Annotated in this window: 56 protein-coding genes (2 of these 56 cut by a window edge); 31 read left to right on the forward strand and 25 right to left on the reverse strand. The window is 62.9% G+C overall.

All coding sequences use genetic code 11. From position 1 onward, the window contains the following. On the forward strand, nucleotides 1–328 hold the 3' portion of the coding sequence (locus tag NKI95_RS02545; RefSeq protein ID WP_352713899.1) for a hypothetical protein. It extends 53 nt beyond the left edge of the window; 328 of the gene's 381 nt are visible here — the last part of the coding sequence; the start codon falls outside the window, past its left edge; the stop codon is at nucleotides 326–328. Beyond that, nucleotides 325–1,026 carry a DUF4760 domain-containing protein gene (locus tag NKI95_RS02550; RefSeq protein ID WP_352713902.1) on the forward strand — a complete coding sequence of 234 codons (702 nt, stop codon included), beginning with the start codon at nucleotides 325–327 and terminating at the stop codon, nucleotides 1,024–1,026. Before NKI95_RS02545 ends, NKI95_RS02550 begins: the two co-directional genes overlap by 4 nt. A gap of 149 nt (nucleotides 1,027–1,175) precedes the next feature. Here NKI95_RS02550 and NKI95_RS02555 read toward each other — a convergent pair whose 3' ends face one another. Further along, a complete protein-coding gene (locus tag NKI95_RS02555) occupies nucleotides 1,176–2,258 on the reverse strand; it encodes a trypsin-like serine peptidase (RefSeq protein WP_352713905.1) in 1,083 nt (360 codons plus the stop codon). 391 nt (nucleotides 2,259–2,649) lie between these two features. On the opposite strand from NKI95_RS02555, the gene NKI95_RS02560 reads away from it, so the two are divergent. Next, the gene (locus NKI95_RS02560; RefSeq protein ID WP_352713909.1) at nucleotides 2,650–3,744 is read left to right on the forward strand and encodes a S1 family serine peptidase; all 1,095 of its coding nucleotides are present in this window, start codon (nucleotides 2,650–2,652) and stop codon (nucleotides 3,742–3,744) included. A gap of 174 nt (nucleotides 3,745–3,918) precedes the next feature. On the opposite strand, the gene NKI95_RS02565 is transcribed toward NKI95_RS02560, so the two are convergent. Next, nucleotides 3,919–4,269 (reverse strand): hypothetical protein, encoded by a 351-nt coding sequence (locus tag NKI95_RS02565; RefSeq protein ID WP_352713911.1) that lies wholly within the window; start codon nucleotides 4,267–4,269, stop codon nucleotides 3,919–3,921. A gap of 180 nt (nucleotides 4,270–4,449) precedes the next feature. Between NKI95_RS02565 and NKI95_RS02570 the strand changes: the two genes are divergently transcribed. Beyond that, on the forward strand, nucleotides 4,450–4,776 hold the full coding sequence (locus NKI95_RS02570) for a DUF2934 domain-containing protein (RefSeq protein WP_352713912.1): 327 nt from the start codon (nucleotides 4,450–4,452) through the stop codon (nucleotides 4,774–4,776). Between the two features lie 82 nt (nucleotides 4,777–4,858). Here NKI95_RS02570 and mgrA read toward each other — a convergent pair whose 3' ends face one another. From mgrA to NKI95_RS02605, 7 genes are all read right to left on the reverse strand, one after another. Further along, nucleotides 4,859–5,905, reverse strand: coding sequence for an L-glyceraldehyde 3-phosphate reductase (gene mgrA / locus NKI95_RS02575; RefSeq protein ID WP_352713914.1), 1,047 nt, complete (start codon nucleotides 5,903–5,905; stop codon nucleotides 4,859–4,861). A gap of 131 nt (nucleotides 5,906–6,036) precedes the next feature. Further along, nucleotides 6,037–7,185, reverse strand: a complete 1,149-nt coding sequence (locus NKI95_RS02580) for a Gfo/Idh/MocA family protein (protein ID WP_352713919.1) — start codon at nucleotides 7,183–7,185, stop codon at nucleotides 6,037–6,039. A 12-nt stretch (nucleotides 7,186–7,197) separates the two neighbouring features. Next, nucleotides 7,198–7,944, reverse strand: coding sequence for a sugar phosphate isomerase/epimerase family protein (locus tag NKI95_RS02585; protein ID WP_352713921.1), 747 nt, complete (start codon nucleotides 7,942–7,944; stop codon nucleotides 7,198–7,200). An 89-nt stretch (nucleotides 7,945–8,033) separates the two neighbouring features. Next, nucleotides 8,034–9,164, reverse strand: coding sequence for an ABC transporter ATP-binding protein (locus tag NKI95_RS02590; RefSeq protein ID WP_352713924.1), 1,131 nt, complete (start codon nucleotides 9,162–9,164; stop codon nucleotides 8,034–8,036). Between the two features lie 5 nt (nucleotides 9,165–9,169). After that, complete coding sequence (locus NKI95_RS02595; protein ID WP_352713926.1) at nucleotides 9,170–10,105, reverse strand: carbohydrate ABC transporter permease; 936 nt, start codon at nucleotides 10,103–10,105, stop codon at nucleotides 9,170–9,172. Beyond that, nucleotides 10,098–10,991, reverse strand: a complete 894-nt coding sequence (locus NKI95_RS02600) for a carbohydrate ABC transporter permease (protein ID WP_352713931.1) — start codon at nucleotides 10,989–10,991, stop codon at nucleotides 10,098–10,100. The genes NKI95_RS02595 and NKI95_RS02600 overlap by 8 nt, the downstream gene beginning before the upstream one ends. 109 nt (nucleotides 10,992–11,100) lie before the next feature. After that, the gene (locus NKI95_RS02605; protein WP_352456792.1) at nucleotides 11,101–12,339 is read right to left on the reverse strand and encodes an ABC transporter substrate-binding protein; all 1,239 of its coding nucleotides are present in this window, start codon (nucleotides 12,337–12,339) and stop codon (nucleotides 11,101–11,103) included. Nucleotides 12,340–12,733: 394 nt separating this feature from the next. Here NKI95_RS02605 and NKI95_RS02610 point away from each other — a divergent pair, with 394 nt between their 5' ends. Both NKI95_RS02610 and NKI95_RS02615 read left to right on the forward strand, forming a co-directional pair. Next, a complete protein-coding gene (locus NKI95_RS02610; RefSeq protein WP_023721952.1) occupies nucleotides 12,734–13,783 on the forward strand; it encodes a LacI family transcriptional regulator in 1,050 nt (349 codons plus the stop codon). 328 nt (nucleotides 13,784–14,111) lie between these two features. Beyond that, a complete protein-coding gene (locus NKI95_RS02615; RefSeq protein ID WP_352713935.1) occupies nucleotides 14,112–14,540 on the forward strand; it encodes a YybH family protein in 429 nt (142 codons plus the stop codon). Nucleotides 14,541–14,745: 205 nt separating this feature from the next. Here NKI95_RS02615 and NKI95_RS02620 read toward each other — a convergent pair whose 3' ends face one another. Continuing rightward, nucleotides 14,746–15,054 (reverse strand): hypothetical protein, encoded by a 309-nt coding sequence (locus NKI95_RS02620; protein ID WP_352713936.1) that lies wholly within the window; start codon nucleotides 15,052–15,054, stop codon nucleotides 14,746–14,748. 88 nt (nucleotides 15,055–15,142) lie between these two features. On the opposite strand from NKI95_RS02620, the gene NKI95_RS02625 reads away from it, so the two are divergent. Continuing rightward, nucleotides 15,143–16,816 (forward strand): winged helix-turn-helix domain-containing tetratricopeptide repeat protein, encoded by a 1,674-nt coding sequence (locus NKI95_RS02625; RefSeq protein WP_352713940.1) that lies wholly within the window; start codon nucleotides 15,143–15,145, stop codon nucleotides 16,814–16,816. A 362-nt stretch (nucleotides 16,817–17,178) separates the two neighbouring features. Here the strand turns inward: NKI95_RS02625 and NKI95_RS02630 are convergent, their stop codons facing one another. The 7 genes from NKI95_RS02630 to NKI95_RS02660 all read right to left on the reverse strand — a co-directional run bounded on the left by NKI95_RS02630 (nucleotide 17,179) and on the right by NKI95_RS02660 (nucleotide 23,393). Then, the gene (locus tag NKI95_RS02630; protein ID WP_095488311.1) at nucleotides 17,179–17,409 is read right to left on the reverse strand and encodes a hypothetical protein; all 231 of its coding nucleotides are present in this window, start codon (nucleotides 17,407–17,409) and stop codon (nucleotides 17,179–17,181) included. Nucleotides 17,410–17,596: 187 nt separating this feature from the next. Continuing rightward, nucleotides 17,597–19,021, reverse strand: a complete 1,425-nt coding sequence (gene gnd, locus NKI95_RS02635; protein WP_352713944.1) for an NADP-dependent phosphogluconate dehydrogenase — start codon at nucleotides 19,019–19,021, stop codon at nucleotides 17,597–17,599. A gap of 120 nt (nucleotides 19,022–19,141) precedes the next feature. Next, nucleotides 19,142–20,779, reverse strand: coding sequence for a copper resistance CopC/CopD family protein (locus NKI95_RS02640; RefSeq protein WP_352713949.1), 1,638 nt, complete (start codon nucleotides 20,777–20,779; stop codon nucleotides 19,142–19,144). A 52-nt stretch (nucleotides 20,780–20,831) separates the two neighbouring features. Beyond that, a complete protein-coding gene (locus NKI95_RS02645; protein ID WP_352456800.1) occupies nucleotides 20,832–21,350 on the reverse strand; it encodes a YcnI family copper-binding membrane protein in 519 nt (172 codons plus the stop codon). Between the two features lie 25 nt (nucleotides 21,351–21,375). Next, entirely contained in the window at nucleotides 21,376–21,912 is a 537-nt protein-coding gene (locus NKI95_RS02650; protein ID WP_352713952.1) for a copper chaperone PCu(A)C, read from the reverse strand. A 102-nt stretch (nucleotides 21,913–22,014) separates the two neighbouring features. After that, nucleotides 22,015–22,371: a DUF2946 family protein gene (locus NKI95_RS02655; RefSeq protein WP_352713956.1), complete on the reverse strand. Its 357-nt coding sequence runs from the start codon at nucleotides 22,369–22,371 to the stop codon at nucleotides 22,015–22,017. A gap of 119 nt (nucleotides 22,372–22,490) precedes the next feature. Continuing rightward, complete coding sequence (locus NKI95_RS02660; RefSeq protein WP_352713961.1) at nucleotides 22,491–23,393, reverse strand: GntR family transcriptional regulator; 903 nt, start codon at nucleotides 23,391–23,393, stop codon at nucleotides 22,491–22,493. 256 nt (nucleotides 23,394–23,649) lie between these two features. Here NKI95_RS02660 and NKI95_RS02665 point away from each other — a divergent pair, with 256 nt between their 5' ends. From NKI95_RS02665 to NKI95_RS02685, 5 genes are all read left to right on the forward strand, one after another. Continuing rightward, on the forward strand, nucleotides 23,650–25,155 hold the full coding sequence (locus tag NKI95_RS02665; protein ID WP_352713964.1) for a UxaA family hydrolase: 1,506 nt from the start codon (nucleotides 23,650–23,652) through the stop codon (nucleotides 25,153–25,155). A 316-nt stretch (nucleotides 25,156–25,471) separates the two neighbouring features. Next, nucleotides 25,472–26,467 (forward strand): ABC transporter substrate-binding protein, encoded by a 996-nt coding sequence (locus NKI95_RS02670; protein ID WP_352713967.1) that lies wholly within the window; start codon nucleotides 25,472–25,474, stop codon nucleotides 26,465–26,467. A 104-nt stretch (nucleotides 26,468–26,571) separates the two neighbouring features. Beyond that, complete coding sequence (locus NKI95_RS02675; protein ID WP_292664617.1) at nucleotides 26,572–28,125, forward strand: sugar ABC transporter ATP-binding protein; 1,554 nt, start codon at nucleotides 26,572–26,574, stop codon at nucleotides 28,123–28,125. Beyond that, nucleotides 28,122–29,087 carry an ABC transporter permease gene (locus NKI95_RS02680; RefSeq protein WP_292664616.1) on the forward strand — a complete coding sequence of 322 codons (966 nt, stop codon included), beginning with the start codon at nucleotides 28,122–28,124 and terminating at the stop codon, nucleotides 29,085–29,087. The genes NKI95_RS02675 and NKI95_RS02680 overlap by 4 nt, the downstream gene beginning before the upstream one ends. 67 nt (nucleotides 29,088–29,154) lie before the next feature. Next, nucleotides 29,155–30,171, forward strand: coding sequence for a zinc-binding alcohol dehydrogenase family protein (locus tag NKI95_RS02685; RefSeq protein ID WP_352713974.1), 1,017 nt, complete (start codon nucleotides 29,155–29,157; stop codon nucleotides 30,169–30,171). Between the two features lie 18 nt (nucleotides 30,172–30,189). Here NKI95_RS02685 and phnF read toward each other — a convergent pair whose 3' ends face one another. After that, nucleotides 30,190–30,933 (reverse strand): phosphonate metabolism transcriptional regulator PhnF, encoded by a 744-nt coding sequence (gene phnF / locus NKI95_RS02690; RefSeq protein ID WP_352713977.1) that lies wholly within the window; start codon nucleotides 30,931–30,933, stop codon nucleotides 30,190–30,192. Nucleotides 30,934–31,069: 136 nt separating this feature from the next. Here phnF and phnG point away from each other — a divergent pair, with 136 nt between their 5' ends. The 12 genes from phnG (at nucleotide 31,070) to phnE (NKI95_RS02750) (ending at nucleotide 42,256) form a co-directional block, all read left to right on the forward strand. Then, nucleotides 31,070–31,531: a phosphonate C-P lyase system protein PhnG gene (phnG, locus tag NKI95_RS02695; protein ID WP_352713981.1), complete on the forward strand. Its 462-nt coding sequence runs from the start codon at nucleotides 31,070–31,072 to the stop codon at nucleotides 31,529–31,531. Continuing rightward, nucleotides 31,531–32,142: a phosphonate C-P lyase system protein PhnH gene (phnH, locus tag NKI95_RS02700; protein ID WP_352713985.1), complete on the forward strand. Its 612-nt coding sequence runs from the start codon at nucleotides 31,531–31,533 to the stop codon at nucleotides 32,140–32,142. The genes phnG and phnH overlap by 1 nt, the downstream gene beginning before the upstream one ends. 1 nt (nucleotide 32,143) lies before the next feature. After that, nucleotides 32,144–33,256, forward strand: coding sequence for a carbon-phosphorus lyase complex subunit (locus NKI95_RS02705; RefSeq protein ID WP_352713988.1), 1,113 nt, complete (start codon nucleotides 32,144–32,146; stop codon nucleotides 33,254–33,256). Then, nucleotides 33,253–34,164, forward strand: coding sequence for an alpha-D-ribose 1-methylphosphonate 5-phosphate C-P-lyase PhnJ (locus tag NKI95_RS02710; protein WP_352713992.1), 912 nt, complete (start codon nucleotides 33,253–33,255; stop codon nucleotides 34,162–34,164). Before NKI95_RS02705 ends, NKI95_RS02710 begins: the two co-directional genes overlap by 4 nt. Next, nucleotides 34,161–34,937 carry a phosphonate C-P lyase system protein PhnK gene (gene phnK / locus NKI95_RS02715; protein WP_352713996.1) on the forward strand — a complete coding sequence of 259 codons (777 nt, stop codon included), beginning with the start codon at nucleotides 34,161–34,163 and terminating at the stop codon, nucleotides 34,935–34,937. Before NKI95_RS02710 ends, phnK begins: the two co-directional genes overlap by 4 nt. Nucleotides 34,938–35,148: 211 nt before the next feature. Next, entirely contained in the window at nucleotides 35,149–35,856 is a 708-nt protein-coding gene (gene phnL / locus NKI95_RS02720) for a phosphonate C-P lyase system protein PhnL (RefSeq protein WP_352713999.1), read from the forward strand. Next, nucleotides 35,853–36,470, forward strand: coding sequence for a DapH/DapD/GlmU-related protein (locus NKI95_RS02725; RefSeq protein WP_352714004.1), 618 nt, complete (start codon nucleotides 35,853–35,855; stop codon nucleotides 36,468–36,470). The genes phnL and NKI95_RS02725 overlap by 4 nt, the downstream gene beginning before the upstream one ends. A 551-nt stretch (nucleotides 36,471–37,021) precedes the next feature. Further along, nucleotides 37,022–37,732: a DUF1868 domain-containing protein gene (locus tag NKI95_RS02730; RefSeq protein WP_352714008.1), complete on the forward strand. Its 711-nt coding sequence runs from the start codon at nucleotides 37,022–37,024 to the stop codon at nucleotides 37,730–37,732. A 119-nt stretch (nucleotides 37,733–37,851) separates the two neighbouring features. Further along, the gene (gene phnC, locus NKI95_RS02735) at nucleotides 37,852–38,700 is read left to right on the forward strand and encodes a phosphonate ABC transporter ATP-binding protein (RefSeq protein WP_352714013.1); all 849 of its coding nucleotides are present in this window, start codon (nucleotides 37,852–37,854) and stop codon (nucleotides 38,698–38,700) included. Between the two features lie 89 nt (nucleotides 38,701–38,789). Beyond that, complete coding sequence (phnD, locus tag NKI95_RS02740) at nucleotides 38,790–39,698, forward strand: phosphonate ABC transporter substrate-binding protein (protein WP_352714014.1); 909 nt, start codon at nucleotides 38,790–38,792, stop codon at nucleotides 39,696–39,698. 166 nt (nucleotides 39,699–39,864) lie between these two features. Next, nucleotides 39,865–40,821 carry a phosphonate ABC transporter, permease protein PhnE gene (phnE, locus tag NKI95_RS02745; protein WP_352714016.1) on the forward strand — a complete coding sequence of 319 codons (957 nt, stop codon included), beginning with the start codon at nucleotides 39,865–39,867 and terminating at the stop codon, nucleotides 40,819–40,821. A gap of 67 nt (nucleotides 40,822–40,888) precedes the next feature. Continuing rightward, nucleotides 40,889–42,256 (forward strand): phosphonate ABC transporter, permease protein PhnE, encoded by a 1,368-nt coding sequence (gene phnE, locus NKI95_RS02750; RefSeq protein ID WP_352714019.1) that lies wholly within the window; start codon nucleotides 40,889–40,891, stop codon nucleotides 42,254–42,256. Between the two features lie 24 nt (nucleotides 42,257–42,280). On the opposite strand, the gene NKI95_RS02755 is transcribed toward phnE (NKI95_RS02750), so the two are convergent. From NKI95_RS02755 to NKI95_RS02765, 3 genes are all read right to left on the reverse strand, one after another. Next, the gene (locus NKI95_RS02755) at nucleotides 42,281–43,132 is read right to left on the reverse strand and encodes a sugar phosphate isomerase/epimerase family protein (RefSeq protein ID WP_352714023.1); all 852 of its coding nucleotides are present in this window, start codon (nucleotides 43,130–43,132) and stop codon (nucleotides 42,281–42,283) included. A 227-nt stretch (nucleotides 43,133–43,359) separates the two neighbouring features. Beyond that, nucleotides 43,360–44,547: a Gfo/Idh/MocA family protein gene (locus tag NKI95_RS02760; protein ID WP_352714026.1), complete on the reverse strand. Its 1,188-nt coding sequence runs from the start codon at nucleotides 44,545–44,547 to the stop codon at nucleotides 43,360–43,362. Nucleotides 44,548–44,701: 154 nt separating this feature from the next. Continuing rightward, nucleotides 44,702–45,757 (reverse strand): sugar phosphate isomerase/epimerase family protein, encoded by a 1,056-nt coding sequence (locus tag NKI95_RS02765; protein ID WP_352714029.1) that lies wholly within the window; start codon nucleotides 45,755–45,757, stop codon nucleotides 44,702–44,704. A gap of 391 nt (nucleotides 45,758–46,148) precedes the next feature. Here NKI95_RS02765 and NKI95_RS02770 point away from each other — a divergent pair, with 391 nt between their 5' ends. From NKI95_RS02770 to NKI95_RS02790, 5 genes are read left to right on the forward strand one after another with little or no spacing between them, the layout of a single operon-like run. Further along, a complete protein-coding gene (locus NKI95_RS02770; RefSeq protein ID WP_352469252.1) occupies nucleotides 46,149–47,036 on the forward strand; it encodes a sugar phosphate isomerase/epimerase family protein in 888 nt (295 codons plus the stop codon). 55 nt (nucleotides 47,037–47,091) lie between these two features. Beyond that, on the forward strand, nucleotides 47,092–48,261 hold the full coding sequence (locus NKI95_RS02775) for a mandelate racemase/muconate lactonizing enzyme family protein (RefSeq protein WP_352714036.1): 1,170 nt from the start codon (nucleotides 47,092–47,094) through the stop codon (nucleotides 48,259–48,261). 1 nt (nucleotide 48,262) lies between these two features. Continuing rightward, nucleotides 48,263–48,979 (forward strand): FadR/GntR family transcriptional regulator, encoded by a 717-nt coding sequence (locus NKI95_RS02780; RefSeq protein ID WP_352714040.1) that lies wholly within the window; start codon nucleotides 48,263–48,265, stop codon nucleotides 48,977–48,979. A 1-nt stretch (nucleotide 48,980) separates the two neighbouring features. Further along, nucleotides 48,981–49,961, forward strand: a complete 981-nt coding sequence (locus tag NKI95_RS02785; RefSeq protein WP_352714044.1) for a hydroxyacid dehydrogenase — start codon at nucleotides 48,981–48,983, stop codon at nucleotides 49,959–49,961. Between the two features lie 42 nt (nucleotides 49,962–50,003). Beyond that, nucleotides 50,004–50,387: a hypothetical protein gene (locus NKI95_RS02790; RefSeq protein WP_352714048.1), complete on the forward strand. Its 384-nt coding sequence runs from the start codon at nucleotides 50,004–50,006 to the stop codon at nucleotides 50,385–50,387. Nucleotides 50,388–50,401: 14 nt separating this feature from the next. Here NKI95_RS02790 and NKI95_RS02795 read toward each other — a convergent pair whose 3' ends face one another. After that, the gene (locus NKI95_RS02795; protein ID WP_352714050.1) at nucleotides 50,402–51,697 is read right to left on the reverse strand and encodes an amidase; all 1,296 of its coding nucleotides are present in this window, start codon (nucleotides 51,695–51,697) and stop codon (nucleotides 50,402–50,404) included. A gap of 120 nt (nucleotides 51,698–51,817) precedes the next feature. On the opposite strand from NKI95_RS02795, the gene NKI95_RS02800 reads away from it, so the two are divergent. Continuing rightward, nucleotides 51,818–52,165: a GFA family protein gene (locus tag NKI95_RS02800; protein WP_352714055.1), complete on the forward strand. Its 348-nt coding sequence runs from the start codon at nucleotides 51,818–51,820 to the stop codon at nucleotides 52,163–52,165. Here NKI95_RS02800 and NKI95_RS02805 read toward each other — a convergent pair. Next, on the reverse strand, nucleotides 52,162–53,385 hold the full coding sequence (locus tag NKI95_RS02805) for an MFS transporter (RefSeq protein ID WP_352469246.1): 1,224 nt from the start codon (nucleotides 53,383–53,385) through the stop codon (nucleotides 52,162–52,164). The genes NKI95_RS02800 and NKI95_RS02805 overlap by 4 nt on opposite strands. Nucleotides 53,386–53,475: 90 nt before the next feature. Between NKI95_RS02805 and NKI95_RS02810 the strand changes: the two genes are divergently transcribed. Beyond that, on the forward strand, nucleotides 53,476–54,456 hold the full coding sequence (locus NKI95_RS02810) for an AraC family transcriptional regulator (protein WP_352518055.1): 981 nt from the start codon (nucleotides 53,476–53,478) through the stop codon (nucleotides 54,454–54,456). Between the two features lie 12 nt (nucleotides 54,457–54,468). Here the strand turns inward: NKI95_RS02810 and NKI95_RS02815 are convergent, their stop codons facing one another. Then, nucleotides 54,469–54,750 (reverse strand): hypothetical protein, encoded by a 282-nt coding sequence (locus NKI95_RS02815; protein ID WP_352714061.1) that lies wholly within the window; start codon nucleotides 54,748–54,750, stop codon nucleotides 54,469–54,471. Between the two features lie 129 nt (nucleotides 54,751–54,879). Then, nucleotides 54,880–54,900, reverse strand: the 3' portion of a protein-coding gene (locus NKI95_RS02820; RefSeq protein ID WP_352714064.1) for an ABC transporter ATP-binding protein. It continues 1,083 nt past the right edge of the window; 21 of the gene's 1,104 nt are visible here — the last part of the coding sequence; the start codon falls outside the window, past its right edge — the gene reads right to left on this strand; it ends in the stop codon at nucleotides 54,880–54,882.

Raw genomic sequence — 54,900 nt, forward strand, 5'->3', positions numbered from 1 at the left:
GCTATTGTTGGCCGCCAATGCTTCGGCGGACGAGGCTTGCGGCCTCTGCGCCAAGGAGGTCGTCATCAACTCCGAACTGGCGAGCTGCTTTCTCGACCAGTACGACCAGATAGCCAAGACCGGCAACACCGCCGTCGTCGTCGATCTCAGCAGCTGCACCTCACGCGGCGTGGTCGAACCATTGCCGTCGCCAGGCAAGGCTCAGGTGGAGCCTGACGTGCAGTTCATCGTTTCGCGCACGCAGCTGGATTGCCTGAAGAAGAAGCTGGAGACGCCGGGCATCGTGCTCGACCCGTCCGCCACCATAGAACTGGACAGCTGCGGATGACGAGAGCGGGGGGCAACGCAACGCAGCAGGCAGCGGCGCCGGTACCGCAAAAGAAGCCGGTGTCACTGCCGGAAACCGTCGAAGGCCTGCCGTGGGTAAGCAATCACGAGGTCAAGAAGGAGGCCAACCCGTTCACCGATCGCGACTGGCGCATGCTCGTCTATGCCTGGTCCGGACTGCTGGTACGCCTGGCAATCATCTTCACCTTGATCTTTTCGGTCTACCAGTTCCTGGCGAACCAGGAGCAAAAGCGCGTCGAACAGACGATGTCGTTGGTCGAGCTCTGGGAAAGCAAGGATTACCAGCAGGCACAACGGGCCCTCAAGCAACGTCTGGCGGCGCTCAACGCCAAATACGGCAATCTGCTCAGCGCCAATCCGACGCCGACCGAGGAACAGGTGTTCAGACAGCGCATCGGCATCGAGGCGATGAGCGCTACTGGCGGCGACATGCCGCTTGCCGAGTTCAGCGATAATTTCGACCGCATCGTCTATTTCCTCAACCGCCTTTCCTTCTGCGTCGAAGGCAGGCTGTGCTCGCGCGAGGTCGCCGACTCCTATTTCCGCGACTACGCCGCTTCGTTCTGGAGCTATTTTGCCGGCTATATCGACAAGGAGCGCAAGGCCGGCTCGCCGACTTTTGCCCTGCCGATCGAGAACTATGTGCGCCAGGCGCCACCTCCGGCCCAGTCCAGATAATCCCCCAAATGCGAAAGCCGGCGACGGAAATGCTCCTCCGCCGGCTTTGGTTGGAGCATTTTGCAGCCAAGTGTGATCACACTTGGCGTCGCAGAAATGCGGCTAAATAGATAACCCGCCCCGATGATCGCGGCCGAAATTCTGCACGCCTATTTGTACAGGCTGTTGATCCACTGGACGTTGATGGCGTTCAGGCGCACGGCGGTATTGGCATCCGGGCTCTCGGCCACGTTCACGCCGGTGATGACGCGCTGCTTGGAGCCATTGTCATAGGCATAGACCGAGCTGCCGCTCGATCCTGGATACGTGTCACAGTCGTACTGGAAATACTCGGTGGCGATGTTTTCGGCGCGCACTTCGCAGGTCGCCTTCCACATCGTGCCCATCGGCTTGTCGCCGGGATAGCCGATGATGTTGGCAGTGAAATCGCCGAGATCCACGTAATTGGCATAGCCCAGCCAGCCGAGATTGGTGCCGACATCCTGTTTCAGAGTAACGATGCCGAGATCCCACGGCACGACGGAGCCGTAAAAGCCCTGGTAATTGTCGATGAAGCCCTGGACGATATAGGCGCTTTCATAGGTGAAGGCGCCGAACGGTGCGTCGTCGGCGGTCTTGCCGTTGAGAGCCGGGACGAACAGGATGTCGTCCAGCCAGGCCTTGTCTTCGTGGCTGTAGAGGCAGTGCGCCGCGGTGAGCACCGTGCGCGGGCCGATCAGCGTCGCCGAGCAGCTGCCGTAGCTGCCGCTCTTCGATTTGCCTTCGAGATAGCCTATCGCGGTGAACGGGTAGGTTTTGGTATTCTTGATCTGCTCGCGGTCGTCCGTCCCGAACACCTGGCGGCCGGCCTCTTCGCCTCCGCTCAGTCCGGAATTATCGGACTTCTGCCCGTCGGCGGGCGCGTTCATTTCCTTGATGACAAGGTCCTTCAGCGTCTCGTTCGGGTCGATCTTGATGTCCTTGCCATCGGCGGAGCGGCCGACGATGCCGTAGGATTTGACGGCCGTTGCTTCGTCGGTGAGTGGCGCGGCGCGGTTGGCCTCGTCGTCGGTCAATTTCGGCGGGGCGATCGGCTTCGCCCGGCCGGGCTTGTAATCGCCCGATGTCACGTCCCGCATGCTTTCGCCGTTGCCGGCATTGGCGGAACCTGGATCGGCAGCCAAGGCAGGAACCGCCCACATTGCGGTGGAAAGCAACGCGGACGCAATAATGCTATGTGTCAGTTTTGTCATGGTGAGACTCTCCCAAAAGTCAGCAAGGACTGGATCAAGATACAGAAATATTGTCGAGATCGTGGTGGCGCAGAAAAATGAAATTGGTTACCGGTGCCTTTACCGGGCCATTATTCAGTGCAGCCAGTTTAGGTCCCCGCCAAAAATGCCTGCAACGGTATACTGCCTAAAATAATCCAACATTGGCAACGACAAATTGCTTCCACATAGCCCGTGGGGGGCTATAGGATTTTGGGCGGGTTTGGCTCGACAGCACGATTAGCAGAAATGGTGCTCGGCTTTGTGACGGATCGTGCTTCGCCGTGGAGCATGATCTCACCGGCCGGTTCCATTTCAGTGGATCATGCGTCGGCGACTAACCTGTCGGGAACATCGTCTCAGGGGGTTCGAGGTGAAGATCATCCATAGATTCAGACCGATTGCCGCCGCCGCGCTGCTTGGCATCGCGGCGGCCGTGCCGGTCGTCAATTCCGTTCATGCCGGGAACACGGCCGCCCGGCCGGAGGCGGCGATCTCGCCGATGAAACGCGTGGCCGAGGCCAGGGCAAAGGCCAGGGCGGAGAACCCCGACGGCGCCGATCGCGTCTACGGCGGCAAAGAGGCCGAGAAGGGCGCTTACCCGTTCCAGGTGGCGTTGCTGACCACCGGCAAACTGGACAAAAGCCCGGCCTCGCAGGCGAATGCGCAGTTCTGCGGCGGCAGCCTGATCGCGCCGCAATGGGTGCTGACGGCGGCGCACTGCCTCAATGACGACGGCGAGCCGATTCCGCCTGATGTAGTCACCGTGCTCACCGGCGCCACCGATCTCAGCGAGGGCAAGCGCTACAAGGCGGTGGAGATCATCGTCAACGAGGGCTATAGCGAGCAGACGCTGGACAACGATCTCGGCTTGATCCGGCTGGCCGAGCCGGCCGATGCCCCGACCATCAAAATTGCCCGTGAGCCGACCCCCGACGCTGGCAAAACGATGGTCACCGGTTGGGGCAAGATGCAGGACGGAACATTTCCCACCGCGCTGATGGTCGCCGACCTGGACCTCCAGCCGAACGCAACCTGCAACAGCGGCATCAAGGCGATTTATGCGCATGATTTGAAGGCAGCGCTCGGCGAGCTCGCCCGCCGCATGCGTTATTCGGAAAGGGGCATCGAGGCGGCCGCCAACGCGATTGCAGCCGACATGGCCGATCCGCTGACCGGCAACATGATCTGCGCCGGCACCGCAAGCGGCGAGCGCGACGCCTGCAATGGCGACAGCGGCGGACCGCTGTTCATGACCGGCGCCGATGGTCCGGTGCAGGTCGGCGTCGTCAGCTGGGGCGAAGGGCCGGCCGACGGCAGCACCGCCTGCGGCCACAAGAACGCCTACGGCATCTACACGCGGCTGGCCAATTACACCGGCTGGATCGAGGAGAAGATGAAGACGGCAGCGCCCGTAGCCGCAGCGCCCAAAGCCCTCGGCACGGCTCAGAAGCCGGCCACGCCCTGACCGCTTCCGCCTGCTGAATGTACGGCGGGAGCAATCCCGCCGTTTCTGCCCGGAAACTTTTGGTCGGGGCTAAAGCGCGTCGCGTCCGACCGGCCTCATGCGACGCACTTTAGGTTCTTGGTTTCAATGCATGTCGTTATCGCAAAACCGCTGCACACTTTTGCGCGACATGCATCAGAACCAGCGATCGCGGCGCTGGTCTGTGGCGGCCAAGGTGAGGCCCAGTAGCGCCCCTACTGCCGCTCCGAGTATGAATGCGGACGATATTGTGCCAGGATTCTCCTGGACGACCCCGGACACCGTCTGCGCCCTGTTGCGGAGGGCTTGTGCCGTCCGGGAGGCGCGCTCAGCAGCGTTGTCATACCAGCCGCCGGCGTCTTCGATCGCCTCTTCCGCGCGTTCGGCCAAGGTCCGATTGATCTTGCTGATCTCGCGCCTCAGCTGCGCGACCTGCTTCTCCAGGGCTTCCTGAGCTTCACGTTGAGTCATCTTCGGTGTTGCGGATTCGTTCGGTTCGTCGGCCATGGTAATCTCCTTTGCTCAGGTTCGGCTCAACGGCCGGCCCGCTATCTAGGTTCCTCCGCAAAACGCGTCTGTCCGGTGTTTGTTCGTTGAAAGCGCGGCTTTGCCTACGAAATCGGCTTGAACATCGGATCGTTCCGGCGCTCCCCGCGTTGGTGAAAACGCCACAAGGGAGGAACCGCCATGGATGACGATCTGCATGAAAAAATTCGGCAGCGAGCCTATGAGATCTGGGTGCGCGAGGGCCGCCCGCACGGCGCACATGAGCGTCATTGGCAGCAGGCGAAACATGAGCTGGACCTCGACGACGCGACAACCGTGCCGGCAGATGGCGCGACAGACCGCGGTCCCACTGGAACGATCGCCAGTTCCGACGTTCTGACCGTCGAGGCGCTGGCGATGCGCACCGGGATAACCGGTGATCAGGCGCAAGAGCTGATCGACAGGCTTGGCAACGACAGAGCGACGCTCGAGGAAGCCGCGCGGAACCTCAAGGCAGCCGAAAGTTAGCCGCTGGCCACCGTGTCGAAGACAGCTACCAATTTGCGCTGCCGGCTCTTTTCGATGAAAACGGACCGCAGACCGTCGTCGCCTACTTCCGTGGCGGCCCCTTACACTCGGCCGACGCCGCCCAGAGGTTGATATCCGACTCGCGGGCAAAGGTGTCGATCTCGGCGAGCTCGGCATCGCTGAAGTCGAGCGCTTCAAGCGCGCCGACGCAATCCTCGACCTGTTCCGGCCGGCTGGCGCCGATCAGCGCCGATGTGACCCTGCCCCTGCGCAGCACCCAGGCCAGCGCCATCTGCGCCAGCGTCTGGCCGCGGCGACGGGCGATGACGTTCAGCGCCTCGATATTGGCGATCGATTTGTCGTTGATGAATGCCGGGCGCAGCGACTTGCCCTGGCTGGCGCGGCTGCCATCGGGGATGCCGCCGAGATATTTATCGGTCAGCATGCCTTGCGCCAGCGGCGAGAACACGATCGAGCCGACGCCAAGTCCCTCCAGCGTGTCGAGCAGGCCGTCGTCCTCGACCCAGCGGTTGAGCATCGAATAGCTCGGCTGATGGATCACGCAAGGCGTGCCGAGCTGCTTCAATATGTCGGCGGCTTCGCGGGTTCTCTGCGAATTATAGGAGGAAATGCCGGCATAAAGTGCCTTGCCCGAGCGCACCGCGTGATCGAGCGCGCCCATCGTTTCTTCCAACGGGGTGTCGGGGTCGAAGCGGTGCGAATAGAAGATGTCGACATAGTCGAGGCGCATCCGCTTCAGGCTCTGGTCGAGGCTGGCCAGCACATATTTGCGGCCGCCCCATTCGCCATAAGGTCCTGCCCACATTTCGTAGCCGGCCTTGGTCGAGATGATCAGCTCGTCGCGATAGCCGGCAAGGTCCGTCCGCAGGATTTCGCCGAAGGCCCGCTCCGCCGAGCCGGGCGGCGGGCCGTAATTGTTGGCGAGGTCGAAATGCGTGATACCGAGATCAAACGCCCTGCGCGTGATCGCCTGCTTGGTTCTATGCGGCGTGTCGTCGCCGAAATTGTGCCACAGCCCAAGCGAGATCGCCGGCAGCTTCAGGCCGGAGCGCCCGCAGCGATTGTAGACCATCTTTTCGTAGCGGTTTTCGGCGGGAACATAGGGCATGGAAAATCCTCATATCGAAACGAGCCCGACGGCTGCCGCCGCGATGACGGGCAAGTCGACTTCGGCCCCACCCTTAGCCTCTCCCCGCGCAAACGGGGAGAGGCTTTTGCGGTGCTTGGGAGGTGCGCCGCCTACTTCGTTTTCTTCTTCGCCAGCAGCTCCTTCGCTGCCTTGACGCCGAGTGCTGCGGGCCGCTCGCAGCTGGTCTGCATGACAACGAACTTTCCGGTCTCGCCCGAGCGCAACAGGCCGGTCATGACGTCGACGGCATGCAGCGCCAGTTCCATCGAGCAGCGATGCGGCCGGCCTTCCCTGATCGCGATCGCCATGTCGGCAAGGCCGGCGGTGCGGTAGTTGGCCATCATGCCGTGCGAATGCATCTCGTTGGGCACGCCGAACGGATGCCGCCATTTCGGCAGCTTCTTCACCGGCTTGGCGGCTTCGGTGTAGCGCACCTCGCCGCCGAAGAAGTTCGGATCCGGCACGAACACCGTGCCTGCCTCGCCATAGAGTTCCATCGGCGCGTGGCCGTGGCTCCAGACATCCCAGCTGGTGTTGAGCGTCACCACGGCGCCGTTCTCGAATTCCAGCACGCCATGGATCGTCGTCGGCGTGGAGACCGGGATCTTTTCGCCGGCACGCGGCTTCGAGCTGATGATGCGTTCCGTCATCGGGATCGAAGCAAAAGCCGCGACCTGCTTCACCGGCCCGATCAGCTGGATCAGGTTGGTGATGTAATAGGGTCCGATGTCGAGCACCGGCCCGGCGCCCGGCTGGAAGAAGAAGTCCGGATTGGGGTGCCAGTGCTCCATGCCATGGCTCATCACATGACAGGTGCCGCTGGTGATCCTGCCGAGCCTGCCGGTGTCGATCAGGTCGCGGACAAGCTGGTGCGCGCCGCCGAGGAAGGTGTCGGGGGCAGAGCCGATGCGCAGCCCCTTGTTTTCCGCCCGTTTCTTCAGGTCGAGCCCTTCCTTGACCGACAGCACGAAGGGCTTCTCCGAATAGACGTGCTTGCCGGCATCGAGGATCTGCTTCGACACTTCGTAATGCACCGCCGGAATGGTCAGGTTGACGATGATGTCGATATCGTCGGCCTTGAGCAGCCCCTCGACGGTCTCGGCGCGCAGCTTGAACTCTTTTGCCCGCGCTTTCGCCGCTTCCATGTTGATGTCGGCGCAGGCGCGCATCTCGATGCCGCGAAACAGCGGCGCCAGCGAGAAATACGCCTTCGAGATGTTGCCGCAGCCGATGACGCCGATGCCAAGTTTTGTTGCCATGCTGGTGTGCTCCTAATAGGTCTTGGCAGCTGCGATCGAGCGGCGGGCGAAGCGCTCGATGTCGTTGGGATTGTCCTGTTCCATGACGTAGTATTTTGCAGCGCTTTTGGCGCGCAGCGCCTTGATCAGGCCGGGCCAGTCGATGGTGCCGTGGCCGACATCCGACCAGCCGTCCTCGTCGAGGCCCTCGCCCGGCTTGGCCATATCCTTGACGTGGACGGCGACGATGCGCTTGCCGTGCTTCTCGATCCAGGGCAGCGGATCGACGCCGCCGCGCACCACCCAGGCGACATCCATCTCCCAGCCAATGTCGGGCGCGGAAGACAGGATATGGTCCTGCGGCACCGAGCCGTCGGCAAGCGCCTTGAACTCGAAATCATGGTTGTGCCAGGCAAAGCCATAGCCGGCTTTCTTGGCCGTCTCGCCGACCTTGGCCAGGCGTTCGCCGAAGCCGCGCCAGCCGGCAGCGTCGGCCGGCCTGAACTCGGCGTTCAGGAAGGGGCAGATGAGCAGCGTGATGCCGAGCGCGTCGGCCGTCCTGCGCACGCCGTCGAAATCCTTCTCGAGCGCGTCGATCGAGAAGTGCCCGGTCGGCATGGCAAGGCCGTTCTTGCCGAGCTCGACACGGAACGCCTTGGGATCGTCATAGACGCCGCCGAATCCTTCGACTTGGCTGTAACCAAGCTCGCCCAGCATTTTGAGCACACCCTCCCAGGGCTGGAAATTGCGAGCGCTGTAAAGTTGGAATGACCAGTTCATCGTCTCTGTCCGTTTTCTTGTGGATGGTTAGTCTTGGGGGATGGGATCTTGGGGGGAAATGGAAGAATCTTGGGGGGCTAAATCATGCTCTAGAGGCGGCTGCCGGTGGCGGCGTCGAACAGCGAAGCGCGCATCGGATCAAAACCGATGCCAACGGCCTCCGCGTTGTTTGGCGTGCGCTCGGCTGTCACCCGTACCGTGAAATTCTGGCCACCGAGCTTCAGCCAGACCAGCGTGTCGGAACCCATGGGCTCGACGACTTCGACATTTGCCGTGGCTGCGAACGGCCATCCCGTGCCGCTGTTGAACGCCACATGCTCGGGGCGGATGCCGAACACGGCCGGCCCCGGCACCGGGTCCTTCTCGAAAGCATAGGTGGCAAGCGGGATCCGCACATCCTCGGCGACAAAATGCCAGTCGCCTGACGCCTGCTCCAGTCTGCCGTCGAGAAAGTTCATTGCCGGCGAGCCGAGGAAGCCGGCGACAAACCGGTTGACCGGCCGGTTATAGATGGTCTGCGGTGCATCGAGCTGCTGGATGACGCCGCCCTTCATCACCGCGATGCGGTCGGCCAGCGTCATCGCCTCGATCTGGTCGTGAGTGACGTAGATCATGGTGTTCTCAAGCTTGCGATGCAGCAGCTTGATCTCGACGCGCAATTCTGCGCGCAGCTTGGCGTCGAGGTTGGAGAGCGGCTCGTCGAACAGAAAGACATCGACGTCACGGACAAGTGCGCGCCCGATCGCCACGCGCTGGCGCTGGCCGCCGGACAGGGCCGCCGGCTTGCGATGCAAAAGCGGTTCGATCTGCAGGATCTCGGCGGCCCGGGCGATGCGCTTGGCGATCTCGTCCTTGGCGAGGCCGGCAACGCGCAGCCCGAACGACAGGTTCTTCTCCACCGTCATCTGCGGATAGAGCGCGTAGGACTGGAACACCATGCCGATGCCGCGATCCTTGGGCTCTTCCCAGGTGACGTTCTTGCCCTTGATGAAGATGCGGCCTTCGGAAACGTCGAGCAGCCCGGCAATGCAGTTGAGCAAGGTCGACTTGCCGCAGCCGGACGGGCCGAGCAGCACGATGAACTCGCCTTCGGCGACATCGAGATTGAGCGTCTGCAGCACCGATATCGCGCCGAAATTCAGCGACAGGTTCTGGATCGAGACACTGGTGCCGTTTGCCCCCTTGCTGCCGTTTACCTCAATGCTGCCGTTTGCGTTCATCGCCATCATCCTTTCACGGCGCCGGCGGCGATGCCGCGCACAAACAATTTTCCGGACAGGAAATAGACGATCAGCGGCACGAGGCCGGTCAGGATGGTGGCTGCCATGTTGACGTTGTATTCCTTCACGCCTTGCACCGAGTTGACGATGTTGTTGAGCTGCACCGTCATCGGATAGGTGTCGGGGCGGGTGTAGACGACGCCGAACAGGAAGTCGTTCCAGATGCCGGTCACCTGCAGGATGATGGCGACGACGAAGATCGGCAGCGACATCGGCAGCATGATGCGGAAATAAATGCCCCAGAAGCCGGCGCCATCGACACGCGCTGCCCGGAACAGCTCCTCCGGCATGGAAGTAAAGTAGTTGCGGAACAAGAGTGTGAGGATCGGCATGCCGAAGATTGAATGGACGATCACCAGGCCGCTGAGGCTGCCGTAAAGGCCGACCTCGCGCAGGATGATGACGATCGGATAGATCATCACCTGATAAGGGATGAAGGCGCCGACGATCAGGATGATGAAGAAAGTGTCGGCGCCTTTGAAGCGCCAGTTGGCAAGCGCATAGCCGTTCACCGAGGCGAGCGCGATCGACAGGATCACCGACGGGATGGTGATGCGCACCGAATTCCAGAAACCACGCGACAGCCCGTCGCAGTTGAGCCCGGTGCAGGCGCTCGACCAGGCCTTGACCCACGGCTCGAAGGTGATCTCCATCGGCGGCGAGAAGATGTTGCCGAGACGTATCTCGGGCATGCCTTTGAGCGATGTCACCACCATCACGTAGAGCGGCAAAAGATAGTAAAGCGCCACCACGATCAGCGTGCCGTAGAGGAAGATGTTGCGGCGCGAGAATGTGTGGCGCGGCTTCGGCCCGCTCGGCCCGTAGGCTTCGAGCCCGCCGGGGCCGGCAATGGCAGGCAATGAAACGGTATGGTCAGACACGCTTCTTGCCTCCGAACTCGAGATAGGCCCACGGCACGATGACGATGATCACCGACAGCAGCATCATCGTCGAGGCGGCGAACCCCTGACCGAGGTTCTGGGCGAAGAACATATAATCATAGACATATTTGGCCGGGACTTCGGAGGCGATGCCGGGCCCGCCGCTGGTCTGGGCGACGACAAGGTCGTAGACGCGAACGATGTTGGAGGCGACGATGACCAGCGTGGTGATGAAGACCGGCCGCATCATCGGTATGATGATGAACAGATAGGTCTTCCAGGTCGGTATCCCGTCGACCCGCGCAGCCTTCCAGATATCCTCGTCGATGCCGCGCAGGCCGGCAAGCATCAGGCACATGATGAGCCCGGTGCCCTGCCAGAGAGCGGCGATCAATATACCGTAGATGACGATGCTGGAATCATAGAGCGGATTGAAGCTGAAGCTCGTCCAGCCGAGGCTGCGCACCACTTCCTGGACACCGAATTCCGGGTTGAGCAGCCACTGCCAGACGAGACCGGTGACGATGAAGGACAGGGCGAAGGGATAGAGGAAAATGGTCCGGAACGTGTCCTCGAACCGTATCTTCTGGTCGAGCAGGGCAGCAAGCAGGAAGCCGATGACCAGCGAGAACACCAGCGACAGCACGCCGTAGATCAGCAGGTTCTCGATCGAGATCAGCCAGCGCGGGGTTGCCCACAGCCGGTAGTACTGGTCGAGCCCGACGAAGTGCAGCCGCGGCAGCAGCTTGGAATTTGTGAAGGAATACAGCACCGTCCAGACAGTGCCGCCGACAAAAATCACCAGCGCGGTGAAGATCATTGGGATCGAGGCAATTTTCGCATTGAGGTTGCGAAAGAGTTGGCTAGGGCGTTCGCTCTTGCTCATCTGCACAGCCGCGCTGGATCGGGTAAGGGCCGGAGGGTCAAGAGGTCTTGACCCGAGCTCCCGACCCTGCGTTTGCGGGGGCGGGAGTGAGACACGGTTGGTCGATCGCTCAATCGGCCGAACCCACGATAGCGGCGAAGCGCTTCTGCGCATCTTCCACGGTCATGTCCTGCTTGGCGAAGAACTCGGAGAACAGATCCTCCTTCTGCTTCTGCGTATCCTGCGAAAGCAGCTGGTCGGTCCAGGGCATGACATTGCCCTTGGCGAGAATTTCGAGGCCCTTCTTCATGCAGTCGTTCGCCGCCTTGAGGTCGACGTCGCCGCGCACCGGCAGCGAACCTTTCTTGAGATTGAAGGCGACCTGCGTCTTGGGATCGAGCAGCGTGTGGGCCAGCACTTCCTGTGCCTTCGATTTTTCGGGATCCTTCAGCAGCGGGAAGTAGAAAGCGTCGCCGCCGGTGGCGATGACCTCGTTGAGACCGAGGCCCGGAAGGCAAGTATAGTCCTTGCCGGCGGTCTGGCCGGCAACCTGGAACTCGCCCTGCGCCCAGTCACCCATGATCTGGCCGCCCGCCTTGCCGGTGATGACCAGATTGGTGGCCTGGTTCCAGTCCTGCACATTGGTGTTCTTCGCCATCTTGCGAGCGTCGTCCGCGGCCTTGAAGACCTTGGCGACCTCGGGCCCGGCGGCGAATTCCGCGTCCTTGTCCTTGTAGACCTTGAGGAAGGCGTCGGTGCCGCCGACCGCCGCAAGCAGCACGTCGAAAGCGCCCGAGGCTTGCCAGGGCTGGCCGCCGACCGCGAGCGGCTGGATGCCTGCTTTTTCAAGAGCGGGCGCCGCAGCGACATATTCGTTCCAGTTCTTCGGCACCGGCACGCCGGCTTTTTCGAAGGCGGCGTTCGACAGCCACAGCCACTGCCAGGAGTGGATATTGACCGGCACGCAATAGATCTTGCCATCGAGGGTACAGCCGTCGAGCAGGCTCTTCGGCTGCACGATTTCCGTCCACTTTTCCTTGGTGGCGAGATCGGTGAGGTCGCGCATCAGCCCGGCCTGCACCAATTCTTCCGCCTGCCGGCCGTGATTGAACTGGGTCGCGCCCATCGGATCGCCGCCGGTGATGCGGCTGATCATGATCGGCCGCGCCGTGCCGCCGGAACCGGCGATAGCGCCGTCCACCCAATGATTGCCGGTTGCGTCGAAAGCCTTGGCGAGTTCGGCGACCGCTGCCGCCTCGCCGCCGGAGGTCCACCAATGGGTGACTTCCAGATCCGTCGCGGCCGCCGGGCCGGCGAATTGCAGCGCGACCGTCGCAGCCAGCGCAGCAGTCATGAGTTGGTATCGCATTTCGTTCCTCCCAGAATCTGAAACGTTACAGATTTTCGATACGGCAATTGCTTGAGGCGCGCAACCCCTCAGGCGAAGGTGGCATCAAGTTTTTTCGAAGCACGAATAAAATCGCGCGGCTCGCCGGCCTACCGCATCGCAACAAGAGGGGTTGCACTGCAAAATGGAATGCTGCGATGCCAAAAAATCGGAAAAAGCCCGTTCCAATCACGGTTTTGCACCGATTGCAGCACCGCTCGTTCTGCATCTGTCGCCAGTGATATGGCGATGGTCGTGACAATCTGTAACGTTTCAGTATATAGCGGTTTCATTCGGTGAAGGCCCGCGGCGAACCCGCGGCCGGCCGATTGCCGGCCTGTCCGGCAACTGGTATGCGCCTGACGGGGCGGGATGAATGAACAGGCATCAAAAAGAGAAGGCCGACGAAGCGTCGGGCCAGGGCCGGCCGACACTGAAGACGCTCGCCTTCATGACCGGGCTGGGCGTCACCACTGTGTCGCGTGCGCTGAAGGACGCGCCCGAGATCGGCGCCGAGACCAGGCGGCGTGTCCAGCTTGTCGCCAAGCAGATCGGTTATCGGCCCAACCGTGCCGGCGTACGCCTGCGCACCGGCAAGACCAATGTCATCAGCCTGGTGCTCAACACCGAGCACGAGATCATGAGCTTTGTCTCGGATATCATCTACGGCGTTTCCGAAGTCATTGCCGACACGCCCTATCATTTGATCGTGACGCCCTATTCGCGCTCGCAGGATCCGCTCGACCCGATCCGCTACCTCGTGGAAACCGGGTCAGCCGACGGCGTCATCATTTCGCGCACACAGCCAAACGATCCGAGGGCCCGTTATATGCTGGAGCGCGGCATCCCCTTTGCCACGCACGGTCGCACCGATATGGGGCTGATCCATCCTTATCATGATTTCGACAATTACGCTTTCGCAGCCGAGGCAGTGCGCCATCTGGCCGGCCTCGGCCGCCGCCGGCTGGCTCTGCTGGCGCCGCCTGTCGAGCTGACCTATCACGGCCACACGCTCGCCGGCTTTGCCGATGCGCTGAGCGAGGTCGGCGCCAGCGAGATCCCGTTCAACACCGTTTCGATCGATCATTCGATCGAGCAGATCAGAATGCGGACCGCGCAGCTGATGCGCCGCGATGTCAGGCCGGACGGTTTCATCAGCAGCGCCGCCGCCGCGACGCTCGCCATCGTCGCCGGCATCGAAGACGCCGGCCTCAAGCTTGGCCGCGATGTCGATGTGGTATCCAAACAATCGTCGGAGCTTCTGCACCTGTTTCGCAGCGAATTGCTGGTCGTCAACGAGAACTTCCGGCTGGCCGGCGCCGAGCTCGCCCGCTCGGTGCTGGGCTGGATCGGCGGCGCCGCACCCGGCACCCTGCAAAGCCTGAGCGAGCCGGGCGAAGTGCAGGCCTATCGCCGCCCCGACTAAAGCGGGGTATGTTCAAATTGAACTGGCATCCGGCTCCATCTAACTGTCTTAGCCACATTTCTGCGACGCCAAATGGTTCCACTTGGCTGCAAAATGCGCGCTGCTGACTGGCAGCTTGGGGCCGAAAGCTGTCCGTCCGATATGGGGACGAGATCACCATAAAGCGGCCGTAGGAGCACGCGGCAGTCACGTTTCGGGATTAAGGGGCTCATCACTCTTGATACCACGATGCAACAGCAGCTAGGACCGGCCATATTTGTTACGAATGGTGTCGATGTCGGATTGATCGCCCCGGTCTCGTCGTTCCAGAAAATGAAGGAGCAACGATATGTCTGAAAAGGAAATCTTGTCTGTCATCCGGGGCCAGGAAGACGCAACTGCCAAGGGGGACGCCCGCGCCAACGTCGATGCCATGGACCCGGATGTCGTGGTTTTCGATCTGCCGCCGCCGCTTGCCTTTCGAGGCGAACAGGCGCGCGACATCGAAGGGATAGATGCTTGGTTTGCAACTTGGCGCAACGGCGTCACCGTTCACATGGCTGACCCGCAGCTCATGATCGACGGCGATCTTGCAGTGGCCTTCGGGCTGTCGCGCATGACTGGCATTAAGACCGATGGCACAAAGGTCGACTCCTGGAGCCGGCGAACCATCGTGCTAAGGCGCATCGGCGGTTCTTGGAAAATCATCCACGAACATGCCAGCTTCCCTATGGCAATGGACGGAAGTGGGCGCGCTGTGACGGATCTCTTGCCGTAGTTCCGGAACGCCTAACGTCCTCAACAGGGATGTCGGCTTTCACGCGGCAAGGGTTCGTAGGTGAACGGTCGATTTGGCGGCCCGTTGCTGACAGTCAGCCTTGGCGCCGAGAGCGGACCTGCAGGTTAAGACTGCAAGTCTTCAATACGGACCGTGGTCGGTCGCATGCGAGATGAAGCTGTCGAGGGGCGATCGAGGATCGCCCTCACTGACCCTCCTGGGCAACTTGGGAGATACTAGCCGTCGGAGTAGGATCAAAGTTAGTCAGCTCACAGAACGTGGAAGAAGCAAAAGAACCCGGTTGCGGCGGAAGAAATTCCCCCTGGTGCTTCCATGCGAAGCAGATTTTGATCGTGTCGAAAGATTTTTGTTCTCGGCGTTCATCGATGCGGCCATCGACAAATACAAGAGAAATTATATGCGCGGTTGCATTTAGAGATTGAGGCTCTGCTTTCGCAGCCGTTGACACTGTCAAGAAAAGAGCCAGAGCGATGATGAGCTTGGTGCGATTCATGTCGTCCTCCGTTTCATCCGGTGCCGCCAGGATCGCTTGGAGGCGACGGCCGAATGGGCTATGCTAGGAGGCGCGCCAAGAGGGTGAAATGTCCCGAACGGCCCCTGAAATTGACCTGAAATCTGCTGAAACGGTCACGTTCCGCGGTTTTGTTTTTCTTGCGAACAGCAACGAACTCCGAACCGTGGAAGGCAAAGCGGTCAATCTTCGCAGCCAGTCCGTCGAAGTGCTCTCCGTGCTCGCGGCGCGACCAGGCGAAATCGTGTCCAAGGATGCGATGATGCAGGCGGTTTGGCCCGATACCTTCGTGACCGAAGACAGCCTCACTCAATGCATTGCCGATATTCGCCGCGCATTGGCGGACGACGCGCACGTGATCGTGGAAACCGTGCCTCGGAGAGGCTACCGACTGAATGCCGATCCGTCGGACGCGGCGGACCCAAACGCCGCAGCCGGCATGGAACGTGCCAAGACACGATTCTCGCAGCGCGGCTTCATTCTTGCTGCACTCGCTCTCGTTGCGGCGGCGATCGGCGCATACTACGGCGCGGAAGTATGGCGAGCCGCTCCCGTTCGTTCGAGCGACATGCCCAGGATTGCGGTCCTTCCCTTCGACGACATGAGTGCCGGTGCGGATAAGGGATATCTCAGCGATGCCGTTGCCGAGGGGATCATCACCGAGCTGGCGCGGAGCAAGACTTATGCCGTCATCGCGCGGAACTCGAGCTTCAGGTACCGCGATAAGCCCATCGACACCAGGCAGATCGGAGATGAACTCGGCGTCGACTACCTGCTCGAAGGCAGCCAGCAGAAGGCCGGAGACCGGCTGAAAGTGACCGCCCAGTTGCTGAATGCGCATGACGGATCGCATGTCTGGGCCAACACCTACAACCGGGAGATCGGCGATCTTTTCGTCGTCCAGGAGGAGATCATCCGCACGCTTGCGGCTCGGGTCGGGCAAAGGATCGAGCGACCCTTGCCACAGAGCGACGCCGCCCGGGTTAGCGCGCTCAGTTATCTCATGATGGGGTCTGCCGCGAACAAAAAGGATTTTTCTGCCGCGGGGAACGAACTGCTGCGGCAGCTCAGCCTCAAGGCGATTGAAGCGGATCCGAACTCCCAATTCGGCTTTATCGGGCTGGCCTGGTCCTATCGCTTTGACTCGGTATTCTGGCACAAGCAGGAAAACAACCCCGACGAGGCGTTGAAGCGGGCCGCAGAGTACGCCGACAAGGCCATCCTGCTCGCTCCGGACGATGCCAACGCGCATCAAATCCGCGCCCAAATCCATAGTGAAGCCGGCGAGATCGAGCAGGCCATTGCGCAGTTCGATCAGGCGATCGCCCTGAACCCCAGCGCCTCGAATATCCTCGAGGGCAGTGCGGCCCCGCTGCTCTTTGCCGGCCGCACCGACGAAGCGATCGATCGGATCGAGCAGGCCAAAGGCATCGATCCCTTCTACCCCGACTGGTACAACTGGGACATGGGCTGGGCGCTCTATGAAAAGAACGATTGCGGGGCTGCGCTAACGGCGATGCGGAAAATGTCCCCAATCCCGATCGGCGCACACCGAATGCTTGCGGGGATCTACGCTTGTCTGGGAAACCAGCGGGAGGCAAAGGAAGCGCTTGCGGTTTTCCTCAAAGACTCGCCCGGCGACTCCATCAGCAAACAACGCAAGCAGTGGGAGAAGAACTGGACCGCCCCCGGACCCCTCGAGCGCTGGATCGGACACATGCGGTTCGCGGGCTTGCCGGAGTGACGGCTGACCGTATGCGGCCCGGCAGAAGCCAATTGGCCGCAAAAAACCGTTGAAGCCTTTGTGTTGTGGGCGCTGGTTACCCTCAAAGCAGGATCATCCTTCGCAAGAATATTGGAGGTGCGCTCGCACCCCAACTTCTGGAACGGGGCCGACGGCTGCCGTTCATCGGCGATGCCTCGAACTTCCGCAGATGGCGCAACCGCGACCTCCAAAATGGTCGCCAACAATGTCTGCTCTCAGGCAGTGGCAACAGTCACCTCAATGGCCGACATGAGGCGCAGTCCCGATGTCCAGATGGCGAACCGCCGGACCGGCCCGAGAACTCCCAACGGCGCGCTTGAGATCACCCGAGCGCGGCTCTACTAGTCCGAAAACCTCACGCTCACGCCGCGCTGCCGAAAATAGGCCTGCATCAACTTGCGCCCCGAGCGGTTGTTCTGCGCCAACTTGGTCGGATCGAACACCGCCTGTTTTATCCCTTCTCGTGTCAGCGCTGCTTTAAGCGTCGCGATATGTGCGTCGATGTCGGCATTGTCCGCCCGGAGGGAGGCATAGATACTTTCGGTCGCCTGGGCCACGGTCGGTTCGCTCACAGGTGTCGTCCTTTGGTTGGTTGAGCGGCGGCTTACCACAGATTCGCGGCTCCGCCGATGCCGATGAGACCGTCAATCGTCTCTACCGGCATAGCAGGTTCCTGGCGCGACCCGACACCCAGTTGGTCGCTGGAGATATCTGCTTTCTGGCAACCGCAAAATTGGGCTCTGCGTCCAAGTTCAGGCGCTACCCCGCCGCCCCATTCCCCCAGGGCCCATGGAAAGCGCCCTGCCCATCGATGCGCTCGAAGCCGTGCGCGCCGAAGAAATCGCGCTGCGCCTGGATCAGGTTCGAAGTGCCGCGGCCCTGCCGGTAACTGTCGAAATAGGCAAGCGCAGATGACAGGGCCGGCACCGGCGAGCCGGCTTCGGCCGCCCTTGCCACGACACGGCGAAGCGACGGATGTGCCTCCTGCATCAACGAGACGAAAGCCGGCGCCATCAGCAGGTTGGTGGCTGCGCCGCCGGCGCCGAAGGCCTCCGCCATCGTATCGAGGAATTGCGAGCGGATGATGCAGCCGGCCCGCCAGATCTTGGCGATGACCGGCATCGGCAGGTTCCACTTGAATTCCTGCGATGCGCCGCTCATCACCGCGAAGCCTTGCGCGTAGGCGGCGATCTTGCCGGCAAACAGCGCCAGTTCGAGATCGCCGAGCAGGGCGTCCCTATCTCCGGAAATCTTGCTCACGCCGCCGCCATAAACCTTTTCGGCGGCAAGCCGCTCGTCCTTGATCGACGATAGCACGCGTGCCGCCACAGCCGCTTCGATCGCGGTGGCCGGGATGCCGAGCTGCTGCGCCTCGATCACCGACCATTTGCCGGTGCCTTTCTGGCCGGCGCGGTCGAGGATGATGTCGACCACCGGTTTGCCGGTCTTGGGATCGTCGGCAGCCAGCACCTTGGCGGTGATCTCGATCAGGTACGAATTGAGCCGGCCCGTGTTCCACTGCGAAAACACCTCGGCGATTTCTTTCGGCCCCGTGCCTAGCCCGTCGCGCAAGATGCCGTAGATCTCGGCGATCATCTGCATGTCGGCATATTCGATGCCGTTGTGGATGGTCTTCACGAAATGGCCGGCGCCGTCGGTGCCAAGCCACGCCGCGCAAGGCTCGCCCTTGAACTTGGCCGAGATCGCGGTCAGCACCTTTTCGACGCGCTTCCAGGACTCTTCGGTGCCGCCGACCATGATCGAGGGACCGTGGCGGGCGCCCTCCTCGCCGCCGGACACGCCCATGCCGATGAAGGTCAGGCCCGAATCGGTAAGCTCCGAGAAGCGCCGCATCGTGTCGCGGAAATTGGCATTGCCGGCGTCGATGACGATGTCGTTGGCCGACAGCACGCCGCGCAATGCCGCGATCTGCTCGTCGACCGGCTTGCCGGCCAGCACCATGATGATGATCGGCCGCGGCGGCCGGATCGCGGCGGCCAGTTCCTCGAGGCTATAGCAAGGCACCACCCTATCCCTGAGCGCGCCGGCATTTTCGACAAAGGCATCGGTGCGCGCCGCGGTGCGATTGAAGACGGCGATGCGGTGCCCCTTCTCGGCGATATTGAGCGCCAGGTTGGAGCCCATCGTGCCAAGGCCGATCAGGCCGATTTCGGCTTTTTCCATTGTTTCTTCCCTGCTTTCGGATCTTGTTGCTTTGAGCCGCGATTGATGACGATGATTGACGGGCCTTCAATGCCGCGTCAACCGCCTCGCCGAATTGTGTTGCGTGGACCGGCGCTCTCGTCACGGCCTGATGTCGATCGGCGCCTCTATCTTCACCATCTCGAAATCCGAGACCAGGATATCGAGCCGCGCCGTCCACCGGCCGGCGACCGGAATGACGAGATCGTCGACGCGCCAGGTGCCGTCGCCAAGCCTCGTCGCCGGGCGCTTGATGGGTTCGATGCCGGAATCGGGCTTTGATAGCACCAGCGTCACCTGCTTTGCGTCGAGCGGGCCGAAATCGCCGGTCATGATGAAGATCGAAGCGGCAACAGGCCCGGCATGGCCGGGCACAATGCTGAGGTCGGCCATCGCCTGCAGCGTGTGGATATGCACCGATGCCGGCTGTGCCGCGGCGATCGCCAGCGCGCGCGGCGGCGGCGTGAAGCGCCATCCGGCGGCAACGCCGAAGATCGCCAGCACGATCAGCACCTCGATGGCGATCGAGCGGGCCAGCCGCCGCTGGACTTCCGTTTCGCCCGCCTCAGCCGGGGCCGTAAGCTTGAGGCGATTGACGGCGGCGAGCGTGAACAGGAAGACGAGCAGCACCAGCTTGAGCAGCAGCAGCCGGCCGTAAGCGGTATGGACAAGCGCCGACGGCGTTTGCACCTGGATGACGGCGAGCACGATGCCGGCTGCCGCAAGCACGGCCACGACGAACAGGATCGCTCGCGAAAACCGGCGCAGCAACGGCCCGGCTTTGTGCGGCTGCCGTTTCAAGGCAAGACCGAGCGGCGCCAGCGCCCCGGCCCAGATCGCGATACCAGTGGCATGCAGAAACACCATCGGCCGGGTCAGCCATTGCGGCTCGGCGGCACTGGCATGGCCGCTGGCGGCAAGTGCTGCGCCGACGCCAACCAGTCCGGCCAAGGCCAGCGGCTTTGCGTCGGCGTGCGGCACCACCAGCGATAACAGGCCAAGGCCGAGCGCCATCAGCGCGATCAGCACCGTCCAGCCGAAGCTGGTGCCGAGCCCGGTCTGCCAGATGATCGGCTGCGCCAGCCGGGCAAGCGGCGCACCGAGTGCATCCAGCCCCTGGAAACCGAGCGACAGGGGTGCGGCGGCCAGCCCGCACAGGATCGCAGCGACGATCAGGCGCTGGCCGGGTCGCCCGCCTTGCGCCAGCCAGGCCAGCGCAAAGGCACCGCCGACGCCGAAAAACAGGCCGATATACAGAAAGACCTTGCCGATCCAGATCGCGGTTCGAAGCGTCCGGTCGACGGCTTCGGAGGCGGCCGGCGCGGCACTCGGTGCACCGACCGAGAACAGCACCGAGCCGCCGACCGGATGCCCGTCGGCGGAAATCACCCGCCAGCTCAGCACATGCGTGCCGGATTTCAGCGCCTGCGGATTGTCGATCTCGACGGTCTGGCCGCTGAGCCGGAAGGAGGTCAGCGGGATCGACGTGCCGTCGGGCCGCACCAGCGTCAGCACCAGCGGCGAAACCGGTTCGCTGAAGGTCAGCGACATCTGCGACGGGCTCTGCGCCAGCACCGCACCATCAGCCGGCTCGGCCTTGATCAGCGCCGCATGGGCGAAGGCCGGACCAGGCATGGCAATTACGGCGAGCAGCACGATGGCGGCAAGCAGGCCAGCCACAAGCCGGCCAGAATAGTTGCCGGCCATGCAAGCTTGCCGCAGGAAGGATGCCGCGCTCATCTCACCGCCAAGAGCAGCGGCGCGCTCATCCGCCAAAGCGCGCCGCCGGAGCTCACTTCTTCGGCAGCAGCTTGAGGCCGGGCGCCGGAAATTCCAGCGCGTCCTCAGCCTGCCCGGCCGCCGGGATCTCGATCCAGCGATCGGCAACGCCGTCACATTCCTGCACCACCGGGAAATGCAGCGTCTGGCCTGCCGGCAGGTCGGACGCCAGCGTCGCGCGAAAGACGAATTCGTCGTAGAACTCGTCCGGCAGGCTGCCGGCGCTCCAGTCGATCTCCTTAACGCCGCTGGTCACTGCCTGGCCGTAGAGCTGGTAGGACTTCTCGTATTTGCCGTTCTTGACCTGCAGCGTCCAGCCTGGCTTCGGCATCGGTTTGACCGAAAGCACCCCTTCCGGGATCTGCACGCGCAAGGCGGTCGTTGCCTTGCCCTCGCAGCCATGCGGCACCCGAAGAACCGCCTTGTAGGTCGAGCCCACCGCCGCCTCCGGCGTTTCGAGCGTGATGTGGGCAAAGGCCGCGCTGGTCCCGAGGACAAGAAGCACGCAGCCGGGCAAAAGCGATTTCTTCATGATGCTACCTCTCGAAGCGGCCAAGTCAGTCGTCGTCCTGGGGCGCCGCGCTGCCGATGCCTTGCACGGCGAATTCAATCTGCACGGGCCCGGCTTTTTCGAAGGTCAGCGTGGCGGAGAACATTTCGCCCTCCTTGGGCTGCCGCTTCAAATCCCTGAACATCAAATGATAGCCGTTGGGCGCCAATGCGACCTTGCCGCCGGCCGGGATTTCGAGGCCGCCGGTGACCGGCCGCATGGTCATGACGCCATTGCTGACGCCCATCTCGTGCAGTTCGGCCTTGGCCGAGATGTCGGAGGTGATCGACAGCAGGCGATCCGGCGCACTGCCGGTGTTGGTGATGGTGAAGTAGCCGCCGGCTACCTTGGCACCGGCTGGTGTGGCGCGCGACCAGGGGTGCCCGATCTCGAGATCGCCAAGCTTGAACTCATGTGCCAACACCGTCTGGGCGCTGGCGAACAGGAGGGCAATAACGCAAAGGGCGACGCCGAGACGCTGCTCGAAACCACCCAGTGCGAAGCGCCTGCGGCTGGATGCGGCAGCGCGAAAAGAGTGAGACATGATTGCTCCGTGGACTTTAATGGGGGATCGCGCCGATGGCCGGTCGCGAACGATGTCGATAAACGCGCCGGCAAAGCGTTGCGCGGCGCCAACCAGAACGGATCAGGCCGTCGCCGGTGGTGCGCGCGGATTGGACGGAGTGCGGGCGCGGGCGAAATCGCGATGCCGGAAGGCCGGCAGGACAAAGGCGATGGTTTCGACGGAAAGGCTGCGAGCCAGGCTCCCGGCGGCACCGGGCGGCGCGTAGATCGCCGAGACGAGGTTGCAACCAAGCATGCAGCAAGCCGGCATGTGCTGCTGATGCGGATCGCCGGCGGGGAGTTGCGCCGCGCCGTCATGGGTGCAGATCGTGTTGCCGAAAGCATCGAATTGCGAGGCGTTCGGCTCGACGCCGGAAGCAAACGCGCCGAACATCGACTGGAGCACGAAAAGCCACGCCGCGGCGAATGCGACCGGCATGCTCCATCGTCTCCGGCGTATGGTCAAGAACCAGCCTCTTCACGCAGCAACGTCAGCTCTCTAGCACGGAGCCGGCGGCCGGAAAATCGCCAAAACGTTGCTGCGGCAACGCAACACAATCACGCGCGCAGCGGCTGCCTGCCCTCCGGGATCGACGTTAGCAGCGTGTGGCGGGCCGATTTCAGGTGCTTGCGGCAGGCGGCGTCGACCTTGGCGAGATCGCGCGACTTGAGCGCAGCGATATAGGCGAGATGCTCCTGGACCGCGACTTCGTTGCGCTCACGCTCCTGCGCCTTGTTCCACTGGTAGTGGTAGTGGAAGATCATGGCGATGACATCGTAGAAATCGACGATGAAGCGGTTGTGCGACGCCCGGTGGATCAGCCGGTGAAAGCGCTCGTCAAGCTCGGAGAATTCGTTGAAACGCACGGCAATCTCCCGTGCCAGCCGGTGATGCTCGTCTTCCAGGCGGTCGAGGTCGGCCCACACCGGGCTATCCTCGGGCAGAGCGGCAAAGGCTGCGGCCGAGCGCAGTTCGAACATCTCGCGGATTTCGGTCAGCTCCAGCGCGAAGGCGCGGGTAAAGCCTTTCAGCACCCAGTGGCTGTTGCGGCGCTTCTCGATCAGCCCAAAGCGCGAGAAGCGGATCAGGAATTCGCGCACGCTGGTGGTGCCGACGCCGATCTCGCGCGCCAGTTCGAGCTCGTTGATCTGCATGCCGGCTTCGGCACCGCTGGCAAGCAGCCGCCGCATGAAGGAGCGCTCGATGATCTCGGCCAGCGTGTCGGTTTCTTCCTCAGGGAAGAAATCGTCCGGCCGCGGTTCGCGCAGAACCGTCTTGCTGCGCTTGTTCCAGTCGATCAGCCCGGTTTCTTCCATGCGCGCAAGGATGGTGCGGACCGTCGTGCGGCTGACGCCGAGCAGCGTGCCCAGCTCCGGCTCCGAAGGCAGGCTCCTGGTTTCGTCGAGCAGCCTCAGACCGCGATTATAGGCATCCTTGTAAACGTTGTTGCTCTTCGACATCCCCTGCCCCGTGGCGCGCCGCCGTTTGCGTCCGACGTGAAGCGTTTCTCGTGCATGAAACCGGTACCGCTTCGGAAAACATCATGCGCAACGCTAGTTTTGGCTGTAGAGCCTACTTCACGCATCCAAAAGACGCGTCGCGCTCTGGCGAAAAAACAATTGACGCAAAAATGTTTTTTCACGATAAAAGACATTATATGTTAAGAGCCGCGTGTCAATCCGCTCGCGCACCCAGGAACACACCCAGGAAGCTCCCGTGAACGCCGCAAACAGCATTCTTCTGTCTCCCGCCGACAATGTCGCGGTCGCCAATGGCCGCATCGAGATCGGCACCGTGCTGCCGGGCGGCGCCGTCGCCGCCGCAGTGATCGAGCCGGGCCACAAAGTGGCGATCAAGCCGATTGCGGCCGGCGAGGCCGTGGTCAAATACGCCCAGGCGATCGGCCGCGCCACGCAGGACATCGCGCCCGGCGAGCATGTCCATTCGCACAATCTGGTTTTCGAAAGCGGCCGTTTGCCCGTGGTGCCGCCGAGCGAAGCGGTGCATGCGACCGAGGCCGACCGCGCCCGCACCTTCATGGGCTACCGCCGCGCCGACGGCCGCGCCGGCACGCGCAACTTCGTCGGCATTCTCGCCAGCGTCAATTGCTCGGCCACCGTCTGCCACGCCATCGCTGACGCGGCGAACCGCACGCTTCTGCCGCAATATCCCGGCATCGACGGCTTCGTCCCGATCGTCCACGGCCAGGGCTGCGGCATGAGCGCCACCGGCGACGGCATGATGGTGCTGCACCGCACGCTGGCCGGCTACGCCCGTCATCCGAATTTTGGCGGTGTGCTGATGGTCGGGCTCGGCTGCGAGGTCAACCAGCTCACCCTCTATGGCCAGAAGGGCGTTGCCGCGGGAAAACGCCATTTCAACATCCAGGAAGCCGGCGGCTCGCGCAAATCGGTCGAGAAGGCGTTGGTCGTGCTGGCCGAGATTGCCGAAGAGGTCGGCAAGCTTCAGCGTGAGCCGATCCCGGTCAGCGAGATCGTCGTCGGCCTGCAATGCGGCGGCTCCGACGGTATGTCCGGCATCACCGCCAATCCGGCGCTGGGTGCCGCGGTCGACATCCTGGCCGGCGTCGGCGGCATCGGCATCCTTTCCGAGACGACGGAGATCTACGGCGCCGAGCACCTGCTTGCCTATCGCGCCGCAACACCCGAGATCGCCGCCAAGCTCGACGGCTACGTGAAATGGTGGGAAGACCACGTCGCCAAGCATGGCGCATCCATCGACAACAATCCCTCACCGGGCAACAAGCGCGGCGGCCTGACCACCATCCTGGAGAAGTCGCTCGGCGCGGTCGCCAAGGGCGGCCAGACGCCGCTCAACGGCGTCTTCGGCTATGCCGAAAAGGTCACCGGGCACGGGCTGGTGTTCATGGACACGCCCGGCTACGACCCGGTCTCGGCCACCGGCCAGGTGGCGGGCGGCGCCAATGTCATCGTCTTCACCACCGGCCGCGGCTCCTGCTTCGGCTGCCGGCCGACGCCGTCGATCAAGGTCGCCAGCAACTCGACCATGTACCACACCATGGAAGAGGACATGGACGTGAATTGCGGAGTCATCGCCTCGGGCGAAAAGACCATCGCCGGCATGGGCCGCGAGATCTTCGAGCTGATCGTCGAGACGGCTTCGGGCCGCAAGACCAAGAGCGAGGAGTTCGGCTACGGCGACAACGAGTTCGTGCCGTGGCACCTCGGAGCGACGCTCTAAGCCAGTCGCAGACACCTGACGTGATCGCCAGGTGTCACAGTTCGTACACCCCAAAAAAGAATGAACATTCCATATTGACTGAGTGATGGAATTAATATTCCATGCAGCATATTGGAGGAGATTGGCAGCGGAGTTCCGACAGAGCAAGCTTTCCCGCCGAGCCATTCGAAGCGGCCATCAAACATCGCTTGCGCCGACCGAGATGATGCACTATCAAAATGCGGTAAATGTTTTTTATTGATAAAGTTCCGTTTGGGCCGCGCCATCCGAATGGAGCTTCCGTAACATTCACCGGGCGACTTAGGGAGGACTCCTAATGAAATTCGTGACCAGCATTCTCAATCGCCGCGCCTTCGTGGCACTCACGGCCGCCTCGATGCTTGCCGGCGTGATGCATTCGGCACCGGCATCCGCGGCTGACGCGACCATTCCGATCATCGTCAAGGATACTACGTCCTTCTACTGGCAGATCGTTCTGGCCGGCGCCCGTAAGGCCGGCAAGGATCTCGGCGTCAACGTGCCGGAACTCGGCGCCCAGGCCGAGACCGACGTCAACGGCCAGATTTCGATCCTCGAAAATGCCGTCGCCGGCAACCCGGCCGCCGTCGTCATCGCGCCGACCGAAGCCAAGGCGCTCGGCAAGCCGATCGACGAGGCCGCCACCAAGGTCAAGATCATCGGTATCGACTCCGGCGCCGACTCCAAGGCCTTCACCTCGTTCCTGACCACCGACAACATCCAGGGCGGCCGCGTCGCCGCTGACGGCCTTGCCGCAGCCATCGGCGAAGCCAATGGCGGCAAGATTGAGGGCGACGTCGCCCTGATCACCGCGCTTCCGGGCGCCGGCTCGCTCGAACAGCGCGCCCAGGGCTTCAAGGAACAGCTCGCCGCCAAATATCCGGGCCTCAAGCTGGTCGCCGACAAATACGCCGACGGCCAGGCCACCACCGGCCTCAACATCGCCACCGACCTGATCACCGCCAACCCCAACCTCAAGGGCATTTTCGCCTCCAACCTGATCATGGCGCAGGGCGTCGGTCAGGCGATCGCCGAGAACAGCCTCGCAGGCAAGGTCGGGCTGGTCGGCTTCGACAGCGACGAGAAGCTGATCAAATTCCTCAACGACGGCGTCATTTCGGCTCTCGTCGTCCAGGATCCGTACCGGATGGGCTATGACGGCATCAAGACGGCGCTCGCCGCCTCGAAAGGCGAGAAGGTCGAGGCCAATGTCGACACCGGCGCCAATTTGGTCACCAAGGCCAACATGAAGGATCCGAAGATCGACGCGCTGCTCAATCCGAAGCTCGACTGAGGATCGCCGCAAGTGAACTGTTTCCGGGGCCTTTTCGCCCCGGAAACATCCCACTCGTGCCAATCGCGAGGCCAATCTTTGGGGGCCAATCTGGGAGGATTGTCATGATGTCGACGGCGCAGGAACTCCATCCGGCCCCAACGCTGGAACCGGGCAGGACCATTCTCGAACTGCAAGGGCTGGAAAAGCGCTATCCCGGCACCCACGCGCTGAAGCCTGTCGACCTCGCCTTCAAGGCCGGCGAGATCCACGCCATCGTCGGCGAGAACGGCGCCGGCAAATCCACCCTGATCAAGCTTCTGACCGGCGTCATGCCGCGCACCTCCGGCGACGTCATCTGGGAGGGCAAGCCTGCCGCATTGGCAACGCCGCATGAGGCGATGGCGCTCGGCATCAATGCCGTGCATCAGGAAGTCGTCCTGTGCCGCCATCTCACCGTCGCCGCCAACATGTTCCTCGGCGAGGAGGATGCACGTTTCGGCATCCTGCAGCAGCGGGCGATGGTCAGGCAGGCGCAGAAGATCATCGACGATCTCGGCTTCGACCTGCCGGCGCATGTCATGCTGGGTGACCTGACCATCGGCCAGCAGCAACTGATCGCCGCCGCCCGCGCCACCGTGCGCGGCACCAAATTCCTGATCTTCGACGAACCGACCGCCTACCTCACCCGCAAGGAGGCCGACCAGCTGTTCACGCTGATCCGCCGGCTGAAGGGCGAAGGCGTCACCATCATCTACATCAGCCATCGCATGGAAGAAGTGTTCGAGCTCGCCGACCGCGTCTCGGTGCTGCGCGACGGCACGCTGGTCGGCACCAGGAATATCGCCGAGACCAATGACGCCGAGCTGGTCAAGATGATGATCAACCGCTCGATCGAGCAGGTCTACCACAAGGAGCATTTCACCCCCGGCGCGATGCTTGTAGAAACCAGGAACCTGTCCGGCAAGGGTTTCGAAAATGTCTCGATGTCCGTCCGCGCCGGCGAGATCGTCGGCCTCTACGGCCTGATCGGCGCCGGCCGCAGCGAGTTCGTCACCACGCTCTATGGCCGGCACCGCAAATCGGCCGGCCAGATCCTGTGGGAGGGCAAGGAGGTCAAGGTCAATTCCGAACATGACGCGATCAGGCTCGGCATGGCGCTGGCCCCGGAAAGCCGCCGCGACCAGGGCCTCTGCCTCAACCTGCCGGTCGGGCTCAACCTCAATCTGCCGATTTACAAGCGCATCTCGAATAATCTGCTGATCTCCCGCGCGCAGGAAAAGGCGCAAGCCGATCGCCAGATCGCCGACCTGCGCATCAAGACGCCGACGCGCGGCGCGCTGGCCTCCAGCCTGTCCGGCGGCAACCAGCAGAAGATCGTCATCGGCAAATGGCTCGCCCATGGCGCCAAGCTGTTCATCTTCGACGAGCCGACTGTCGGCGTCGATGTCGGCACCAAGGCCGAGATCTACCGCCTGTTTGGCGCGCTGCTGTCCAAGGGAGCCGGCATCATCCTGATCTCGTCCTACCTGCCGGAGGTCTATGAGCTCGCCGACACGCTGCACGTGTTCCGGCGCGGCAAGCTGGTGGCCACGCATGGGTTTCGTACCGCTGACCACGAGGAGATCCTCACCCAGGCGCTGGCCGAGAAACAAGAAAAACCGGGAGGACGGATATGAGCACCGAGGCGATCGCTGTCGAAAGGCCGAAACGCAATTACAACGCCCTGTTCGGGCTGACACTGCTGGCGCTGCTGGTTCTTTTGTGGGTCATCCTGTCGGTGGCGACGCCGAGCTTCGCCTCCGCCAACAACATCTCCAACCTGTTGCGGCAAGGGTCGATGATCGCCATCCTGGCGGTCGGCCAGACCTTCGTCATCATCACCGGCGGCATCGACCTTTCCGTCGGCGCCGTGGTCGGCTTCGCCACCGTCATCGTCGCGATGCTGATCAACGCCGGCACACCGGTTTTCCTCGCCATCCTGATCACCTTGCTGGTCGGCGTCGCCATCGGCATGTTCCATGGCTTCGGCATCGTCAAGATGGGCCTGCCGCCCTTCATCATCACCCTGGCAACGCTGACCTCGCTGCGCGGCATCGGCCTGTTGATGACCAACGGCAACTCGATCTCGATCAACAACGACGCCTTCCAGACGTTCTCGCGCAGTTCCTTCGTCGGCGTCCCCAATCTGTTCTGGATGGTGATCCTGGTCGGCATCCCGGCCTACATCTTCCTGCACCACAGCCGCTGGGGCCGCTATCTGTTCTCGGTCGGCTCCAACGCCGAGGCGTCGCGTCTGTCGGGCGTCAACGTCCAGCGCACCATCTACATGGCCTACACGCTGTCCGGGCTGTGCGCGGCCTTCGTCGGCGTGCTGCTTGCCTCGCGCATCGGCATCGGCAATCCGACGCAGGCCGAGGGCTGGGAATTGCAGGCGATCGCCTCCTCGGTGATCGGCGGCACCTCGTTGTTCGGCGCTGTCGGCTCCGTGCACGGGCCGCTGCTCGGCGCCTTCATCCTTGCCACCATCAACAACGGCGCCAATCTGCTTAACGTCAACGCCTTCTGGCAGCGCATCATCACCGGCGTGCTGATCATCGTCATAGTCTATTTCGACGGGCTGCGCCGCCGCGGCAAATAGATCGCCTCCCAACAGCCGGCCTCGCGACAGCAGAGCCGGCGGTGCCATGAACCGACTGGATTGAAGCATGAAAGCCGTCGTCTGCCGCTCGCCCGGCGAACTTGTCCTCGAAGATCGCCCGGCGCCTGGCGCGCCGCCCGCCGGCTGGGCGCTGGTCGCCGTCAGCCATGTCGGCATCTGCGGCACCGACTATCACATCTTCGAAGGCAAGCACCCGTTCCTCGCCTATCCCCGCATCATGGGCCACGAGGTTTCCGGCACCGTGATCGAGGTTGGCGAGGACGTCGATCTCGCCGTCGGCGAAGCGGTGATCGTCAATCCCTATCTCGCCTGCGGCAAATGCATCGCCTGCCGGCAAGGCAAGCCCAATTGCTGCATCAGGATCGAGGTGCTCGGCGTCCACCGCGACGGCGCCATGTGCGAGCAGCTCCTGGTGCCGGCGCAAAATCTTTATCCGGCAAACGGCCTGTCGCTGGCCGATGCCGCCGCCGTCGAATTCCTGGCGATCGGCGCCCATGCCGTGCGGCGCTCGCTGGTTGATCCAGGTGCGCGCACGCTGGTCATCGGCGCCGGCCCGATCGGGCTCGGCACGGCGCTGTTCGCCCGCATCGCCGGGCTCGACGTGACGCTGCTCGACATGAGTGCGGAGAGGCTGGGTTTCGCCGAAAGCGAACTCGGCTTCGCGACCCTCGACGGCTCGCGAGGCACCGCTGCCGACCTGGTGCGGGAAGCAACCGGCGGCGACGGCTTCGATGTGGTCTTCGACGCCACCGGCAGCACCCGGTCGGTGCAGTCGGCCTTCGCCCATGTCGCGCATGGCGGGGCGCTGGTCCTGGTCAGCGTCGTCAAGGACGACATCGCCTTTTCCGATCCCGAATTCCACAAGCGCGAGATGATGCTGATCGGCAGCCGCAACGCCCTGCGTGCCGATTTCGACCATGTCGCCGCCTCGATCCGCAACGGCGCGGTGCCGCTGGCAAAGCTGGTCACCCACCGCACCACGCTTGGCGAGACGCCGCGTGACCTCGCCCGCTGGGCGCATGAGAAGTCCGGCCTGATCAAGGCTGTCATTCAGGTCGGATGATGCCAGGGCTGGCGCATCTCAGAGCGCCGACAGTTTGAGCTCGATCCGCTCGGCCGGGAAGCGCGACTCCGAAAACTGTATCGGCTGACCGTCGGGCGTGACGTTGACGGCGACCGTCACCAGCACGATGGCGCCGGGCTGCAGCTCGAGGTCGGCAAGGTCGGCGGCATCCGCATGGCGCGCCGACAGCACTGTCGATTGCCGGAGATAGTCGTCGATGCCGAAACGTGCCAGCGATGCCGTGATCGAACCGGTTTCCGCCATGGCGGCATCGATGCCGGCAAAGCGCCTGGCATCGAACCAGCCGGCAGCGCGGGACACCGGCATTCCATCGGCTTCGCCGCGCGTTTCCAGGCGTATCACATCGGCCCCCTTCGCAAGGCCTAAGCCCTCTGCGACACGACGGTTGGCCGGCTCGACCGATGACGCGAGCAAGGTGATATGCCGCTCGGACGCCTGTCCTTGCAATCCCTCCGAAAAGCGGGTGCGCGCGCCGATCGGATAGGACAGCCGCCTGCGCGAAAGCACGAAGGTGCCGCGCCCCTGCTCCGCCCTGAGCACACCCTCCTGCACCAGCGCTGCGATGGCGCTGCGCACCGTATGGCGGTTGACGCCATAGCGTTCGGCCAACGCGATCTCGGGCGGCAGCGCGGCATTCTCGGGAAAATCGCCGACGGCGATCGAATGCAGGATCTGGTCGGCGATCTGCCGCCACAGCGCGACACCGCTGCGCCGCTCGATGCTGCTGGGCTGCCCGATCATTTCCGCCCCCGATCTTTTTGCCCCAGACATTTTCCTCGTGTCATGCACTCGTCATGGACACGCATTAGAAAATAGATATAATTTGTATAATTGTCTATATCAATAGACAAATGAACGCAGACGAGGAGCACCGGCCATGCGAGGACGGGAAGTGCGAGAGCAGGCCGAGCGCAAGGCCTTGATGGCGACGCTGGCCCAATCGGCCGGCGACGATATCGTCCGCCTCTGGGACGAAGCCGGCCTGCCTTCTGAGGCGGAACTTCTGCGTGGCCCCGAAACCGGCTTGGTTACCGTGCGTGGCAGCATTGGCGGCGGCGGCGCGCCCTTCAATGTTGGCGAGGCGACGGTCACCCGCGCCACGGTGCGGCTTGCGTCCGGCCATGTCGGCCACTGCTATGCGCTCGGCCGCGACAAGCAGAAGGCAAGGCTGGCGGCAATCGCCGACGCGCTCTGGCAGGATCCTGCCTACCGCAACGAGGTCGAGACCAGGATCGTCGCGCCCTTGCAAGCGGCACTGGCCAAGGCGCGTGACCAGCGCCGCGCCGAGACGGCGGCGACCAAGGTCGATTTCTTCACCATGGTGCGCGGAGAAGACTGATGGACGCTGCTGTGCAATCGATCGAAGGCGGCTTTGCCGACCCGGTGTTCAACGCCCAGACCGTATTCCGTGTCGTCATGGACGCGATGGTGCGCCCGGGCAGCGTGCAGCCGCTGCCGGCCCTCGCCCAGCCGCCGGCGCCGCTATCGGTCACCGCCGGCGCCATTGCGCTGGCGCTGTGCGACAACGACACGCCGCTCTGGCTCGACCTGGTTTTGCAGGGGTCGGCGGCGATGAAATCCTGGCTTGGCTTCCATACCGGCGCGCCGCTGGCCAACACCCCGGCCGACGCGCATTTCGCGCTGATCGCCACGCCGGCCGAGATGATGGCGCTCGACGGCTTTTCGCAAGGCACCCAGGATTATCCCGATCGCTCCACGACGCTGATCCTCGAGGTCGGCGATCTCGTCTCCGGCGCTCCGCTGCTGCTCGAAGGCCCCGGCATCGAGACGACGGCGACGATCGCGCCGGCGCAAATGCCGCGTCATTTCGTCGAGCAATGGAAGCAGAACAACCAGCGCTTTCCGCGTGGCGTCGACGTCATCCTCGCCACCACCGACGCAATTGCCTGCCTGCCGCGTACGACGCGCATCAAGATCATGGAGGCGTAGCATGTACGTCGCGGTAAAGGGTGGCGAAGCGGCCATTCGCAATGCTCACAAACTGCTCGCCGACCGCCGGCGCGGCGATCGTTCGGTGCCCGCACTTCGGCTCGACCAGATCGTCGAGCAGCTGGCGCTCGGCGTCGACCGAGTGATAAGCGAAGGTTCGCTTTATGATCGCGAACTGGCGGCACTCGCCATCGTCCAGGCGCGCGGCGACATGATCGAGGCGATCTTCCTGGTTCGCGCCTATCGCACCACGCTGCCGCGTTTCGGCTACACCAGGGCGATCGACACCGGCACGATGCTGGTCGAGCGGCGCGTGTCGGCGACCTACAAGGACCTGCCCGGCGGCCAGCTGCTCGGCCCGACCTTCGACTACACCCACCGGCTGCTCGATCCCGAGCTTGCCGCCGGCGGCGATGTCGCCGAACCGGAACAGCGTGCAGGCGAAGCGGAGGCGATGCCGCGCGTCTCGGCCATCCTCGCCCGCGAAGGCCTGATCGAGCCCGACGGCGACATGCCTGGGGATCATGTCCCCGGCGACATCACCCGCGAGCCGCTCGAATTCCCGATGGCGCGTGACATCCGCCTGCAGGCGTTGTCGCGCGGCGACGAGGGGTTTCTGCTGGCGCTCGGCTATTCCACCCAGCGCGGCTACGCGCGCAACCATCCCTTCGTCGGCGAGGTTCGCATCGGCGAGGTCGAACTGGAACTGGACGTGCCGGAACTGCCCTTTGCCGTGCCGCTCGGCAGCATCCGCGTCACCGAATGCCAGATGGTCAACCAGTTCAAGGGCTCGGCCAAGGCGCCGCCGCAATTCACCCGCGGCTACGGCCTCGTCTTCGGCCAGAGCGAGCGCAAGGCGATGGCCATGGCGCTATGTGACCGCGCTCTACGCGCCTCGGAACTCGGCGAGGACGTCGTCTCCGCCGCGCAGGACGAGGAGTTCGTCATCTCGCATTCCGACAATGTCCAGGCGACCGGCTTCGTCGAGCATCTGAAGCTGCCGCACTATGTCGACTTCCAGGCCGAGCTCGACCTCGTGCGCCGCATGCGCGCCGAGCATGATGCCCGCGAAAACGCCGGCAAGGGCGAAGAGGAGAGGGAGGCAGCGGAATGAGTGCACAACCAGCGGATATAGCCACCTACAACTTCGCCTATCTCGACGAGCAGACCAAGCGGATGATCCGCCGCGCCATCCTCAAGGGCATCGCCATTCCTGGCTATCAGGTGCCGTTCGCCTCGCGCGAAATGCCGATGCCCTATGGCTGGGGCACCGGCGGCGTCCAGGTCACCGCTTCGATCATCGGCCCGGATGATGTGCTCAAGGTCATCGACCAGGGCGCCGACGACACCACCAATGCGGTTTCGATCCGCGCCTTCTTCAAGAAGGTCGCCAATGTCGCCGTCACCACCGAGACGGCCAAGGCGACCGTCATCCAGACCCGCCACCGTATCCCCGAACACCCTTTGGCGGCCGGTCAGGTGCTGGTCTACCAGGTGCCGATCCCCGAACCGCTGCGCTTCCTCGAGCCACGCGAGACGGAGACGCGCAAAATGCATGCGCTGGAGGAGTATGGTCTGATGCATGTAAAACTCTACGAGGATATCGCCAGGCACGGCCGCATCGCCACGACCTATGCCTATCCGGTCAAGGTCGAGGGCCGCTATGTGATGGATCCCTCGCCGACACCGAAGTTCGACAATCCGAAGATGCACCGTTCGCCGGCTTTGCAATTGTTCGGCGCCGGCCGCGAAAAGCGCATCTATGCACTGCCGCCCTTCACCGATGTGGTCAGTCTCGACTTCGAGGATCATCCGTTCGAGGTACAGACCTTCGACCAGCCCTGCGCACTGTGCGGGGCCGAGAACGTTTATCTCGACGAGGTCATCCTCGACGACCATGGCGGCCACATGTTCGTCTGCTCCGATACCGATCATTGCGAGAAGCGGCGCGAACAAGGCCATCGCGGCCACCTTGCGCCTGAAACCCCTCTTGCCCTGGAAAAAACGGAGCCGGCGCAATGACCGACGAACCGCTGCTGCGCGTCTCGGCGCTGTCCAAATTCTACGGCTCGCGCGTCGGCTGTGAAAACGTCACCTTCGATTTGTGGCCGGGCGAGGTGCTGGCGGTGGTCGGCGAATCCGGTTCCGGCAAGACGACGCTGCTCAACTGCCTGTCGACGCGGCTGCTGCCCTCTTCAGGCGCCGCCAGCTATCGGATGCGCGACGGCCAGTTCCGCGAACTCTATCGCATGAGCGAGGCCGAACGCCGCTTCCTGATGCGCACCGATTGGGGCTTTGTCCATCAGAACCCCGCCGACGGGCTGCGCATGACGGTGTCGGCCGGCGCCAATGTCGGCGAGCGGCTGATGGCGGTCGGCGACCGTCACTATGGCAGAATCCGTGCGACGGCGGTCGACTGGTTGTCGCGTGTCGAGATCGACGAAGACCGCATCGACGACGAGCCGCGCGCCTTTTCCGGCGGCATGCGCCAGCGCCTGCAGATCGCCCGCAACCTCGTTACCGGCCCACGGCTGGTGTTCATGGACGAGCCGACCGGCGGCCTCGACGTCTCGGTGCAGGCGCGCCTGCTCGATCTGTTGCGCGGGCTGGTCACCGACCTTGGCCTGGCAGCCATCGTCGTCACCCACGACCTCGCGGTGGCGCGGCTGTTGTCGCAGCGCATGATGGTGATGAAGGACGGCCGCGTCGTCGAAAGCGGCCTCACCGACCGCGTCCTCGACGATCCGCGCGCGCCCTACACGCAATTGCTTGTTTCCTCGATTCTACAGGTCTGAAGATGATTGCTCCGCCGTACCCCCCTCTGGCCTGCCGGCCATCTCCCCCTCAAGGGGGGAGATTGGCTGTCGCTCTCGGTTTCGCCAGTCTTCAACGTTGCAGAACAGGCGCAACGAAAAGGCTGCCGATCTCCCCCCTTGAGGGGGAGATGCCTGGCAAGGCAGAGGGGGGTGCTGGCCCGCAAACGAACGACGATTGGAGAACCTTCTGATGCCGACCCCGCTCGTTGTCTCCGATGTCGCCAAGAGCTTCACCATGCATCTGCGCGACGGCATCAAACTGCCGGTGGTCGCCGGTGTCTCGTTCGCGATCAGGGCCGGCGAATGCTCCGTGCTCGGCGGCCCGTCCGGCGCCGGCAAGAGCTCGATCCTGAAAATGCTCTACGGCAATTATGCCGTCGACGCAGGCCAGATCATCGTCCAGCACGAGGACGGGCTGATTGACCTGCCTTCGGCCAGCCCGCGCACCGTGCTAGCTGTGCGCCGGCTCACGATCGGTTATGTCAGCCAGTTCCTGCGCACTGTACCGCGCGTCTCGGCGCTCGATGTCGTGGCCGAACCGCTGGTCGAGCGCGGCGAAGAGCGCGAAGTAGCGCGCGGTAAGGCGCGCGCCTTGCTGGCGCAGTTGAACCTGCCGGAGAAGCTCTGGGCGCTGCCGCCGGCGACGTTCTCCGGGGGCGAACAGCAGCGCGTCAACATCGCGCGCGGCTTCATCACCGAGCACCCGATCCTGCTGCTCGACGAGCCGACCGCCTCGCTCGATGCCAGGAACCGCGACGTGGTGATTTCCCTGATCGCCGCGAAGAAGGCGGCGGGCGTCGCTTTGCTCGGCATCTTCCACGATCACGACGTGCGCGAGGCTGTGGCCGATCGCATCATCGACGTGACCGCCTTCGCCGCGGGGAAAATCGCGGCATGACGAGGAAATTGTCGGAGGCGCCGCTGGTCCACGAGACGGCGGAGATCGAGAGCTCGACGCTTGGCCGCTGGACCGAGATCGCCGAACGCAGCCGGGTCTCCGAGAGCATTCTCGGCGACTATTCCTACATGATGCAGGACTGCGCCGTCTGGTGCGCGACGATTGGCAAATTCGCCAACATCGCCGCTAGCGTGCGCATCAATGCCACCAATCATCCGACCTGGCGGCCGACGCTACACCATTTCACCTATCGCGCCTCCGACTATTGGGACGACGCCGAGCACGAGAGCGAATTCTTCGCTCAGCGCCGCGCCAAACGCGTCACCATCGGCCACGACACCTGGCTCGGTCACGGCTCGACCATCCTGCCCGGCGTCACCGTCGGCGATGGCGCGGCGGTCGGTGCCGGGGCGGTCGTCTCGAAGGATGTGGCCCCCTACACCATTGTCGGCGGCGTACCGGCCAAGCCGATCCGCGAACGCTTCGACCGCCGCACTGCGGAACGCTACCAGGCGCTCGCCTGGTGGGACTGGGATCACGCCCGGCTGCGCGCCACGCTCGACGATTTTCGGGAACTGTCGGCCAATCAGTTTTTGGAGAAGCATGGGGGTTGACGCCCCGAATAAGTCAGCCGCTCAGGCAAATGTCCAAAATAATAGAAAGAAATCCTAACGTGATTAGAATAGCAACACCAGTCTGATTTAACCTGATAAGTTCTATAAATTTTTTGTCATAACCAATATCTACAAGTGATTTTTGTTTTTCTTCAATCTTATTTGCGAAATTTATCGTAACTAACGCGATTAAAAAAATGAGAATCATTAGAATAATGGCCGCGTCGCGCCCATTTCCATAATTGTACAAGTATCCCGATATTGGATGGTTCAAGCTACCAACCCGATATACGGACATCAAAACCAGGGCCACTGTGAAACTTATCGCAGCGACTACCCCTGCAGCATACAGCCGCAACCACTGGCGCCAACGTAGCAATTAGGAAGCCTCTCTTTGATACGGATTTGAATCTTTATTTCAATCTTGATGATGTGCAACCCCGGCAGAATCGCTTGGCGAATCCTGCCTTTGATATTCTACTTCTTGGCACGGTTTTCATGTCCCTGACACATCGTCGGGGCAGGACGCGGCCTTTCCTCTGGAGATCGCAATGCCTGTTTCAGTCAAACCTTCGCTCGCCGGATTCTTTGCCGGCGCCAACCCGACCCCTCCGCTGCATCTCGGCAGGCGCTACGACACCTCTGGTAATTTTCTCAACGAGCCCGGCAACACGGTCGTCTGCCATCTCGTCAATGGCTCGGCTTCAGAAGCGGGGGTCATCGAGGTGCGTGAGCGGATGCGCGCGATGCCCGATGCCGACCGGCTGGCCTTCACGCCGGTCTCCAGCCTGCACATGACGCGCTTCCAGGGCATCATCGAACATCGCCGCCGCCTTCCCTACTGGCCGCAGGACGTGCCCCTCGACACCAGCATCGACGCCATGACCCGCCTCTATCTGGAACGCCTGAACGGCTTCAAAGGCTGCGGTGCTTTCAACGTCAGGGTCGTTGAAATCGTACCGACTGGCCTGACCGTCGCCGGCGCTTCCACCGAGGACCGGCGCGTTATGCGTTCCTGGCGCGATGCCCTGTCGGTGCCGTTCGGATACCGGCATCCCGACCACGACAACTATGTGTTCCACATCACCTTCGCCTACCCGATTCGGCGCCTGGACGACGACCGGGCATCCGCATGGCAGGATCTGTTCGATGACTGCCTGTCGCTCCTTGCGCATCAGGCACCGGTGATCGAGCTGCGACCACCGGCTTTCTGCAGCTTCAGCGACATGAAGCATTTCGAGGAGCTTGTTGTGCTGGGTTGATCGCGCTGCGAGGCTGTGGGCGGTAACAAAACTGACATCAATCCGACACCGCAGGTTCATGCGGCTGCGCTAGCGAGAGTTAACAGACCTTCAATTGCGACTGGACTGGAGCCTGCACCATGTCAGCTACGCTCGAAATCCGCGGCGTCACCCGACGGTTCGGCAAGAACACCGCCGTCAGCAATGTTCACATCTCCATTCCGCAAGGCCAGATGGTCGGCATCATCGGCCGCTCCGGCGCCGGCAAATCGACGCTTCTGCGCATGATCAACCGCCTCATCGATCCGAGCCAGGGATCCATCCTGTTCGACGGCGTCGAGGTCTCCGGGTTGCGCGGCTCGCCGCTCCGGCGCTGGCAGCGCGACTGCGCCATGATCTTCCAGCAATTCAACCTGGTGCCGCGCCTCGACGTGCTGACCAATGTGCTGCTCGGCCGGCTCAACCACCGTTCGACCCTGTCCAACCTGTTCGGCATGTTTTCCCGCGGCGAATGCGCCGAGGCGGTTGCAGCTCTCGAGCGCCTCGACATCGCCCGCACCGCGCTGCAGCCTGCTGGCACCCTTTCCGGCGGCCAGCAGCAGCGCGTTGCGATTGCGCGTGCCATGATGCAACAGCCGAAGGTGTTGCTCGCCGACGAGCCGATCGCCTCGCTCGACCCGCTCAACGCCAAGGTGGTGATGGATTCGCTGCAGGACATCAATTTGCGCGAAGGCATCACCGTCATCACAAATCTCCATACGCTTGATACGGCCCGCAACTATTGCAACCGCATCGTCGGCATGGCCGCCGGCAAGGTGGTCTTCGACGGCCCGCCCGAAGACCTCAACCGCGAGGCCGTGCGCATGGTCTACGGCGCCGACAGCAATGGCGCCGAAATCTCCGAGGCCATCACCTCGACCATTGTCGCCGTCAAACAGAAGATCGCTGCATCCGCCGGACCGCTCGAGCCAGCGTTTCCTGGTTGCTGAGAACGGCCTGATCGCTCGCCCGCGTCAAAGGCACCCGTCAAAAATTCGAACGCTACCGGCGCGAGGCCGGGACCAACAGGAGAGAGATAATGTTCAGGAAGATGGTTTTCGGTGCGGTTTCATTGCTCGCCATCGCAGCAAGTGCTGCTCACGCCCAGGATATCAAGGAATTCCGCGTCGGCATTCTCGGCGGCGAGAACGAAGCGGACCGGCTGCGCAACTTTCAGTGCCTCGCCGATCATCTGAAGACCGAATTCGGTTTCGAAAAGGTCTCGCTGTTCCCGGCTGCCGACTATGATGGCGTCATCCAGGGCCTGCTCGGCGGCACGCTCGATTTCGCCGAGCTTGGCGCGTCAGGCTATGCCAGCGTCTATCTCAAGGATCCGAACGCCGTCACCCCGATCCTCACCACCCAGCAGACCGACGGCGCGACCGGTTATTATTCGATTGGCCTGGCGCTGAAGTCGTCCGGCATCACCGACATCAAGTCGGCAAAGGGCAAGAAGCTCGGCTATGCCGACCCGGATTCGACCTCCGGCTATCTGATCCCGCTGACCCAGATCCCGAAGGACACCGGCGCTTCGAACGAAACCTTCTTCGCCTCGACGCAGTTCAATGGCGGTCACGAGAACAACGTTCTCGCCGTCCGCGACGGCAAGGTCGACGTGGCGGTTGACGATTCTTCCGGCATCGGCGACTTCAAGAACGGTTACACGTCCGGCACCTTCCACAAGGAAGTCGCCAAGGGCGCCGTCGACCCCAACGACTTCGTCGAAGTCTGGCGTTCTGGCCTGATCCCGAACGGCCCGCTGGTCGTGCGCACCGCGCTCGGCGGCGATATGACCGCCAAGCTCGCCAACTTCTTCACCAGCCTGCCGGCCAAGGACAAGCCCTGCTTCGAGGCCATCGAAGGCGGCGATTTCACCGGCTACGTTCCGGTGAAGCCGGACTTCTACAGCGTCATCGTCGAAGCCCGCAAAGCCGCGATCGGCGGCTGACGACAATTGCGGAAAGGGCGGCGTCCATTAGAGCGACGTGCGTCCACTTGGACGCACAAAGTACGCTCTAACACTTAGATGCCGCATCGTGCTTTCCGAAAGTCGAACTTCGACTTTCGGGCCGATGCGGTCGCCGCCCTTTTTGCGTGTCCGCTCGTGACCCCGTATGACCTTCGCCGCTACAATTCGTTCAGACGCGGTCCGGCAGGCAGCAGACGCCTGGCGACGCCAGACGTCCTTGCGCCGGTTCTACACGGCGCTCGGCATCGGCTTACTGCTTGTCGCCATGTGCACAGCCATGTGGTTCGCCGACGAGGCCAATGCGGGGCATTTCTTCGATCGGCTACCGCACATACTGGATTTCCTTAGTTGGCTTGTTCCCAAGGACTGGAACGACGTCTGGCGGGCGCTGTTCGACATCGCATCGCCGCACGACAAGGGCAGCCAGGAGTTCAATTTCCCGCTTGGTCGCGTCTATCTCTGGGGCGGCTTTTATCTACCCGAATATTTCGAGCTGATGCTCACCACGCTTAACGTGGCGCTGGTTTCCACTTTCATCGGCTTTGTCTTTGCGGTGCCCTTTTCCTTCATCGCCGCGCGCAACTTGACGCCCAGTCCGGTGCTCAGGCTCGTCGTCAAGCGCTTCATGGAACTGCTTCGCGCCTTCCCGGAGATCGTCATTGCCGGCCTGTTCGCAGCCATCCTCTCGACCGGCCCGGTCGCGGCCATCATCGCCATCGGCCTGCATTCGATCGGCGCCCTCGGCAAGCTCTTCTACGAGATCAATGAAAACATCGACATGCGCGCCGAAGAAGGCCTGCGCGCGGTCGGCGCCAACTGGTTCGAGCGCGTGCGCTTTGCCGGCCTGCCGCAAGTGCTGCCCAATTTCATGTCCTACACGCTGCTCAGGATCGAGATCAATGTGCGTATCTCGACCATTATCGGCGCGGTCGGTGGTGGCGGCATCGGCGAGGAACTGAAGCTCTCCATCTCGCGCGGTTTCGGCGCCAAGACGCTGGCATTGGTGCTGCTGCTGTTCACGACGATCTTCCTCGTCGACCAGTTTTCCGCCTGGCTACGCCGCAAGCTCGTCGGTGAGCAGGCATTCATGATGGGCGCCTGACCATGATCCCAAAAAGTGGATTCCGGTTTTTGGAAAAGATCATGGCAAATCAACAAGAAGACTGCCCATGGCCGCAATGACCGCCGATGAGATGCAGTCGATCGAGGAGCGCTTTCCCCAAGTGTTCCGGCGGCCCCTGTACAAACGCTTCGGCCCGCTGGTCCTGTTCACCGGCATCCTGCTCTACCTCCTCTACGCCTTGTGGTTCTTCAGCCTGCCGCAAGTGCTGAGGGAATCGCACTGGGAGCGCCTGCCGCTCTTCCTGACGCAATGGATCAGCTACGATCTGCAGCCGGAATTCCGTCTCGACCAGCCTCAGATCACACCCAGATACCCGCGTTTTTCGGCGCTTGGCGAAGACCCGCATCCCGATTGGGTCATCACCAATGCCAACGGCTCCTACACCATCCTGATCGACGGCCGAGCCAAATCCGTCACCTTCGACAAGGCCGAGGCGACGCTTGTCGCCTTTGGCCGGACGGTGCCGGTGTCGTTGGCCAGCGGCAAACCGGTAATATCCGGCCCGGTGCCGGAGTGGATCACCGTGCATGACGACGAAATCGTCGCCAGGATGGGCTTTGCCGGCGAGGTCCGTATGACCGTCGATCGCGTCAAGGTCCGCAAGCGCTTCCTTGGCTGGGCGAATTTCGTCTTCGACACACGCTCGCCCTTCTTCGGCAAGTCACCCGGCGACGTGGTCTCGTTGCTGATGTCCGGACCCCAGCTCAAGCCGGGCACATCCAATCTGGCACTGGCCGGCGACAACATCTGGAACAACGCCCAGTGGCAGCATGGCGATGTCTGGACGAAGCTGTTCCAGACCATCGTCATGGCGTTTCTCGGCACCTTGCTCGGCGGCATCGTTGCCTTCCCGCTTGCCTTCTTCGCCGCACGCAACATCACCCCGAGCGGCCTGCTTAGCCAGGTGCTCAAGCGGTTCTTCGATTTCATGCGTTCGGTCGACATGCTGATCTGGGCGCTGTTCTTCACCCGCGCCTTCGGCCCGGGTCCGCTTGCCGGCAGCGCCGCGATTTTCTTCACCGAGATCGGCACGCTCGGCAAAGTCTATTCGGAAGGCCTCGAGAACATCGACGACAAGCCACGCGAGGGCATCCAGTCGACCGGCGCCAACGGCTTGCTGGTGCAGCGCTATGGCGTGCTGCCGGAAGTGATCCCGGTCTTCATCAGCCAGACACTCTATCAGTGGGAATCCAACACCAGGGGCGCGACGATCATCGGCGCCGTCGGTGCCGGTGGCATCGGCCTGAAGCTCTGGGAGGCGATGCGCACCAATTCCAACTGGGCCAATGTCTTCTACATGGTGCTCTTGGTCCTGCTCGTCGTTTTCATCTTCGACAACATTTCCAATTTCCTGCGCCGCCGCTTGAGCAGGACGATCCACGACTACAACCGGATCCAGGCCGGCCAGGATTAACGGGGGCGTTGCGCAGGCGTGCGGTTAGGGCGCCTTCCTCCATCCATTCCTGATATGCTTGTAGCCGTCGCGGTAGACGGCTTCCGGGCTTTCGGAAAAGTCGCGCCACACCTTGGTGGCCCCGGCCAAATCCTTCAGCGAGCGGCCGAACGCCTCGATTGTCAGCCAATCGTCATAGCCGCTGTTGCGAATGGCTGAGAAAGTCTCCTTCCAGGGGATGTGGCCGCGGCCCGGCACGCCGCGATCATTCTCCGAAATATGGATATGGACGACGTTCTTGCGGTTGCGCGAATAGGCGCCGATCGGGTCGGCCTCTTCGATGTTGGCATGGAAGGTGTCGTACATCGCCTTGATGTGCGGCCGGTCGATCGCGTCGATATGCTCCGACAAATCGTCCATCGTGTTGAGCAGATAGCATTCGAAGCGGTTGAGCGCCTCCAGCCCGATGGTGACACCCTTGTTGCCGGCATGGTCACCGATGGCGCGCTGCGAAGCGATCGAACGTTTTTTCTCGGCCGCCGTCGGCCCGCTGCCGGAGAAGGCCCCGAGTGTCGAATGCAGCGGGCCGCTCAACGTGTTCGCGCCAAGCGCCTGAGCGCAGTCGATCGCCGACTTCATGTAGTCGATGCCGGCCTTGCGCGTCGAGGCATCCGGCGAGATCAGGTTCATCGCCGGATCGCCCATCGCCGAGACGGCGGTGCGTTGCAGCCCGATACGGTCGAGCAGCTCGCCGAGTTTCCTGTAGTCGTCCGGCGTGCCGGAGAAGACCGGTATTTCGACGCCGTCGAAGCCGGTCGCCTTGATGTCCCTGAGTAGCGGCTCGTGTTTTTTCGAGACACTGGTCGTCCACAACAACATGCACATGCCGATTTTCATCGACGCCCCCTCCCTTTGACGGCCGGGCTTGCTCCTCTGGCGACTTCGCCACAAGCCCCCTCATCCGGCCGCTTCGCGGCCACCTTCTCCCCGCTGGGGAGAAGAAGCAGACGCCAACGCTGGCGATCTCCTCTCCCCTCGGGGAGAGGTCGGATTGCCCCGAATTGCCCTTGCAATTCGGCTGGCAATCCGGGTGAGGGGGGCTTCCCGTTAACCGGACGCAGCGATTAAAGTTTCGTCCACGCCCCATTCTTCTTCGACGACTTCACGCAGGCCTCAATGAAGGCCATGCCCTCGACGCCGTCCTCCACGGTCGGGAAGACGACATCCTTGGCCGGCTTGCCGCCCTTCTGGCGCGCCGCACGAATAGCCCGCGCGGCTTCCTGGTAGATATTGGCAAAGCCTTCGAGATAGCCTTCCGGATGCCCTGGCGGAACGCGGCTGACGCGCCCGGCGACGGGGAGCGCGCCGGCGCCGTTTCGGGTGATCAACTGCTTCGGCTGGCCGAACGGCGTGTACCAGAGATAGTTCGGGTCGGCCTGCACCCATTCGAGCCCGCCCTTCGAGCCGTAGATGCGCAATTTCAGCCCGTTCTCGTGGCCGGGCGCCACTTGGCTTGCCCAGATCATGCCCTTGGCGGGGTGCGACCCGCCGACCGGCCTAAAGCGCAGCAGCACATTGATGTTGTCGTCGAGCAGCCTCCCCGGCACGAAGGCATCGAGATCGGCCGACAACGAATCGAGCTCCAGCCCGGATACGAAACGGGCAAGGTTGTAGGCGTGCGTGCCAATGTCGCCCAGCGCGCCGCCGGCACCGGCCTGCTTGGGGTCTGAGCGCCACGCAGCCTGCTTCTGGCCGGTGGCGGCCAGATCTTCGGTCAGCCAGTCCTGCGGATATTCCGACTGCACGATGCGGATATCGCCGAGCTGTCCCTTGGCCACCATCTCGCGTGCCTGCCGCACCATCGGATAGGCGGTGTAGTTATGCGTCAGCACGAACACCTTGCCGGTCTTTTCGACCAGCGCCGCCAGCTTCTTTGCCTCGGCCAGCGTCGTCGCCAGCGGCTTGTCGCAGATGACGTGGATGCCGGCCTCGAGAAAAGCCTTGGCAGCCGGCACGTGCACATTGTTCGGCGTGACGATGGCCACCGCCTCGATGCCGTCCGGCCGCTTGGCCTCCGCCTTGGCCATCTCGGCATAAGAGCCGTAGCTGCGTGCGGGATCGAGCCCAAGCTCGGCGGCCGAGGCCTTAGCGCGCTCCGGATCCGACGACAAGGCGCCGGCGACCAGCACGAACTCGTTATCCATGCGCGCTGCGATGCGGTGCACCGCGCCGATAAAGGCGCCTTGTCCGCCGCCGACCATGCCGTAGCGGATCGGACCGCCCCCCGTTTCCGCCTTCGATGCACCAACCATGATTTTCTCCCTCGTTATCTGAGATACCCCTCCCCCTTGAGGGGAGGGTCGACGCGTAGCGTCGGGGTGGGGTCGCCGGGCATGAAGCTCGGCATGGACCGACCCCATCCGGCCCTCCGGGCCACCCTCCCCTCGAGGGGGAGGGATATCTGTGCTAGATCCCCATCATCCCGCGCAGCACCTTTTTATCGGTCGTGCCGCCGGCGAAATCGTCGAACGCTTTTTCCGTAACCCTGATGATGTGGTGCTGGATGAAGGGAGCGCCTTCGGCCGCACCATCCTCCGGGTGCTTGAGGCAGCATTCCCATTCCAGCACCGCCCATGAATCGTAATTGTATTGGGTGAGCTTGGAGAAGATGCCGCCGAAATCCACCTGCCCGTCGCCGAGCGAGCGGAAACGCCCGGCGCGGTTGGTCCAGCTCTGGTAGCCGGAATAGACGCCTTGCCGCCCGGTCGGATTGAATTCGGCGTCCTTGACGTGGAACGCCTTGATCCGCTCGTGGTAGATGTCGATGAATTCGAGATAATCGAGCTGCTGCAGCAGGAAGTGCGACGGGTCGTAGTTGATGTTGCAGCGCTTGTGGCCGCCGACCGCATCGAGGAACATTTCGAACGTCGCGCCGTCGAACACGTCCTCGCCCGGATGGATTTCGTAGCCGATATCGACGCCGTTCTCGTCATAGACGTCGAGGATCGGCTTCCAGCGTTTGCCGAGTTCGGCAAACGCTTCCTCGATCAATCCCGCCGGCCGCTGCGGCCAGGGGTAGAGGTATGGGAAGGCCAGGGCGCCGCAAAACGACACCGACGCCTTGAGCCCGAGATTCTTCGACGCCTTGGCGGCGAACTTCATCTGTTCGACCGCCCATTGCTGCCTGGCCTTTGGATTGTTGTGCACCGCAGCCGGCGCGAAGCCGTCGAACTGTGCATCGTAGGCCGGATGCACCGCCACCAGCTGCCCCTGCAGATGCGTCGACAATTCGGTGATCTCGACGCCGGCATCGGCGCAGACGCCCTTCACCTCGTCGCAATAGGCCTTGGAGGAGGCTGCCTTCTCGAGATCGAACAGTCGGGCGTCCCATGTCGGGATCTGCACGCCCTTGTAGCCCAGACCAGCCGCCCATTCGGTGATCGAGGCCAGCGAATTGAACGGAGCGGCGTCGCCCGCAAACTGCGCCAGGAACAGACCAGGCCCCTTCATCGTCGTCGGCATCGGCATCTCCCTATGTTTCACGACCAAGCATAGCGCCGATTGAAAACAGGGCCAGCTTCTTTGGTCTCTTTGCACAGCGCGCTCGGCGCCGCTATTCTGGTATTACCAAATGCCGAAATCTGGTCAAGCCGTTTGACGCGCTGCCGCAGCCCTGCAACCATGCCGAGTTAAGCCACATGTTTAAGTATAATCAATAGCATAGTCATGAGCCAACGCTTGATGGCAGCACTTCTTGCCGTCCAGATGAAATTACTGTAGACCTCCCATTAAGCCCAATTGGTCGAACCAGTTTGCTAAAAATGCTGGGACGCCTTGGGGAGGAATCATGCGGCAGGCTTCGGCAGAGTGCGCCGCAGGCGACTGGTACAGGCGATTCTGGGAAGGATAGACCATGCATCTTTCGACACACAATTGGATGCGGGCGGAGCCGCTGGAAACGACGCTCAAGCGCATCAAGAAATTCGGCTATGAGTCGATCGAGATTTCCGGCGAACCCGAACAATACAAGCCCAAGGAGACGCGCGCGCTGTTGAAGGAGCACGGCATTCGCTGCTGGGGAGCGGTGACGCTGATGCTGGGCGAGCGCAATCTCGCCGCCAAGAACCAGGGCCAGCGCGAGCGCTCCGTGCAATACGTCAAGGACGTGCTGACCATGGTCAGCGAACTTGATGGCGAGATCATCACGCTGGTTCCCGCCACCGTCGGCAAGGTGGTGCCGGACGGCACCGAGGAAGAGGAATGGAAATGGGTGGTCGACGCCACCCGGGAATGCTTCACCCACGCCAAGAAGGTCGGCGTCAAGATCGCGGTCGAGCCGCTCAACCGCTTTGAAACCTATCTGTTCAACCGCGGCGCCCAGGCACTGGCGCTGGCCGATGCGGTCAGCCCCGAATGCGGCGTCTGCCTCGACGCCTACCACATCCACATGGAAGAATTTAACGTCTATGACGCCATCCGGCAGGTCGGCAAGCGCCTATACGACTTCCATGTCGCCGACAACAACCGCTTCGCCGCCGGCCTCGGGCAGATCGACTGGCCGAAGATCGTCGGCACGCTGAAGGAGATCGGCTATGACGGCGCGCTGACCAATGAATTCGTCGCCCCCGTCGACCGCACGCCGGCTGCCCCCTATCCCGACATGGTCGAACGCAACCCCGTCGACATCTCGCCGGAGCAGTTGAAATTCATTCAGGACCACGGCTCCAGCGTGCTTACGGAAAAATTCTACACCGACCAGATGCGCATCAATGCGGAAACGCTGCTGCCGCTGATCAAGTAGCTGAGCCGTTTGGAAAAAGCCCTTCCGCCTCACCGCGGCCGGGCCGAGGATGAACATGCGCATCAAGACGGTCCAAGCCTGGTGGGTTCGCATACCGATCGAAGCCGCGAAGCAACACCGCAGCGACTTCGGTCAGGTGGCGACATTCGACGCCGCCATCCTGCGCATCGAAACCGACGACGGTCTGGTCGGCTGGGGCGAAGGCAAGAATGCCGCCGGCAGCGCCGGCAGCTACGGCGCTCTCGTCCATTTGCTAAACTACGAGGTCGGCCCGCAGCTGGTTGGCCGCGACCCGGCCGACATCGGCGTCATATGGGAGATGCTCTATAATGGCACGCGCCACGACAGCGCCGCTCGCGCCGGCCATGCCATGCCGCAATTGGCACGACGGGGCATGAGCATCGCCGCCATCAGCGCCGTCGACATCGCATTGTGGGACATTCTTGGCAAGTCGCTCGGCGTTCCGGTCTGGCGGCTGCTCGGCGGCCGCAAGCTGGACCGCATGCCGGCCTATGCTTCCGGCGGCTGGGCCACTGCGGAAGCCATCGGCGACCAGCTGCAGTCCTACATCGCCAACGGCGGCTTCAAGGCGCTGAAGATGCGCGTCGGCGCCATGGACGGCGCCCCACATATCTCGGCCGCTCGCGTTCGCGCCGCAAGACAGGCGCTCGGTCCCGATATCGACCTGATGGTCGACGCGCACGGCACTTACACGGTGGCCGAAGCCAAGCGCTTCATCCATCTCGCCGGCGACCTCGATCTCGCCTGGTTCGAGGAGCCGGTGATCGCCGACGACAAGCCCGGCATGGCCGAGGTGCGCGCCTGCGGCTCGATCCCGATCGCCACCGGCGAAAGCGAGGCGACGCGCTATGCCTTCCGCGACCTCGCCGTACTCAAATCCGCCGATATCTTCCAGCCGGATCCGGCCTTTTGCGGTGGAATCAGCGAGGCGATGAAGATCGGCACCATCGCCAGCGCCTTTAATCTGCGCTTTGCGCCGCACCTTTGGGCGGGTGCGCCCTGCTTCTTTGCCGGGCTGCATGTCTGCGCTGCTTCGCCGGCGAGCTTCACCGTCGAATATTCGCTCGGCGCCAATCCGATGATCCACGATCTGATCGAAGAGACTGTCGAAGCAAAGGACGGTATGGTAGCGATCCCTGATAGACCCGGGCTGGGATTCACCATTTCGGAGCGGTTCCTGGAGGCGCACGCGCAACACGGCTGACATGAAAGAAAAGAACCTTCTCGCGGAACTCGCCGCCTATCTGTTCTCCCATTCGGACAAGGAGACGGGCCGCACGCCGTCGGAGCGCGAACTGGCAGAGCATTTCAGCGTCAGCCGCGGCCAGATCCGCGAGGCGCTGGCCATTCTCGAGGCCATGCGCATCGTCGAGCGACGGGCGAAATCCGGCATCTACATCGATACGAAGCAGGCGAGCGTCGAGGCGATGGCGCTGTTCGCCCGCGCCGGCCTGCCGCTCGATCCCATCCAGATCTACGAGACGGTCGAGTTGCGCAAGATCCACGAGATCAAGGCCGCCGAACTTGCCTGTTCACGCGCCACCGAGGAGAATTTCGAGCGGCTGCGCGAGATCCTGAAGGCCTCCGAGGATCGCATCGCCGCCGGTGAAGGCCTTGCCCGGGAAGACCGCGAGTTCCACCTCGAGATCGTGCGGGCGACCAAGAACAGCGTCTTCCACAATATCTGCAGCGTCTACTACATGATGGGTGAGCTGCGCCTGCCGATCTATTTCAACGATCCCGAACGCAGCGTGCGCTCCCATGCCGAGCATATCCAGATCTACGAGGCGCTGCTGCGCCGCGACGGCAATCTCGCCCAGGCGCTGATGAGCGCCCACCTGCAAGGCGCGGAAAGCTACTGGAAGGGGCTGATCGAGGGGCGTGGGGCGGAACCCGAAAGCCCAGCGCTCGAAAAGGCCTGAAATGCCCAAGATCCTGTCGACACACAGACTGCACCCCCGTGCCTCTTCCATACTGACAGGGGCCGGCGAACTCGTCGTTGCTTCCGCCCTCGACGCGCACACGCTGGCCGCCGAGGCAAGGGACGCCGATGTCATCATCGTTCGCGCTCCCTTGCCTGCGGCGCTTTTCGAAGGCGCGTTGAAGCTCAGGGCCGCGATCCGCCACGGCGCCGGGCTGGACATGGTACCGATGGAAGCGGCCAATGCGGCCGGCGTGTTGGTGGCGAACGTGCCGGGGGTGAACGCGCGATCCGTCGCCGAATATGTAATGTTCGCGGCGCTGGCACTGCTTAGGCGCTTTCGTGTGTTGGACCGCGACTTGCGCGCGAAGGGTTGGCTGGCCGGCCGCGAACACACCGTCGTGGCCAGTGAGCTAGCGGGCAAGACGATCGGCATTGTCGGCCTCGGCGCGATCGGCCAGGCGGTTGGCCATATCGCGGCCCATGGGTTCGATCTGAATGTGGTGGCGACGACGCGCAGCATGCGGCCGGCGCCGGACAAGGTCGGCTTCCTGTCGATCGATGCGCTGATCGAGCAGAGCGACATCATCGTTCTGTGCTGCCCGCTGACGCCCGAAACACGGGGGCTCATCAGCCGCGAGCGCATTGACCGGATGAAGCCGGATGCGCTGCTGATCAATGTTTCGCGCGGGCCGGTGATCGATGACGACGCGCTGATCGAGGCCTTGCAGAAGGGCCGCATCGGCGGCGCTGCGCTCGATGTTTTTGCAACACAACCGCTGCCGCCCAACCATCCTTATTTCGGCTTCGACAATGTCATCGTCACCCCGCACATGGCCGGGATCACCGAACAGTCGATGATGCGCATGGGCGTCGGCGCGGCTGGCGAAGCCTTGCTGGTGCTGGCCAACAGATTGCCGGTCAATCTGCGCAACCCCGAAGTGGTCGAGCACTACCGGCGGCGGTTCCCTGCCGATTTCTGAGAGCGCCCTAATTTTCCCGAATTCGCCGGCGACGGTACCGGCATGGCACACGTCACAAAATTCCTGCTGACCGCCGGCTTCTGCGTGGCGACGGCGCAAGCCTTCGCCAACGGACAGGGCAGCTACGTGTTCTGCGACAACGGCTTGCGCTGCGTGGCGGCACCCTGTCCATCGAACAGCGCACTCGACCTCGCTACTGGTAAGCTTATCAAAGGTGTTTCGATCGACATCGATCGCCTACCGCAGCGAGACAAGGCGCTGGATCTTTCGGACAAACTCTATGCCGGCAAGGTCGTTGTTGTCGGATCGATCGAGAACCGCACCCGGACCTTTAACGGCAAGCGGTACACCCTGCCTTGGCTGATTGCCACCAGCATCGAACGCGCCGCCAAGGACAGCGAACGCGGCCACTGCTCGTCGCGCTGACACGCGCTATCGGATCAATTTGCAAGCAGCGCCTCCACGCCCGCTGCGATGCGCAGCAGGTGGTGGTCATGGCCATTGCGCGCCACCAGCATCAGCCCGGCCGGGCGCGTCATTCCCGGCATCGGCAGCGAGATGGCTGACAGATCGAACTGGTTGGCGACCTGCGTGTTGCGCAGCAGAAGGCCTTCCGTCCTGTTCCACAGAGCCTCGTCGTCGGTCATCGAGACGATCGTCGGCGCCGTCACCGGCGTGGTCGGCAGGGCCAGCGCGTCGACCGCTGCCAGTCGGTCGTCCATTGCGGCGGCCAGCGCCGTGCGGCAGCGCATTGCCCTGATATAGACCGTGGCCGGAATGGCGGCGGCGCGCGACAATGGTCCGCTTACCCGCGGGTCGACCGGCGTCGCCACTCCGGTCGCCAGCCGGTCGGCATGGATCTCCGCCCCTTCCATCGCCGCGATCGACGCGCGCTTGGTTGCCGCGCGCAGATCGGCAAGCAGGTCGTCGATCGACAGTTCCGCAAGCCGTGCGCCGCTAAGCTCCATCTTGCGCAGACACCGGTCGAACGTCGTCGCGACCTCTTCCTGCGTATCATCGAACAGCACGCCGCGCGCAATACCGATGCGCAGGCCGTCCAGCGGCAGCGGCAACAATGCCGCCAGGTTTTCGCCCGACATCACTGCATCGGCCGCCGCACATTCGGCGACGGTGCGGGCCAGCGGACCGATCGAGTCCAGCGTGGCCGACAGCGGAAACGCACCCGCGAGCGGCACGCGCCGCGCCGTCGGCTTGAAACCGACGACGCCATTCAACGATGCCGGAATGCGTACCGAACCGCCGGTATCGGAACCGATGGAGATTTCGCTGGTACCTTCGCCGACCGAAACCGCGGCGCCTGAGGACGAGCCGCCCGGGATACGGCTGGCATCGCTTGCATTGCCGGGCGTACCGTAATGTGGGTTGACGCCGATCGCAGTGAAGGCGAACTCGGTCATGTTGGTCTTGCCGAGGATGACTGCACCGGCCTGGCGCAGCCGTCGCACGACAATGGCATCCCGCAGCGCCGGCGCTGCGGTGGCGAGCAGCAGAGAGCCCGCCGTGGTCGGCTCGCCGGCGACATCGAACAGATCCTTGATCGAGACGGTCGCCCCATCGAGCAGCCCGAGTGTGACGCCGGCTTTTCGCCGCGCATCGGCGGCGTCCGCCGCCGCCCGTGCGGCTTCCGGGTAGAGCTTTACGAAAACGCTCTCATCGCCCACGCGAGCGGCAAGACGCGAAAGAATTGCTTCGAGGCGATCACGGGCTGATTGCATTTTTCGGTGTCGGACTCCGCCCACTTGCAACGTCTTAAGGTAGCAGCCACTAGCTGGCCGCAGGAGACATAGCCCGGCACGGTCGGATTTGCACCTGTCGAACCGAAGGAGGAAGGCCCGATGCTCTACCAAGGCAGCTGCCACTGCGGCAAGGTCGCGTTCGAGGTCGAAGGCGAGTTGACCGGAGCCGTTCGGTGCAATTGCTCGATCTGCTCGCGCAAGAGTGCACTGCTATGGGCAGTGCCGCATGAGAGCATGCGGGTACTTGCCTGGGGCGATGATCTCGGCCGCTACAGCTTCGGCAACCATGTCATCGCCCACCGCTTCTGCCGCAGCTGCGGCATTCACCCCTTCGCCGAGGATGTCGGCGAAGGGAGCGGGCGAAGTGCCTATATCAATATTCATTGCATCGAGGCGTTGGACGTCGCCGCCGTGCCGGTCTTCGACTTCGACGGCCGTTCAGTTTAGGCCTTGGGATCGTCGATCGGCTTCGGGCCAAGGAAGAACGCCGCCAGGGCGGCAAGCAACGTCGCCGCCGCGCAATAGGCGAAGGCGCTGGCAACGCCGGCATTGTCGACCAGCAGGCCGCCGAAGACGGCGCCCAACGCGATGGCGACCTGAAATGTCATAACCATCAGCCCGCCGGCGCTTTCCGCCTGATCGGGGGCGGCCCGCACCAGCCAGGTCTGCAGCCCGACCGGCACCGCGCCGAAGGCAAAGCCCCAGCTGGCCACTGCTATTGCAGCCACCACGGGTGAGGCTCCGACCACCAGCAGCAACACCGCCGAAAACGCGATCAGCAGAGGCGCCAGGCTGACGGCTGCCTTGAGGCTGCGTTCGGCGATAAAGCCGCCGGCGAAATTGCCGAAAAAGCCACCAATGCCGTAGGCGAGCAGCACAAGCGAGATCGTCTCGATGTCCAGCGTGGGCACCTTCTCGAGAAACGGGCGGACATAAGTGAAGCCGGCAAAGTGTCCCGAGGCGACCAGCAACACCACCAGCAGTGCCACCCTGATCATCGGCCGCTTCATCACCTCCAGCAGCGTGCGAAAACCTGCCGTACCTGCCGGCGGCAGCTTCGGAATGGTAGCCACCTGCACCAGCAGCGCCAGCGCGCCGACCACGGCAGCGATCATGAACGCTGTCCGCCATCCCCAGATGTCGCCGACATAGGCGCCGACCGGAGCCGCACAGACCGTCGCCACCGAGACGCCGGTGAGGATGATCGACATGGCACGCGGCATCAGCCGCATCGGAACGAGCCGCATCGCCATGGCTGCCGACATCGACCAGAAGCCGCCAAGACTGATCCCGAGCATGATGCGGGCGATCAGAAGAACGGGAAGCGACGATGCAAACGCGGCCACCAGGTTTGACAGCACAAGCAGCACCGTCAGCGCCCACATGACCAGCCTGCGGTCCAGCCGCTTGGTGACAATGGCCATGGTCGGCGCCGCGATCGCGCCAATGACGGCGGTGGCCGTTACCGCCTGCCCGGCGGCGCCTTCGGTGATGCCGAGATCCTGCGCAAGCGGCGTCAGCAGGCTGGCGGGCAGGAATTCCGCGGTCACCAGGCCGAAGACTCCGAGCGCCAGGGAGACCACCGCCCCCCATGCCGGTTCGGACCGTTCGCCGGTTTCCGATGGGTCGAGAACGGCGTCCATGACGCCTGTCGCGGGTTCGGTCATGAGGGATCTCCGGTCTGTTGCAGCGCAGCATCTAGCTGCAATGCAACATAGGGAGTGACTAGCTGGAGTTTCCATGCTAGAAACACCATTATGTTTGACAGTTCGTCCAAAATTCCCCTCACCGGCGATCCGCTGACGGACATATTGCGCGGATTGCGTCTCGAAGGTGTCGATTACGGCCGTTGCGAGATGAAGGAACCTTGGGGCATCCATTTTCCGGCTCAGGCGGCGGCACGGTTTCATTTCATCGGCCGCAAAGGCTGCTGGTTGCTGCAACCGTCCGGCGAATGGGTGGAACTCAAGGCGGGCGACGCTGCCTTGTTGCCACGCGGTTCAGCCCACACGCTGGCGAGTGAGCCGGGTATCGAGGCGGCGCCGATCCACGGCTATGAGGTCGAGGAAATCTGCAAGGATGTCTATTGCATGTCGAATGACGGCGTGCCCGGCTGCCGTCCGGGCACCTTGCTGTTTTTCGGCAGCATGTATTTCAATCTCGATGGCTTGCACCCCTTGCTCGGCATGATGCCGGACGTGATGCGCGCACATGAGTTGGAGGTCTATGAGCCAGGTATCCCGCATTTGCTGGAGGCGATGGCCCGCGAGGTGACGATGGAACGCGTCGGCTCCGGCGGCATCCTGGCGCGGCTGGCCGATGTGCTTGCCGCAACCGTCATCCGCTCATGGGTCGAGCGCGGCTGCGGCGACTCTTCCGGATGGATCGCGGCGGTCAGGGACCGCGAGATCGGCCGGGTGCTGGCCGCAATCCATCTCGAACCGAACCGCGACTGGACGGTGGAGGCTCTGGCGAAGATGATGGGTGCCTCGCGATCAGGTTTCGCCGAGCGCTTCGCGACCATTGTCGGCGAAACACCGGCAAAGTACGTCACGCAGGTGCGGATGCACCAGGCGAGGCAATGGCTGGTCCGTGACCGGCTCAAGATTTCCGTCGTCGCGGCGCGCCTCGGCTACGAATCCGACGCCTCCTTCAGCCGCGCCTTCAAGCGGGTCATCGGATCGCCGCCCAGCCATTTTCGGGCCGAGGAACAGGCGGAGATCCGCCAGGCCGGCTAAACATTGGCCGGGTTATTGCTCGGTGATGCAGGCCGAGCCGGCGCTACTCTTGCAATATTTGCCGGAAGCCCCGCACCTGCCATCCGAGACTTCGACGACGGTACCGCTCAACAACAGTTTGCAGTCACTGGTGGACAGATTGACCGCGCCGCTGAGGTCCTTGATCTTCTTGGCGTCGACCTGCGCGCCGGCGACAACTTTCTTGGCTGCCTGCGCCTCGCCCAGATGCGCGGCCGACAATCCCATACCGGCGACAAGCAGGATCGTCGCAAAACTGCGTAACAGATTTCCCATAGCCAACCCTCCGTATTTGGGTCTCCAAATTGGGCGTGCAAATCCCTTTTTGGGACCGAAGGATCAGCCTACTCGACAAATCGGAGCATCCGCATCCCCCGTACGGGGGATGCGGATGGCCCAGGGCATTTAGCTGGCGTGACGCAGGCT

Source organism: Mesorhizobium sp. M0306, assembly GCF_040321655.1.
Classification (GTDB): domain Bacteria; phylum Pseudomonadota; class Alphaproteobacteria; order Rhizobiales; family Rhizobiaceae; genus Mesorhizobium.

What these genes read in the sequence shown, in the direction of transcription:
- NKI95_RS02550 (WP_352713902.1), top strand. Translation starts at nt 325, where the DNA reads ATGACGAGAGCGGGGGGCAACGCAACGCAGCAGGCAGCGGCGCCGGTA.
- NKI95_RS02555 (WP_352713905.1), bottom strand. Translation starts at nt 2,258, where the DNA reads ATGACAAAACTGACACATAGCATTATTGCGTCCGCGTTGCTTTCCACC.
- NKI95_RS02565 (WP_352713911.1), bottom strand. Translation starts at nt 4,269, where the DNA reads ATGGCCGACGAACCGAACGAATCCGCAACACCGAAGATGACTCAACGT.
- NKI95_RS02570 (WP_352713912.1), top strand. Translation starts at nt 4,450, where the DNA reads ATGGATGACGATCTGCATGAAAAAATTCGGCAGCGAGCCTATGAGATC.
- mgrA (WP_352713914.1), bottom strand. Translation starts at nt 5,905, where the DNA reads ATGCCCTATGTTCCCGCCGAAAACCGCTACGAAAAGATGGTCTACAAT.
- NKI95_RS02580 (WP_352713919.1), bottom strand. Translation starts at nt 7,185, where the DNA reads ATGGCAACAAAACTTGGCATCGGCGTCATCGGCTGCGGCAACATCTCG.
- NKI95_RS02585 (WP_352713921.1), bottom strand. Translation starts at nt 7,944, where the DNA reads ATGAACTGGTCATTCCAACTTTACAGCGCTCGCAATTTCCAGCCCTGG.
- NKI95_RS02590 (WP_352713924.1), bottom strand. Translation starts at nt 9,164, where the DNA reads ATGAACGCAAACGGCAGCATTGAGGTAAACGGCAGCAAGGGGGCAAAC.
- NKI95_RS02600 (WP_352713931.1), bottom strand. Translation starts at nt 10,991, where the DNA reads ATGAGCAAGAGCGAACGCCCTAGCCAACTCTTTCGCAACCTCAATGCG.
- NKI95_RS02605 (WP_352456792.1), bottom strand. Translation starts at nt 12,339, where the DNA reads ATGCGATACCAACTCATGACTGCTGCGCTGGCTGCGACGGTCGCGCTG.
- NKI95_RS02610 (WP_023721952.1), top strand. Translation starts at nt 12,734, where the DNA reads ATGAACAGGCATCAAAAAGAGAAGGCCGACGAAGCGTCGGGCCAGGGC.
- NKI95_RS02615 (WP_352713935.1), top strand. Translation starts at nt 14,112, where the DNA reads ATGTCTGAAAAGGAAATCTTGTCTGTCATCCGGGGCCAGGAAGACGCA.
- NKI95_RS02620 (WP_352713936.1), bottom strand. Translation starts at nt 15,054, where the DNA reads ATGAATCGCACCAAGCTCATCATCGCTCTGGCTCTTTTCTTGACAGTG.
- NKI95_RS02625 (WP_352713940.1), top strand. Translation starts at nt 15,143, where the DNA reads ATGTCCCGAACGGCCCCTGAAATTGACCTGAAATCTGCTGAAACGGTC.
- gnd (WP_352713944.1), bottom strand. Translation starts at nt 19,021, where the DNA reads ATGGAAAAAGCCGAAATCGGCCTGATCGGCCTTGGCACGATGGGCTCC.
- NKI95_RS02640 (WP_352713949.1), bottom strand. Translation starts at nt 20,779, where the DNA reads ATGAGCGCGGCATCCTTCCTGCGGCAAGCTTGCATGGCCGGCAACTAT.
- NKI95_RS02645 (WP_352456800.1), bottom strand. Translation starts at nt 21,350, where the DNA reads ATGAAGAAATCGCTTTTGCCCGGCTGCGTGCTTCTTGTCCTCGGGACC.
- NKI95_RS02650 (WP_352713952.1), bottom strand. Translation starts at nt 21,912, where the DNA reads ATGTCTCACTCTTTTCGCGCTGCCGCATCCAGCCGCAGGCGCTTCGCA.
- NKI95_RS02655 (WP_352713956.1), bottom strand. Translation starts at nt 22,371, where the DNA reads ATGCCGGTCGCATTCGCCGCGGCGTGGCTTTTCGTGCTCCAGTCGATG.
- NKI95_RS02660 (WP_352713961.1), bottom strand. Translation starts at nt 23,393, where the DNA reads ATGTCGAAGAGCAACAACGTTTACAAGGATGCCTATAATCGCGGTCTG.
- NKI95_RS02670 (WP_352713967.1), top strand. Translation starts at nt 25,472, where the DNA reads ATGAAATTCGTGACCAGCATTCTCAATCGCCGCGCCTTCGTGGCACTC.
- NKI95_RS02675 (WP_292664617.1), top strand. Translation starts at nt 26,572, where the DNA reads ATGATGTCGACGGCGCAGGAACTCCATCCGGCCCCAACGCTGGAACCG.
- NKI95_RS02680 (WP_292664616.1), top strand. Translation starts at nt 28,122, where the DNA reads ATGAGCACCGAGGCGATCGCTGTCGAAAGGCCGAAACGCAATTACAAC.
- NKI95_RS02685 (WP_352713974.1), top strand. Translation starts at nt 29,155, where the DNA reads ATGAAAGCCGTCGTCTGCCGCTCGCCCGGCGAACTTGTCCTCGAAGAT.
- phnF (WP_352713977.1), bottom strand. Translation starts at nt 30,933, where the DNA reads ATGATCGGGCAGCCCAGCAGCATCGAGCGGCGCAGCGGTGTCGCGCTG.
- phnG (WP_352713981.1), top strand. Translation starts at nt 31,070, where the DNA reads ATGCGAGGACGGGAAGTGCGAGAGCAGGCCGAGCGCAAGGCCTTGATG.
- phnH (WP_352713985.1), top strand. Translation starts at nt 31,531, where the DNA reads ATGGACGCTGCTGTGCAATCGATCGAAGGCGGCTTTGCCGACCCGGTG.
- NKI95_RS02705 (WP_352713988.1), top strand. Translation starts at nt 32,144, where the DNA reads ATGTACGTCGCGGTAAAGGGTGGCGAAGCGGCCATTCGCAATGCTCAC.
- NKI95_RS02710 (WP_352713992.1), top strand. Translation starts at nt 33,253, where the DNA reads ATGAGTGCACAACCAGCGGATATAGCCACCTACAACTTCGCCTATCTC.
- phnK (WP_352713996.1), top strand. Translation starts at nt 34,161, where the DNA reads ATGACCGACGAACCGCTGCTGCGCGTCTCGGCGCTGTCCAAATTCTAC.
- phnL (WP_352713999.1), top strand. Translation starts at nt 35,149, where the DNA reads ATGCCGACCCCGCTCGTTGTCTCCGATGTCGCCAAGAGCTTCACCATG.
- NKI95_RS02725 (WP_352714004.1), top strand. Translation starts at nt 35,853, where the DNA reads ATGACGAGGAAATTGTCGGAGGCGCCGCTGGTCCACGAGACGGCGGAG.
- NKI95_RS02730 (WP_352714008.1), top strand. Translation starts at nt 37,022, where the DNA reads ATGCCTGTTTCAGTCAAACCTTCGCTCGCCGGATTCTTTGCCGGCGCC.
- phnC (WP_352714013.1), top strand. Translation starts at nt 37,852, where the DNA reads ATGTCAGCTACGCTCGAAATCCGCGGCGTCACCCGACGGTTCGGCAAG.
- phnD (WP_352714014.1), top strand. Translation starts at nt 38,790, where the DNA reads ATGTTCAGGAAGATGGTTTTCGGTGCGGTTTCATTGCTCGCCATCGCA.
- phnE (WP_352714016.1), top strand. Translation starts at nt 39,865, where the DNA reads ATGACCTTCGCCGCTACAATTCGTTCAGACGCGGTCCGGCAGGCAGCA.
- phnE (WP_352714019.1), top strand. Translation starts at nt 40,889, where the DNA reads ATGGCCGCAATGACCGCCGATGAGATGCAGTCGATCGAGGAGCGCTTT.
- NKI95_RS02755 (WP_352714023.1), bottom strand. Translation starts at nt 43,132, where the DNA reads ATGAAAATCGGCATGTGCATGTTGTTGTGGACGACCAGTGTCTCGAAA.
- NKI95_RS02760 (WP_352714026.1), bottom strand. Translation starts at nt 44,547, where the DNA reads ATGGTTGGTGCATCGAAGGCGGAAACGGGGGGCGGTCCGATCCGCTAC.
- NKI95_RS02765 (WP_352714029.1), bottom strand. Translation starts at nt 45,757, where the DNA reads ATGCCGACGACGATGAAGGGGCCTGGTCTGTTCCTGGCGCAGTTTGCG.
- NKI95_RS02770 (WP_352469252.1), top strand. Translation starts at nt 46,149, where the DNA reads ATGCATCTTTCGACACACAATTGGATGCGGGCGGAGCCGCTGGAAACG.
- NKI95_RS02775 (WP_352714036.1), top strand. Translation starts at nt 47,092, where the DNA reads ATGCGCATCAAGACGGTCCAAGCCTGGTGGGTTCGCATACCGATCGAA.
- NKI95_RS02780 (WP_352714040.1), top strand. Translation starts at nt 48,263, where the DNA reads ATGAAAGAAAAGAACCTTCTCGCGGAACTCGCCGCCTATCTGTTCTCC.
- NKI95_RS02785 (WP_352714044.1), top strand. Translation starts at nt 48,981, where the DNA reads ATGCCCAAGATCCTGTCGACACACAGACTGCACCCCCGTGCCTCTTCC.
- NKI95_RS02790 (WP_352714048.1), top strand. Translation starts at nt 50,004, where the DNA reads ATGGCACACGTCACAAAATTCCTGCTGACCGCCGGCTTCTGCGTGGCG.
- NKI95_RS02795 (WP_352714050.1), bottom strand. Translation starts at nt 51,697, where the DNA reads ATGCAATCAGCCCGTGATCGCCTCGAAGCAATTCTTTCGCGTCTTGCC.
- NKI95_RS02800 (WP_352714055.1), top strand. Translation starts at nt 51,818, where the DNA reads ATGCTCTACCAAGGCAGCTGCCACTGCGGCAAGGTCGCGTTCGAGGTC.
- NKI95_RS02805 (WP_352469246.1), bottom strand. Translation starts at nt 53,385, where the DNA reads ATGACCGAACCCGCGACAGGCGTCATGGACGCCGTTCTCGACCCATCG.
- NKI95_RS02810 (WP_352518055.1), top strand. Translation starts at nt 53,476, where the DNA reads ATGTTTGACAGTTCGTCCAAAATTCCCCTCACCGGCGATCCGCTGACG.
- NKI95_RS02815 (WP_352714061.1), bottom strand. Translation starts at nt 54,750, where the DNA reads ATGGGAAATCTGTTACGCAGTTTTGCGACGATCCTGCTTGTCGCCGGT.